A 57671-nucleotide genomic window follows, 5' to 3' on the forward strand; every position below is an offset into this window, starting at 1 on the left:
GATTGGCCTCAGTTTAAGGCATGGAGGTGTCTACGAAACCCGGGGCGATTCAGTACGGCACCATGCGCCATGCCGAAATAAAAAGGCAGATGACTGGGGTTACTCAGCGGATGTTAACTAAGACGCTACGCTCCATGGAGCGGGATGGCCTAGTGGCTCGGCGGGAGTTCGGTGAGATTCCGCCACGTGTCGAGTATGAGCTCACGCCCTTGGGTATGGGACTGTTGATCCGCATGTCACCTATCTGGACTTGGGTTGTCGAGAATGTTGACGATTTCCGCAAGGCGCGGCGTATTTTCGACAGTCAGGATGGCAAAAAACCCGCATGGCAAATACCTGCATCGGCACCTATAGACTCAGACGCGTCTGACTGAATGTGGCTCACAGTGTGTTAGGGGGCCTGTGCTCATTTATGCAATAGCAATTGGTCAATCTCTCTGGCCCTCTGTGTCTCCAACCGCGTACCCGCAGAGTTGAAGCCACTTATTAAGAGCCTTGACGGGAGAGCGAGCCTAGGCGCGGCTACATCGACTTTACCTAGACGACGTCCACATACTTGTACTTCTTTCTAGCGGCCTTCACGGCCTCTTGTTCAGCAAGCAACGAGCTCAACGTATCAGCCTCGTGAATCAGCATAAGCATTCTCCTGCACGTCCTTATTGATCGTATGCGCCTGATGATACCGGCCCGAAGCCAGCACGAAGGTTATGCGAATCAGGGGCAGAGATCTTTTAAAACTCTCGATCTCTTGCGGAGTGCTTCCCCTGTCTAATGGTCTATATGACAACGATGCTAAGGAACACTGATACTTCTGCTTCATCCGAGTGTCTATTCTGTTGTAACGTGAAAATACTAATTGCTCAGGAAACTCCCATGTCTAAACTCGCAGAATTTCGCCAGCTTGAAAAACATCTCGCCGAACAGCTTCAAGCGCTTGAGGCCCTGAAGGGCAACGCTGGTCTTAAGAAAGAAATTGAATTCGAAACGAAGCTGCGCGATTTGCTCGCAAAATACGGCTACAGCCTGAAAGACGTGATCAATCTGCTTGATCCACAAGCAGGTCGTCGCGCTCCAGTATCCGAGCCTAAAGCCAAACGCAAGGCCCGCCAGGTGAAGGTTTATAAGAACCCACACACCGGTGAAACCATTGAGACGAAAGGTGGTAATCACAGAGGCTTGAAACAGTGGAAAAGTGATCACGGCGCGGCGACTGTTGAGTCCTGGCTCAACAAGTAGTTTTAGCGCTCGAATAAATGGGCCCGGGAGGGCCCTTTTTTTTGGTGCTTAAAAAAACTAACGCGTTTGCTCTCTCGCTCCTCGTTGGTCGAAAGATACCTGATGCTGTTGTATCCCTTGTACGTTGTGATTTTCTGTCGTGTAGCATCGTCAGCTACCAGATTTCCGCGCCGGTAATTAAAAGGCTGCAGGAACGGATTATGTAGTTGAGCATTTTCCTATGCCACGCAATGTAACCTTGCAAAAGGCGCCTCAAACTAAGGCGCCTTGCACAGAGGCCTACAGCCAAGCTTTGATTTGCGCACATACAGCTGCTGTTGAGATGCCATACCGATCATGTAGCGTCGGCAGTGCGCCCGCCTCCAGGAATGCGTCGGGTAAAGCGATTTGCCGGAAGGTAGGAGTTACGCCGTTACGCAGAAGTAACCCTGCAACAGCCTCGCCGAGTCCACCGATAATCGAGCTGTTTTCGGCTGTGACTACCAAACGTCCGGACTTTCGGGCTTCAGCCAAGATGGTTTGCTCATCTAGCGGCTTGATGGTTGGGACGTGTAGCACTGCGACAGCCACAAAGCTATCGCGGTTGTTCTGCGTTTTAGCGGTTAGCGTCGGCCAAGGCAGCCTCGATGAAGCGAACGGAACTCTCCATAGCCTGCTGACCTTCTGGCAGCATGGTGGCGTAGAAGTGCCAGGCGTGGAACATCGCAGGCCATACTTCTAGGTTCACGCGAACGCGGTTATCAGCCAGGTGAGTTGCAAGGCGCATTGCATCACTCAACATCAGCTCGTTCTCGCCGATCTGCACCAAGATTGGTGGAAGACCGGTGACGTCCGCGAACACAGGCGAGGCCAGAGGATGATTAGCCAATGTGTCGCCTAGGAATGCTCTGGCGAGGATGTCCAAGACAGGCTTGGAGTTCAGAGGATCCAGACCTTCGCGGTTGCTCATGGAAGCACCGGTGTGTTCAAGGTTCGCCCATGGTGAGATGGAGGAGCCAACCGCAGGCAATGGAAGCCCTTTCGATTTAGCCGCGACCATGACGCTTACAACCATTGCGCCGCCAGCCGACTCGCCAGAGAACGCAATTTTGTTAGCCGGGATTTTCTGCTCAAGCAACCATTCGTAAGCGCGCAATGTGTCGTCAATTGATGCTGGGAACTTGTGCTCAGGAGCGAGGCGGTAGTCCGGCATGTACACACGAGCACCAAGCATTTTCGCGTAGTTGCCGCCGATACCGTGGTAGCCGTCTGGACGTCCTACTATGTAGGCGCCGCCGTGTATGTACATCACGACCGCGTCGGTTTTGATCTCGTCCGGAGTAACCAGTGTGCCGGGTACGCCACCCATGTCGACTGCTTCGAATTTAACGCCAGCTGGCGCTGGATTTTGCGCGAGCATTTTTGCGTAAGAGTCGCGGATGTCGCTCATTTTTGTTGTGGTATCGATTCCCTTAAGAACGGGTACCAGATCGCTAAGGCTATTGGCCCAGGTTTGGACGGCTGCTTGGACTTTAGTGTTCATAATGACCTCAATTGATCGTTGGGAGTGGATTAGCTAATTGAGATGCTATGCTTAGTATTGGGGAATAGGGTTCCCCATAACAGGTGCTAAGCCGCCCGAACGTTGAGACCATCGAGGCCGTATGGAACTCCATAACCTGAATGATATTGCCGCGTTTGTGAGCTCGGTAAACGCTGGAAGCTTCACTGCAGCGGCAAAACAGCTTGGCCTTACGCGCTCTGCAGTGGGGAAGTCGATAGTCAGGCTCGAGGCTCGTTTACAGGTACGTTTACTGAATCGCACTACGCGCAGTTTAAGCATGACGGATGACGGCCAGGTTCTGTATGAGCGCTGCGTGGGCGTTCTTCAGGATCTGGACGACGTGGAGGATGCCCTTGCGTTTCGTCGTTCGACACCCAGTGGGCGACTGCGGATGAGTCTGCCGGTTGCGCTGGGCAGACTTCATGTCCTTCAGCACATTGAGTGCTGCCTTAAGGATTGGCCCTCCCTTAGCGTGGATATCACCTTTTCTGACAGGCTGGTCGATTTGATCGATGAGGGATTTGATTTGGCCATGCGCATCGGGCCACCGAAGGAAGATTCTCGGTTGTTAACGCGCACTGTGGCCTACCAACAAATGATTACCTGCGCTTCCCCCAAATATTTGGCTGAGCACGCCGAGCCTAAAACGCCGGAGGATTTATCCGAGCACCAGTGCCTGCATTTCGTGAGTGGTGGGAGATTGCTTCCTTGGAATTTTCGCGTGAATGGTAGCTCTGTGTCCGTTACTCATGGTGGAAGGCTACAGATGGACAGTGCTGAGTCATTACACCAGTCAGCTGTAGCTGGCCTGGGCATCGCGACTCTTCCTTCCTACGTGGTGAACGACGATTTGAGGAGCGGCAAGCTTGTTCAATTGCTCGCTGGGTATGCAGAGGCCGCAGAGCCTATCCGGGTGATCTACCCTAGCAAGCGGCACCTCTCTCCAAAAATTCGACTCTTCATCGATAAGCTCGTGGAGGCTTGGTCACCATGCCCACCATGGGAGCAGCATTCTGCGGAAGGCATTCACTCTGCATGACCCGTGACCTGCTGATAACGGCCAGTATGCTTTCGAATGCAGGGGGAACATTCCAGGGGCAACCTACGAGGGAGAGTTTGTGGACGCCAAGTGGGACGGTCACCCCTGGGTAATACTCGCGGGTGTGCTCTGCGACCTATCCATCTTCCGAGTAAGCCCTGCGTTATATCCAGTTTCTGTACGAAATCGAAAGCGAAGTCCGCGATCTGGAGCCGGATTTAAGGCGTCGAATACGACAAGAAAAAGCTGTACGGGTGATGAACATGCTCCATGCCTGGATGAGCGCCCAGCGCGATCTGGTGCCCGAAGGCTCAGCCATCAGCAGGGCACTCGATTACAGCCTGAAACGCTGGGCAGCGCTATCACGCTACATCGATGACGGGGCAGTACCCATTGACAACCATTGGGCCGAAAACCAAATCAGGCCATGGGCTCTTGGGCGCGAAAACTGGCTCTTCGCTGGATCACTGCGCAGCGGCAAACGGGCGGCGGCAATCATGACCTTGATCCCGTCTGCGCGGCTGAATGGTTATGATCCATATGCGTATCTGAAGGATGTTCTCACGCGCCTACCGACGCACCGGGCGAGTGAGATCGATCAGTTGCTACCGCATAGTGGGTGACCAATTAATCACAACTGGTAGGGGTAGTCAGTATTCCTGTCGCTATAGCATCTCTGTACGAGTTAAACAGCCGGAGAGTGACGGGGAGTACGATGACAATTCAGACACCACAAGACACCGGTGACCAGAAGTGCAATCGCCGCAATTTCATGTGAGTCGGGCAGCCGATGCTCCCATAGAAATCCAAAAACCAGCGCCGCTAACGTCTCAATCACGAGCACTTGTCCGCTTAGTGCCAGTGGTAGAAGTCGGCTCGCCTGATTCCAGCACGCATTACCCACAACCGAAGATAAAAACGCTACGCCACCGGCTACCATGACAAAGTGTAGCCATTCGGAGTTGTCATGCGTTCCGACCTGCCAGCCCAGGACAGGTACCGCCAAAAGCAGTGACTGAGCGCCAGTCATGACCCCTGTCAGCAGTGCCCAGTCATGGGCGGAAACGCTGGTTACCTGAGCCAGCCGCCGAGCGTTGCTCACTGCGAACCAACTCCATGTCACTAACGCGCCCGCTGCGCATAGAATTCCGGCCACGTTTGTCAGTATATCTGGCTTGTCGCCGTTGATCAGTGCGTGCCAGCTGATGAGTACGACCCCGCCCACAGCGCAGAACAGCGAGGGAGTTAGCTTGCGCAAAGAAATTGCGTTGACGTCATGACGACCTGCCAGCGTGACGAACACCGGAATGAGTCCGACGATCAGAGACGTTGTGGCAATGCCAACCAACTGCACACCGGTGCCCACTAGCGTGTAGTAAATGAGGTTCCCAATCAGGCTAAGCCAGAAGAGTGACTTCCAGTCGGCGGTAGTGAGATTGGCGCAAACGCGCCTCCAGCGGGGCATAAGCAAGGCCACCGAAATCGCGCCGTAGCAGAGAAATCTCAGAACGGCGAATTGCAGGCCGCTCAGCCCCGGGGTGAGCTGGGGGCCGAGGAAGATCACTCCCCAACACAGGCCCGCGCAAACTCCGTAGACAATGCCCTTTAGCAGTAATCGATCAGCAAGCATTTCATCCCCGCTCCAAAGCGTTATGGGTAAAGTCTGGAGCAACTGATTCGGGGAGTATTGTCGGTAACTGCGGGATTTTTTACCCAGACTGTTTTTGCGTTTTACGATAAACCGCCGGGGTCGTGGCCCTCACGCGCTGCATGGCACGGGTCAGCGATGCCTGGTCGCTAAAGCCGGCACGCAAGGCAATCTCGGATATGGTCAATGAGGTTCCACGCAACCATCGTTGAGCTTCTTGCAGGCGTAAATCAGTCAACCAAACTTGAGGACTCATCTCGAACATTAGCCGGAAACGTTGGTGCATCTGACTCATGCTCATTTTTGCTACTTGAGCCATGCTTTCATTGCTCCAGTTCGCTCCAGGATCCGCCTGAATACGAGCGATCAACTGCTTCATGGGGTCTGGAAAGCGGGAGATATCCGGATTTAGAGACGATAAAAGCAGAGGCCCCAATTGGGAGGCCGCGATGGACAATTGTGCATTGCCGATTAGCTCAGCGAACTCTATAAGCCGACGAGTAGCGGGGGAAATGGGCACATATATTTTCTGAGCAAGACGCTCGATCTGGAGCGTTTCCATAATCGTCGGCGCACAGTCCAAAACTAAAAAACGGCTATCAAGGTTAGTCTGCTGCGAATGGATCGAGCCAGGTGTCACAAGCGCTGCCAATGACTGATCAATGCAGCCGCCGCGACCGTTTACGTCAATTTCCATTTCGCCACGAATCGGCAGTACCAATTGAGCATGCTCGTGGTGGTGGTGACGGTCTTCCCTCTCATAGCTGCGAACTTCAAGACTAAGAAACATTACTGCACCTTCCGGCCCGTCTGGTTATCCAAGGTTGACGTCCCAAAACGCCCAATGCGCGCCCGCGTTAGGTCAGACTTGCCACTGATTCTAACATCTACGGATCAGCCCGTTGGTCGCACAACCTGTATTGGCCATACACTTACGGAACAACAGCGTATCAGGCCGGCATACAGGCAAATCATGTCAAGAAGGTTACTTAAGCCACGATGATTATGTGGGAATAATCGCAGAGTCGATTCGACCCAATGATTTCAAGTACAAAGATACGACTGTTCCCTTGTCGGGTGCATTATCCACCATGACCGTGCCCCCAGCGTTCTCTGCGAACTTACGGACTTGCGATAAGCCCAAGCCCGTACCTTTTCCTCTTTCCTTTGTGGTGAAAAAAGGATCAAAAATTTTAGCCGCCAGGTCATCTGGTATACCTGGCCCGGTATCAGTGACGCTGAGCACGACGTAATTGCCTCCAGCCAGTGTTACGTCATCATCAACCCGCATCAGTCGCGTTGAAATGCAGATACTTCCTGCTGGCCCGAGCGCATCCCTGGCATTTGTGAGAAGGTTCAAGACAGCTGCATTCAACTGGGCTTCTTCACACATCACTGCGGTGTCGGGGGCTGACAGGTCGAAAGTCAGCTCAACACTTTCGGTCGCGGTGCGAGACAACACATCGCGCATTGCATCAAGTCGAGCATTAACGTCAACGCACACCAAATTTGGGCTGTCGAGTCGAACACAAGAAAGCAGATGATTGACCAACTGCCGTCCCTGTTCGACCGTCTGCAATCCGGTATCACTAAATTGCTCGACATCTTTTGGTCGTCTGGCGCGCAAGCGGATCATCTGCAAACTTGCGCTTAGCGCTTGAAGAATATTGTTGAAGTCGTGCGCAATACTGGCCGTGACCATTCCCAAGGAGGAGATACGCTTGGCGTGACGCAGTGACTCTTCGGCCACTTGATTAAGTGCATTCGCCTGAGCCAGTTCTTGTTCAAGCATTTCTGCTCGCCGCTCTATTTGATGTCTGAGCAGGCGCAATTGCAACAACGAAGCGGTCTGTCTCGCCAATGCCAACAATGCCGTGCGCTGTGGTGCTGTCAGGGTTCGCGGCTTGGTATCAATCACGCACACCGTACCCAGAGCGTGCCCCGTATCGTCAATGATAGGAGCTCCCGCGTAAAAGCGAATGTAGGGCGGGCCAAGCACCAGCGCGCTGTGTTCAAAGCGCGGGTCGAGTCTGGCATCTTCGACAGTCAACACATCGGCGGGAGCCAGGATCGCGTGCGCGCAAAACGCCAGATCCCGATGCGTCTCCCTCACGTCCAGCCCGACGCACGCCTTGAACCACTGACGTTCTCTATCCACCAGAGAAACCAGCGCGACCGGTACTTCACACAAGGTGCTCGCGAGCACGACGATATCGTCGAATTCTTTTTCCGGAGCTGAGTCCAGCACCCCGAGATGCTCTAGCGACAGGGCTCTTTCATCCTCGTTCGGAGGAAAGGGGGCAGGAATGTGGGGCATCTGATTATGCATCGCTGAGGGCAGTAGGGCGATCATGCTGTTTTGATAGCTTGGACAGCAAGAAATTGTTTCTCCATCCGAACAGCGATGTATCTGTTTCCAGATAGCACTCGAAGGTCCGGCGACGAGTGGTAGTCGTCAACCGTGGAACTCCCGGTCGCAGTCGTCAGTCAATTTTTCTGTCCAGATAGGACACCTATTCCTAACCGGGAGACAGCCATGAGTGGTACTTCAGACAAAATCAAAGGCCTGGCCAACGAAGCTATCGGTAACGTGAAGCAAGGTGTCGGCAAAGTCACAGGCAATGAGAAGCTACAGGTCGAAGGTGCCATCCAAGAAAAGAAAGGTGAAGCACAGCAAGTGGCTGGCAAGGTCAAAGACGCCGTAGACAAAAAGTAGTTCTAGGCGGTAACACCGTTTCGCTGGGATGGCTATCGGATGGTAGCCATCGCAGTTCACTCATTCTGAGCTTCCAACTTATACGAAGGTTTAATCAATCATGAGAAGTGAGCAGGTAGAAGGCGTTGTAGAAAAGGTTGCCGGTAAAGCCCAAAACGCAGTCGGAAAACTGCTTTGTGATTCGAAGCTGGAAGCCGAAGGTGCGGGACGCCAAGCTGCCGGTCAGCTGACTCAAACCTATGGCGATGCCCTGGACAGCGTATCCACGTTCGTTAAAGAGAAACCAGTTGCTGCAATCGCGATTGGTGCAATTGCTCTGCTGGTTCTAGACCGTCTATTTCGCCGCTGAGTAAGGAAAAGGACGTTTCGACAGGGGTGCTCCATTTAACTTTTATCGCCTCCGTCCCCTAGAACTGTCCATCAGCGGGCTGCGGGGGTACGAGGGCAGGTATGCACAACTCACTTCCATCCAAGCAGCACGTCCAAATTACGTCGAAGCTATTGGGCCACAAATCTCTTGGAAGGGTGACTTGGGGTCAGTAGCAAGCGGAGCGCGCAGGCGGGAGGATGGAAGCCCACAGGGCCAAGACTCGGCAACATCGAGGCTTGGTTTACGACAGCCGTCCTCGTAGAGGCCCGTTCGAACTTGGCTCCCTAGAGCGCTTTCAGGAGACGCTCAAGCGTCTGATGTTGCCAAGTGCTGAGCAACGCTATTGGGTCAGTACCAAAGCGATCTCCAGAGTCAAACGACCAGCGTCGCCCATCAGAGCTGATGCACTCTTCGCAGTAGTCGAGCGTGTCACAGTCGTTGTAGATCGATATCCGCCAACCCTCGACGCTCACCACGAAATAGCCCGCATAAATCTCATCCCAAGATGCCTGGCTCACCTTGGTCATCATCCGTCGCTCGAAGGTGACCTCCCGCAATACTTGGCATACCTCTCTCGCTGAGAGCTCAGCCGCAGTGTTTTCGCTAACGCTACCTACCTGGGATGAATGAGCTGCCACTCTGACCTCTCTCAATATTTGCTCAGCGTACATACCATCTCAGATACTCACACGCGCTGCATGGAATATTCTTGCATCTCGCAATCAACCTTCGAGTAGTGAATAGAACGATGGGTTTTGAACAATTAGCTGAGCTCCGTGACCGCCTGCGGGCTGAAAAAGAGCCGCAAAAGGCCGATATCGCAGAACAGCCTAAGCGTAAGTCCTCCTCGCAGGCTAAGCCTCGTATCAAGGATCCAGCTGTGGAAGCTATCTGGCCGCTGCAGAAGCATTTTCCATTGGCGTTCCCTGTCAATCCGGCCCCAAAGGCTCCACTCAGGGAAGGCATTCTCAAGGATGCTGAGCAGCATCTGGAGCTACTCGGGTTGACCCGTGAAGAGCTGAAGCTGGGTATTTCTACTTGGTGCCGGGGAGCTCGGTATTGGGCAAGCATGGTCGAGAACGCGCCGCGTTTGGACTTGGGTGGTCAACCAGCCGGCGTGGTAACTGCTACACAGGCTACGCATGCGAAGCAGCAGGCTTCGCGGCAGCGTGGTCAAGACCGAAGACATCGTGCGAAGCTGAAAGAGGAGGGCCAGGCTCCCACTGCCGTTGCTGCGGTGGAGCAGGATACTAACTGAATCCAGTCTAGGTGCGTTGGGGGATACTTGGTGATCCTCAGTACGGGCTCTCTGAGACGTAAGCGACTGAGGAAGTAGGGCTTGGTCAACGCTTTGGTGGGCCGTTCTCGCGGGGGGCTGTCGTGAATCTACCCCCCCCATTTTTGATGAAAACGAGTCAGTGGCGTGGATAGTGGGTGATGAAATGGCAGAAGGATTAAAGCTTTTACTTAACGGCTATGACACTGGTCATGGAGACGAGATCATCGGGCTGCTTGCTGATGCTCAGCATTTGGAATGCATGGTCGCATTTGCCAAATCGTCGGTCGGGGAGACAATTCTGGAGCCTCTCAAGCAGGCTATTGATCGCGGCATGACGGCTCGCGTCGCGATTGGCTTGAGCCTCTTCGTTACCGATCCTGCGATCCTTTATGAATTGCTCGCGTTGGAAAAACTATCTCCGACAAAGCTGGAACTGTATCTGAGCAATACCGAAGACACTTTTCACCCAAAAATCTATGCGGTACGTGAGCTAAGTGGCCATAAAGTGATCGTTGGTTCAGCGAACATGACTGCTGGAGGTTTTTCGAACAACTACGAAGCATCAGTCGTAGTCAACGATCTTGACGGGGCATTGATGTCTTCGGTCGAACGGTATTTCGGGAGCCTAATCGAGGATGGCTCGCTAATTCGCGCTACGAAGCCCCGCATAGACAAATACGCAAAACTCTACGCTGTCCATGAAGCATGGCGCAGGATGGCGAATCGCCGTGCGGACAAAGTCGGTAGGGGAGAGCTGCTTTCCTTGGATGTCCTGATCGACCGACTCGCAGACATGAAGGCCGATAAAACGAGGTTCGGATTCACAGCGCAGCAAAGCTATCGAGCGAAAGATCGGCTATCGGCTAGGCGAGGCATCAGAGAGATCGCTGCGCTCGGCAAGGTTACCTCTGAAGCGTTCTTGGAGGCCTACGAAGGCTTGATTGTACATTTCCATTCCGGTGGGTTGCATCGTGGGAAAACCATTGTATCGGTGAAGTCGGTGCGATTTATAAGGGCTCTTGCAGAGGCGTTACAGCTCGGTCGGGCCACTCCTGGGGAAGCATTCGAACTTTTGCATCGCCACTTCGTGGACATCGACCGGGCGGGCATTAACGTTCTGACGGAGATCCTGCATGCCTTGGATAATAAGCGCTACGCGGTTATGAACCAGAACGCGGTGAATGGCTTACTGGTTGCCGGATACGACCAATATCCCATCCGACCATTGAAAACCAACGTAACCCCGGAGCTTTACGCCCGATTCTGCCGAGACGCGAGAGATGTTCAAAGCCAGTTGGGTCTAGAGAACCTTTCAGAGTTGGACGCACTGTTTAACTATGTTTATTGGTCTTGATGAGGTAAACGGTTGCTGCTGATCGAACACCGCCTTGCGGGTTGCGGCATGTGGTGCCACTGGATTTGGGGTGGGCTGCTCGAAAGACGGACGTTGGGAGACGTAAATTCAAGGCGCTATCCGGGATGAGCCAAGGCCATCCGGATTGCGGTTGGTGGTAGGCCGAATTGCAGATGACGTAATGTCACGGTTCCGACACGTTAGCCTTTTTACAGGGATGTATTATTGATGCGCTTCTTTGCTCTTCTAGGTTTTATGCTGGTTCTCGCCGGCTGTGCCGATTCACACAACTGGACGCCGCAACAGAATGGGTCTGCGCGCATCGCGGCTAGCGACCGCATCCTGATCTCGACGCCGCAAGATGGTGAGTATGGGACACACGTCTACAACGGTTCTGGGAAAAATACTGCGAAGATCATCTACAACGCCACGAGTGCCAAATCACGATTGGTACGAATCGGTGGCGTGATGGAAAACTTCGAGGATGCCGTCTCCCAAGCTCAGCGTACTGATCAGGACATCCTGATCTTTCCGACGATTCTGCATTGGGAAGACCGAGCCACCGAGTGGTCAATGATCCCAGACAAGGTTGAAGTCAAAGTGGACGTGGTCAACGTACGAACCGGCGATGTCATTAGCTCAGGGATCATCAAGGGCAGCAGCGGGTTGGCAACCCTCGGTGGTGATCACCCCCAAGATTTGCTACCTGATCCGGTAGCAGAATTCGTATCCTCACTGTTCTGACGCTGCAGGCGGCGGAAAAGGTCGGAGCGCTCTCGTGCAGGGCGCTGTCACCACCTATCTAGTGGGACGCTTTCGCGCACAACTGTCATGAACCGTGCCTACGCTGTAACACTGGTTCCATCGTCCCATCTTCGGCCAAGGCCTGGGTGCTCCACTTGTGTATGGCGACATCTCCGCATGCGTAGGGTTATTAACTGCTTGGTATTAACAAGTGGCTTAAGTGTGCTGCACCAGACCTTGATACCGATCCCATTAGAATTTCCTATGCGGAATAACTCCAAAGAGGACTCCAGTGTGGCTGACTGAGTCCAGTATATATATAGGGATTTTTGATAATCAAACAACCACTTTCGGGCTTTTGGTGGGAAATTCATGTACGTCATTTTCATTTTTGTTTGGAGGTTGATATGACCCACATAAGAAAGATCGCGGCGACGAGTTTAATGAGCGAGCATAGTGTGGAATATTGCTTGGTTCCTTAAATGCTAGCCATCCTGAAACAGTCCTACCAAGATGTGACGCCAGTTTTTCCAGCAATGATGAGGGAGTTTGGTAAGAAGTCCTATGAAAATCAGAATGCTTTCTTTCGAGTTCTGGCGCTTTTCCCTCGTCGCCCAAAAATAAAGAAAGACTCCTTGTCCGGAATTTATGTGACGATAAGTCCAGAGCTTTATAGTTTTGAAAGTTTTATGAAGGCAAGAGGCATGCCTACGATAGCTGGCTGTCCCATGGTAAGGACAATATGGGATTTGTCTTGCGATCCAGAAATAGCTTGGATAGATATATCGCACGACTCTCTGAGTGAGTATTTAAATAAAATTGATTGTGAGGACGTATCAGGTGCGTTATTAGATGGGCGGGAAATATTGAGGCGGGTATCAACGTCGCAAATGTTTTCGTTAGACAGCTTGGGCGACGCTGTGCGGAAATGTAGAGAGATTAATGGAAATGCATTTATATATGGGCCTAGATACAAGCCAGTTTTTTTCTTAATCAGGTAAGCTGTACACATTGCTCTGTAGATTTGTTGGGAGTTATTCAGTGTTAAATTCGGTTGTCTAGCGGAATCTAGGTTGTGATGGGGTTGTGGTAGATCTGATTACCGTCACCTGCTTGTGGCCAACAGTAAGGCCCGCTGGGAACACAGCGCTCGAATAGGTTGACTATCAGGGCGCTGAGGACAGGGGTACTAATCAGGGCGTGCGGCAGGGCGGCAGAGGCGGGCGTTTGGGCGCCGTCACGTCCTTTAGCGAAGCATAATAAGCATTTGAGCATGAAGATTGATTGAACCGTAGACGGTCGTGATCTCTCGCCACCGTACGATCAAGATGCCAAAAATCTTCTAGGATCTCGTCATGAAAAATAAACTTCTTGGGCTAGTCCTGGCATCCGCATTTTCGGATGCGTCCAGCGCGAGCTACGCGTAAACCTTCACGCTGCATAGCACGGAGCTTGAGGGTGGAAAATTCAGTAATGCCAACCTACTGAGCGAGCCCTATGGGTTTGGGTGCACAAGCGAGAATCTTTTTGGGATAATCGCACCGCTTCGTCCCTTGGCGGCACTCCTAAGGACAGTGCCGACGATTATCGGGAAAAGGTCGAGGCTAAATTCCCACCAATGGATATGAATCATCCTGCTGCTCGTTATCACGGTGGCGATTTTGCTGGGGCGGGTCATTTTGAAGATCCCAAATGATGCCCACAACCTACCCATAGGTTTTTGAAGGATAAATGGCGCCTATGCACAACTCCCACCTCTGGTTTCAGCGCTTTCGCGACGACTTCATCCCAGCGATCCAAAGGGTCGAAGACGTGTTCCTTCTGAGGCTTCAGCCAACGTTTCTCTCAATCGAGGCAGAAAGCGAAAAGCTTGAGAACGATCTGTGGAAGGAGGCTATGAGCCAGCCGTACTACGGCGACTACCAGGATGAAGGTGACATAGCTGAGGCCGTCAGAGATGCGTCCGTGTCACACTACATGGGGCTCAAGGGCATGGAGCAAGGGCTCTTGAATTGTTGCGCGCTCTTCCTATACCACCTGTATGAACAGCAGGTGATGCTGTTTCTGCGCCAAGAGCTGCTGGGGTGGCGAGAGAAAGACAACAGTAAGCTCTATACGCACGAGGAAGTACGCAAACGCCTCGGGCTCGTCAATGTGGACATCACGAAATTTGCCTGTTGGCCGAAGCTTGAGGAACTCCGGCACCTGGCGAACTCGATCAAGCATGGAGAAGGCAAAAGCAGCAAAGAATTATTGCAGATAGCTCCTCATCTGTTCGAAATAGGCGGGCGGGCCAACGGATGGCCTATCTCTGGACGTGTCTACACGCCGTTGCTTGGTGAGGACATCTTTGTCAATCCCGCACACATACGTGAATACGTTGGCGCGCTTAAGCAGTATTGGATGGAGCTGGGAGATGCCTTGGCTAAGGGAGCCTAATCGCCCCCTCAAACGTTCTCCGGGTGCTTCTGGGATGGGGAAATTGATAGCAGCCTTACCTGTTATGTAGTGCTCGTACGAGACGCGTCTGAGGTCAAAATCGAACAGAGGCTGCTTCATGGGGGCGAGTCCCAGACGAGCGTTCGCGGTGCGTCCATCACTGCGGCCTGCGTGCCTTTTCAATGCCCCGCGTCAGCGTCAGTAGCCCTGTTGGCGGCATGGAGATTCAGCCGACACTGTAGCGCCATGCCATAGGCTGTTACTAGATGGGTAGCTAGCGAACCCCCCATCTCTATGTGTTGAGATAGAACCACATCGTGATCTGCATCTGTCAGGACATTGGTGAAAATGAGCCAAGAATGCATGTGAGGAGTTGTCTGTGTTATCGCTTGAGCAACGCCTTCTGAGAGTGCTCTGGCTTTGCGATCATCGGTGATGAACGCTTGACGAATTCTGCTTGCGAATGCGATTGACGAGAGCTCGCCCTTACCCAGTTTTTTTCGGCTTTCAAGGTTTGCAATGGCCTGGAGATCGTCAATGCTGCAGGAGTGCGACGCAAATTTACCCCTGGATTGCTCTTGCTTGAGGCGCTCCCTCAATTCTAGGTCGGCTACAGTAGGGGAGGTGCGAGGCTTGACCAAGCATTCGTATAGGACAAACCCCGTCATGCAAAACTCACAGCTTGCCTCTTGAGTCGCAGCATACAGCCGGCGCGAAGACAAAATGTTCCAAACCGAACAGGTGTCGGCAACATTGATCTTGTGGAATTTCGATGGATCAATAGCCATGTATTGTCCTTCCATATAGAGAAGCAAGTGCCGCCAGTTCGCCGTAGCTGCAAAGGAGAGCTTCGGCTAGCCTGCCGAGGCTTATGATGCCTTGGCTGTGCGCATCTAGGCATAGCCTCACGTAGTGATCGGACAGTCCTCGTTCGAGTAACGCCGCTTTCCTGGATCGCTGTTGGGCGGTGAGGCTCTCTGGAAGTTCGGGGTCTATCTTGGCTTGCCGAGTGACCCGGTATCCCCGGATACGTCGACTGGTTTCAAGGTCAGCGCGCTTTGCAGCCTTCAAAGCTATTCCCAACGCGTCACAACTTACTCGGAACTTGTTTGCCCAATCTTGGGCATCTCCTTCAGACCAGGTAGCTGGGGCGGGAAGCAAGCGAATCGTTTCGGGAGGCATCAGGTAGCAGGAGGCGAACCTGTTTGCCCGTACCTCCCTCATATCTTTGTCTCCCGGGATAGTCACGCTTGCCCCTTGGTCACTATCAAAAATACAGTGGGCCATCTCGTGTGCTGCACTGAACCGCTGTCGGTAAACGTCCTCGGTGTAGTTCACCAAAATGCATTTACCCGCGACAGGGTGCATCACGAATAGGCCTGAGATTTTGGAGTTGGCCAGCCTTCGCCTGAAAACATGCACGCCTACTGAGCGAAACTCGGAGTAGATGTCTCGGGGAACCTCTCTGTCGGTATGACCCATCTGGTGGCGAAACGCCTTTGCCGCGCCTTCTGCGTGACCAATGAAATAACTGCCTTGCGGATTGTATTCAAAGGTGCTGGCAGCACCACGGAGCTCTTGGGTTAAAAATTCTTCGGTTTCGCAGAGGTACAGAAACTCTTGAATGGCAGAGCGATCCTCTTTCGAGAACTCCCGGCCATGCGCCCGGTAGAGCGTTTCAGTTTGTTCGAACGGAGCGACTTGCTCGTTCGAGATGAAGAATTTGAAATCGCATTGATAGTAGTCTGCGAGGATGAGCACCTCGTCTCCGGTAGGTTCCAACTCACCTTTCTCGATACTACTCAGGCGCTCAACGTTGATGGCAGTGAAGGCTGCGACTTCGTCAACAGATCGCTGAAGCTGAATACGGTAACGTTCAAGCTTGTTGCCAAGGGCCTGGAGATTCATTGCTTTTTGACGTCCTGTTAGGCAATGCACCGAGACATCATAGTCGTTTTTGTTGCGAAAACGTCCTTGGGATTTTGGCTACGCAAGGGGGGCAGTCTGACATGCCTGGTCTCAAATTCGTAGCAGATTGGCCGATGAGTTATACCCTGCGGAGCTTTCCTAGAGGGCTCGTTTGCCAGCAATTTCAGGAGCTGAAAATCATGCGGCAAGCTATTTTAATCGGCCTTAAAGCGAGGGTTAAGTCTCTCAGCGCCGGCGTTCGTTACCGTTGCGCACATGGCACGGCTGGCACACTGCCTGGAGAATTGCAGCCTGATGTGCGTCATTGAGGAGCTGCAAAGCAGAATGGCCCGGCGGTAACGAGAAAGGCTCTTTTTCCAGCCAGTCAAAGCGGGAAAATATCTCCTCAACCTGAGACGCGCTGAGCGTCTGAATGATCTGTGTGACCATTACGTTGAACTCGGGAGATACATGGTCGACTTCAGTTGATGGTTCTTCTCCGCAGCGTTCGCACATTGGATGCGCTGCTCTGTATCTCGAAACTATAGGGTGCGCTGCATCTCGGAGTGCGCGATCCAACCAAGCCATTTCGTTACGAGGGTTGATGCACTGCGTCCATGAGACTCCGTGCCAGCCATGACCCGGAAAGTAGCCTTGGAAATTGTAAACTGCTCTTGGGCGGTGAAGCTTTCGGAAGCGAGTAGGGCGCAGATCTTGCGCTGCACAGTGGTAGTGCTTCTGATGTATTAGGTCGGCTATGATGAGGGACTCAAACTCTTGTCCGAAATCGACCTCTGCGATCTCTCCCTGGATCATCTCTTTCAGTTGCGTCTTCGTCATTCCCTGGAAGAATTCTTTGCCTCGGCTCATCTTAATTCCTTAAATGCGGTGTATTCGAGCAGCGCAGCGAGTAGCCAGTCAGCAGGATCAGTGGCGTGAAATGGTAGTCTGCTCAGAGGGCAAACAGTCGGCCCGAGGCCGGGGGGCAGAGTGAGGTAGCGGGCTCACCCTATGCTTACAGGGCTGATTGATTAGAGCTCTTCGAGATAATGGGGGCGAGGTGCGAACTCAGATAAAGCTCTCCCCATTCATCCGGTTGCTTCCAAGTATTGCGTCCCCACTTGCTCAAGCATTTCAACCAACTCGGGATCCATGTATTGAAAATCATCAGGGATATCCAGGACGTGGACAGCTTTGTGCTCAAGCAACAGAGCGTAGTCTGCCAGCAGACGCTGACGATGTTTGCGCTCCATTACGAAAATCACATCAGCCCATCGGATATCTGCAGGCCCTACTGATTTCCGAGCATTAGGGCTGGTGCCCGCCGAGCGAACATTAAAGCCTGGTCGACGGCGCCAGATCGCTTCCGCAGTGGGGCTACGCCATTGATTGCGACTGCAAATGAACAGGAGATTGGTCACCGAAGATCCAGCGCTCAGAGGGTGGTTCGAAGATAACGCAGATGATGCATTTTTTCTAAGGTGTACCTTGAGCGATATGCAAGGTACTTGCTTACGCAGATGCAAGCGGAGCGCGTCTCGCTTGGAAGACCATAGGTGTGAGGATGGACACCTGACAGGCCCGAAGCTGACGTGAACCGTCCTGGCTCGGTTCACGACAGCCGTTTGCTTTGGTGACACTCTGGTTTTCGAGGCTATCGAATCTGTGAGTGTCATGATCGTTCGTAGATAAGCGTGGCAAAGTGTACATTATTGCATTTCTCTCATCCGTCTGCTGATGTGTCGAGCATCGCCTTGGCCAGCCTTGTCAGCGTGCAGATGGGGGTGGGGATGGTGTGGTGGGTTGGTGAGGCGGAGCGCGATTCGAAGTTTGATTCTGCTGTTGGTTCGTAATCCTATATTCAGGAAAACCATGATTAAGGATATTGTTAGTGAAATTTATGAGACTGAATATTGCCTCGAGTGTCGTCAACACAAAATAATTTGTCTTATGAGTCGGCGTCAGGATCCACTGTCCGAGGCAAACTTGGTCAGGCTGGATGACCTGTTGGCTGATACGGAATTTGGTGATGAAGTATTTGCTCAGTTTAGAAAGGAATTGATTTTAAATATTCAGATTTTGCTTTCTCAGATTGAAATTTCTCGCCGGCAGGGGAGAGACTTCAGAATGGACGACTCTAAGCTGAAGGCGGAAATGGAAAAGCTGGACATTGGTGGGTTTGAAGAGCTGCTTGAGGTGTATAGGCGGGACTCCAATATTAGTGTAGAGGTTATGACTTGTTTCGTTAAATGCCACTTTGGAGTGGGTGTCGAGTCATTCATTTCGAAATATTATGTTGTTTATAGAGTTTTACTGTTGTTTTATACAGAGTATGGGCGGTCGAGACAGTTTGCTTCTAGTATTCTAACTGATCACTCTGAGTGCTTGGAAAAGCTGTATTCTGGTGTCGGTGTGAACCTTAAGCAGGACGATAAGCAATTTGGGAAGTACGGGCTCCTCACGTTCGATATGAATATGTGGTTTGACTATGACCACCTTGCGAGAGGTGTGGTGGATGGCCGTTTGAATAAGTTTTTTAGCATGTCTCTGACAGAAAACTTGGCAGGTGCAATTCACCAGTTGTATTCGGATGGAAAGATTGGGGCGCTTGCTTTCAGGGTAATGAGTATCACTGATGGCAGGCCCTCCATGGAGGAGAAAGCTTACGGCTCAGTTTTGTCTTTCGAACTTTCAGGGTTGTCTGAGATTTCCGAATTTTACTCTGCGGGAAATTTTGGCGATAAGCTCGTCGTTATTCATGATCCCCAAGCCAAAAGTTTGATTTTTGAGGAGCTGAATGACGAGTTTGAATTGGTGGATGACTCAGTAGTGACACAGCTGGTGCACCTGGAGTACAAATTTGTTGATGGAAGGTTTGTCATAACGCATATCGATCATGAGCACATTCTGTATACATTGGATCAGTATGATCAGCGAGTTTCTAAATCTGATACTTCGATTCGAGGTAACAAGATTAAGAGCTTTAAAATAGATAAGGCCAGTATTCCTGTCGATTTTCAATTTAAGGGCGATTATTTCCTCGCTATAGTGTTGGACGCTTTTTTCCTACATAAAAAACTGATCGCCGAATACTTTGAGGGAGTCAGGGGCCCTGCGCGCCCTCCCTTGGATGAACGGCTGCCGTGAATCGGGCCTCACACTCGTGAGGCCCGATCCTGCGGACTTCCATCCTGGCGTCTCCGGCCCTCCTTGGCCGGCGCGCCCCGCTTGCGCTATGGGCATCACCTCAGCTTGGCGGCGTTCAGATAGGGTAGTCGGTTCCATGATTGTCGAGCGAACCGTTCTGTCTCCATTAGTTCTTGTCTATTTGAATCGCCCCTAGTTTCGTAGACACCTCCAAGCCTTAAAATGAGGCCCATTAGTAGGTGCCATGAGCAACCAGCGTCATCCCGAAGAATTCAAAATCCAGGCGGTCAAGCAAGTGACCGAAAAGCAGCTTCCGTCTCGGAGGTGGCTGCACTATTGGGCGTGTCCGTGCACAGCCTCTATGCCTGGGTTAAGCGCTACACCAAGCCCCAGGAACAGCTCGTTGAGGAGGATGATCAGAGCGCTGAGGTTCGTCGTCTACGTGCCGATCCTGTAGTTTGAGTTATCTGGCATGGCAGTCTTCCTTGAGAATGATGCGCAGAGCCTAGTTCATCTCACCGCTGGCTCAAACGGTGCGGGTAGTCGCATAGGTTTGCCCGATGTTTTGGCAGAGCACGACCTGGGCTGACAGGGGGCCAGAAGGCTGCACTCACCGTCTCTGCTTGCCCGCCGTGCTCGGTCTGTGGAGCACGCGATGGGTAATACTTATCTACCCGAGCTTCAGGTTTGCGTACGGAGCCAAGCTTCCACCTTTTGCAATCTACCAACCTCGGAAAGCTTTGACTTTCCTGTATCTAGAATCTCAAGCAGTCGCTGCCTTTCAGCTCGAGAGGGGAACCAATCATCAATCTCGACGCTGCAGTGGATGGACTCACTCAATGCCCATCTAACGATCATGTCCGCAGCGGCCCTGTAGTGATCGGCCATGAAGAAACGTTGGCCCTCCACAGACCAGCCAAGGTCAGCTAACCGATCAGTCACGTCTATGATGCCAAGGTCGCCAAGATAGTCGGTGGTGTCGGGATAATGAATGCCTGCCAATGACACCTTAGCTACGCCGGATTCCCGATCAAAATAGGAAAGGAAATGCCATCCCCCTGTGCTGCTCCCAGAATAGGGGAAATTGATGGCGGCTTTCCCTGTTATGTAGTGCTGATGCGAGACGCGTTTGAGGTCAAAGTCGAACTGAGGCTGTTTCATTTCGGCTGCCCTATGCGAGCCGTGGCTTTGATGTCGTTCTTGAGCAAAGCTGGGCGAACAAATGTCACCATTGGGGTCGCGAGAATGCTGAATACCTAGGCGTCTAAAGCATTGCTGGCTCATAGCCTAGTAATTATGGCATATAGCCGCTATAGAAGATGGCGCTGGCCTAGCTGGTGCTCAATTACTTTGCAGATACCCAAGCCTGAAGGTATGGGTTTCTAAAGCCAGGATTGCCTATGTCACAGGGACTGTCAGCCAGTATCAAACTAAAATATGCCGCTTTTTTAGTTGCTGCTAAAGAAGGGATCCGCATCTTCCAATCTCTGTGCTCCGCGTCTTCGTCGCCAGGGTCTTTTGAGCCACTCACACCAGTCCTCATCGATAGTGACCACTTTGATCGCTATGAGCGCGAATTGCTTGGCGCACTGGGAAAGGATGAGGTTCTGAACATCGCACTTACCGGTGGATATGGGGCAGGTAAGAGCAGTGTCCTGAAGACCTTTTTTGAGCGGCATCCAGAATTTCAAACGGCTTATGTTTCATTAGCAACCTTCAGCAAGGATGCACCTCCACCGTTGCCGGTTTCGGACGCTGAACGCTCTGAGACCTCAGCAAGAAGCTCCCAGTCAGTGCAGGACTCCGGCGAGAGTAGTACCTCAAGCGATTTGATCGCCAGGATCGAGGAAACGATTGTCCAGCAGCTCCTTTACGCCGTGCCAACTGCACGCGTACCCAAAACCAGGCTCAAGCGAATTGTCCAGACATCAGGGCGTAGCATCGCTAGGCGCACGATTTTTTGGGGAGTGATGCTCATTGCGTGCCTGCGGCTTTATGTCCCTACATTGAAGGAGATACCTAAGTTAGATCCTGCTTGGTTGCTGACGAGCCTGGTAATGATCCCGGGTTGGCTGGCAGTCTTGGTAACGGGGCTGGGTGGTTTGTATCTTCTCTATTCGGGGCTCAAATTTCTATCTATGTTCAGTATCGACGGCTTGACCTTGAAGGGGGGAAAGCTCGAGGCCGTGAATCACGGATCCGTACTCCACAAGAACGTAGATGAAATTATCTATTGCTTTGAACGAAGCGATGTCCGCGTCGTGGTGATTGAGGATCTGGATCGTTTCGGAACTCAGGAAATATTTTTTCGCTTGCGCGAGATCAACTTCACTATCCGGCACTCGCCGCAAATTACTCGACCTGTTCACTTCATTTACGCTATTCGTGACGAGCTGTTTACCGTCACCGACAAGACGAAATTTTTTGATCTGATTATCCCGGTGATCCCTGTCGTCAATTCTGAAAACTCAAGGGAGAAGCTTCAAGAGCTCATGATGACTCGGGCTGTTGATGGCAAAAAGCTGGGTACTGATCTTGACCCAATTCTCGTGGAGACCGTCTGTTATTACATAGATGAGATGCGGCTGATCAAGAATATCGTCAATGAGTACGATATTTTTGCCAGCCTGCTGTCCCACGGCGGTCTTAACCTGGATCAAAACAAACTGTTTGCTATCGTGGTGATCAGGAACCTCTACCCGGAAGAGTTTGCAGAGCTGGGTAAGAGGCGTGGGAAGGTGTACGGCTCGCTCACCGGGCTTTCCGCTTGGGCTAGCCAGCCATCGCAGGCAGTCGCTGAGCTCAATCGACTAACCGAGGAAAAGGCGCAGCGCGAACAACACGGGGAAGAGCGATTAATCGATCTGAGGTTAAGTGTATGGTTCGAGGTGTTGAAAGCTAGCGGAATTGACAGCGCGAATTACGTTCTAGTTGACGGTAACCAGCGAGTAACCCTCAACGAATTTTTACAGGACGACGTCTTTACTCGAGTCTGTGAGGCCGAGCAACTCAAAGGTATGCTCTTTTCGCAGTGGGCGAATCACAACCCAGTTGGAAATATTGTTCGTCCAAATGACGCGCTTACACAGGCATCCTATAGTACCCGTCTCGCATGGATTCATCAGTCCATGAAGTCAATGGATGAGGCCATTGTGGCGGCAGAGAGGAAGCTCACCGAGATCAAGACGATTTCCTTCCGTGAAGCTGCTCGTGGTGATTATGGAGCAATCATTGACCAGCGGCTGACAGGAATGGAGATCGTCGTTTACCTAATGCGCGCTGGCTACCTCGACACCGATTACACAGATTATCTTGGATTTTTCTACGAAGGCTCGCTGACTCGCGACGATCAGAATCTGATTCTCGCACTCAGGCGCCGTGCCACCCTCGACGTCGCCTCGCCAGTCCGGAATCCTGAGCGAGTGGTCGGCAAATTGGAGCATGAGGCTCTCGGGGATGGCAAAGGCATTATCGCTGACCTAATTGTTCAACTCTCACTATCGGCGCCACTGACTGAGCTGTCCGACACAAGAACGCAAAAGCTGGACGTCATCCTGCAAAGCGGCCATCAGAATGCGGGCCGATTGGCTGAGGCTGTATCTATCATCCTTGCAGGGGATGCTAGGTTACCGCTCGTTCGCGCTGTGTATGCACTCGCCCCCGAGTTGTTCACCGTGATCTTGAGCACTGAGCGATTCAAGGAGGCTGACGCTCGACAGGCTTTGGTGTGCGGGATCATGGACGCGTTGTCTCAACAACAACTTGAGGGTATGGCTCATCGGCAGCCGTTGCTTGAAGTTATTGCCAGTCTCACTGGTGTTAACCACCTGATCACAGGTATGGCCTCGAACATCGATGGCTGGGCGTGGCTTCGCCGCGAGCCTGTTCGCTTCAATAATCTCTCCGCAGAGGTCGGTGCGAGTACGCTGGGGCAATTGATTGGCTGGGGCTGCTTGCAACTAAGTCTCCCGATGATGGCATTGATCCTGAAAACGTTTGTGGACGAGGGGGGAGATGTCTCTTACAAGCGCCTTCGAGAGTTAAGTCTCGCAGGACTTGATTCATTGATTGAGATTGCTCCTGAAGACTTCATTTTCGAGCTGATGAAGCAGCAAGGTAAGCTTCAGGAAGACACTGAGTCCCTTAGGTACATTCTCGGCCTAGTAGAGGATGATCAAGAATTGCAGGAGGATTTTTTCCAGCACATCGAATGTTTGATTGATGACTTGGAAGGGTTCACCGATAACATTTGGGAGAAGGCTCTAGAACTAGACCGTGTGACCTCCGTTCCAAATGCTGCGTGGAGCTACTATATCGGCATGATTGTAAGGCCAACAGATACTCCATCTGAATCGATTGACAAGGAAGAACAGGATCGTATCCGAGACATCTTTACAGCATTCCTTACTAGGAACGCCCTTGAAGCTCAGCGGCTTTGGGATGATGCGAGAGACGAGACGGATGATCTGAAAGCCTATTTGCTGGCTTCGGAGCTTGACGATGACTCGCTGGATGAAATTTTCGGGAGTACAACTGTCGGCCCTGAGTGTCTCGCAGGGCTGAGCATATCGGCTGACCGATGGGCGTTTCTGGCCCAGGCTCATTTCGTGCCCTTCGATGGTCAGGTTCTAGAGGAAATCGGCAACAATGCTCCAACCGCAGAGGCGGCGTATCTGATCAGGTGCTGGGCTGATGCCCGTGACTACGTCTACCTACGAAAGCTCGATCCGAAGACTGTCGGTTTGATATGTGCCGCGCGCACTGTGCCTATTGGTGACATTGCCGAGATGTGGGAGGGTTTGGTTGAGCGAGAAGAAGCTAGTCACGCGGCTGTAGCCGGGAAACTTGCATTGGTGTGCGCCAGGGCTAATGCCGAGAATTTCATTATGCCCAGGAATTGCAGAAGCATCATTGCGTCGCGTGCGTGCGATGCCAATCTTTCGCAACGTGAAAAGCAGGAGCTATTGCATCAGGCTCTCAAACTGCATGTCGATTGGGCTACGACCTCAGCGATACTGGCTTCGCTCTCTGGTGGATACGCTGAGTTGTTGGGGGATAAACGAACTGTGCGGTTGCCGAATTCGGAGCTTGATGTTCGTCTTTGTCAGGCACTCAATGATCGTGGCTTTGTAGGCAAGATCAAGCTGGAAAAAGACTATATAACGGTCTATACCAAGCGAGTTGGCAGGCTCTAGGCAGGGAGTTTCTACCTGTCGAGAATAGATAGCCTGCCAAGCCGAAAGGTGGCCCAATCCACAGCAGATAAATAACCCCAGCTCGGTTACCGGCCAGCTAGCTGCGAGAGGATGCCACAGAATTTCAATCTCCTCTTGCTGGAGCCAGCCAGCCTCAATCACTCGCTGTTTCGCCGTCGCCGGCTGAGTGGTGTAGATCACCATGGCGAGACTTTCTTCGGCCCGGCTGCAAGTGACATACAGCAGGCGACGCATGCCAAGGAGTTATCTTTACCCTCGCGTGCTGTCAGAAGCAGGCTTGACCCCAAGAGCTTGTCGTAACTGAAAAGGAAGACAACAACGCTATTCCCGTCTTGGGCCACCCAGTTCCACTAGGTCGCCACAGGTAGCTCTACGAGGCTTCTTTCGCCAAGAGCTGCATGTTGAGCGATCTCGCGGTTAAACCCGCTCTGTCGAAGCGGTAGCGCATGTAAGCCGAGATGTCGTCCTCGTGGGAAGACAGTATCAGCTGGCAATGTTTAAGCTCGCAACGAAGTAGGTCGGTCAGGGAGGCCACGTTCACTTCATCCAGGGACTGTGATGGATCATCAATCAAGATGAGGGGGACTCGAGAATAAACCTTGTTGAGAGCAAGGAAGAAAGCGAGGCTGAGTGCAGATACCTGACCTGAGCTCATGGACATGACTGCGTCGTGTTCTGATTTTTCCGCCGTCAGGAACCTAAGCTGTGTACCTTCTCGGCTCTCGATGAAAAGCCCCAGCCCGCGTTGATAGTTTTGAATGAGTCGACCACTGTAGATGTGGAATATTAGCTCAATCGCCGCAATGGTTTGGTCGGTATAGTTCTGTTCTGTGCGCTTCAGCGTGGTGCGCAATGTATCGACTTTATCTTGAGCTTTTCTGGCCGCTTCGTTTTCCTTTTCATAAATTTTGAGATCAGTTAGGCAGGTCTGAAGTCTAGCGTTCTGCGATTCGTTTGCTTTCAGTGATATGTATTTTTCTTTGCTAGTTAAGTCTTCGAAAGTGACTATATAGAAGTCTTCAAAAGCCTTGAAGGTTGAATTGATTGTTTCTCGCCAGTCATCTGGTAGTGGGAGGCCATCGACTTCGATCTGCTTCTTTGCCAAGATCTCCTGTTTAAGAATTTGTAGGCGCTCATTGATTAAGCTGTCAATGTCTGTAAATAAGTATGACGCTTGAATATTTCTATCTTTTAGATTTGTTCGTAATTGAGTTATGGCTGGAAGCCGAGCCTTGATTTTCGTCAAGGCCTCATGGAGCGTGGGATTGAACGTAGGTGTAAGCGTATTGAGACGATCCTGGATGAAGGTGTTAAGCAGTGCCAATTCACCGTCCATTGCCGCGATCAAGCTGAGTAAGGTTTGACCATCCTGGCTCAGTAACTCGGAGATTTCCTTGGTACGTTTGTCAACGGCCTTCACCATCGACTGGTGGTCTTCCCAATCTGCTCCACAAAGAGGGCACAATTTATCGTCTGAGTTAACCTTTTTGTGCTGATCGACTAATAACTTTTTAAGGCGATCCAGTTCGGCAATAATGCTGGCATTGGAGGTGCTTTGATTTTGAAGACTATCACGGGCTAGTATTTGCGCTTCAAACCACTCAAGTCGACCTTCGGCCCAATTGGTCAGCTTTCGGGCATCATCAGGTTTTATTACCAATGCACCGCGCTTGATGATTGCTGATAAAGTTCCTAGGGCTTCGATCTCTTTTTTGATGGTATCTAGTACGTCTAGACTATCTAGATCTGTGCCAAATTCGGCAAGCTTTTTCAAAGATTCTTCATTTCGGTTTACGAAGACGTCAATGGAGTCATTGAATGCCCTGGTTCTAATTGTTGCTTTCAGCGGTAAGAGATCCGTGATTTTTTGAACAGATTCTTGGTAGGTGGAGTGATCAGCTACTGAATAGGTTGCAAAAAGGACTTCATTATCCCACCCCGGCTGCACGTCTGTGGTAGATATTTTTTTGTATTCAATGGCGTCTGTGTCAGCCTGTAGTGCGCCACGTAGGGTTTGCAGTTCCTCTTTAAGCGATTCGGCCTTAGCGTTCCGATCAGCATCTTTTATGAATTTGGAGAGCTTGGTGGAGGCCGTAGTGCAGTTCTCAATCTCAGTTTCGATTTCGCTAATATTGAAAAGATTGCCAAGCTGATTCTTGCGGTCGTCCACTCTTGTATGGAGAAGCCGGTTTTGCCCTTGCTCTAGATAGTTTAGGAAGGAAAAGTTTTCTCTGAAGTGCTTCCCGAATACTTCTTCTAGGTAATGGTTCTCACGGGCATTAGAAGGCGTAAAGTCTTGTGATTCAAACTCTGGGAGCTCATAAAGTTTGAAGTGCTCGTACTTGTCGGCACGATTGTTGGATTGTTTTCTGAAGGTTTTGGCGGGGCAGTGGCGAGCCAGGGTAAGTTTTCGGCTTTCGTTCGAGAACTCTATCTTGATGTAAAGGTCATTTTCTCCTGAGCGTTTATTCCAGAAGAGGTTGTCGGCATAGTCTTTTTTGTTTTTTGTAAGAAGTGTCAAGAAAAGTTCTTGGATTCTCTTGATTTCACCAGTAAGCAGTAGCTCGATGGCGTCGAATATGCTTGTTTTTCCATAACCGTTAGGGCCGTCCAGAGTTAGCAAGGACGACTCGCCGAGATCCAAGTAAATGTGCTTGAATGCTTTGAAGCTAGAAATTTCAATCTTGGATATTTGCCAGTTCATTGCGAATCATTTCCTTGATCAAGTCGTCGGCGTTGTTTTTTGTGACTTGCTGCATAATGTGGTACGTGTCATTGAGGCCAGCTTGCGCTACGGCTTCACCAGCCTGTAAACGCAGAGACACGAGGTTTCCTTGATGGCTTGGTAGTTCCAAGAAAGGAAGTTTGATGAAGGTCTTCGCAGCGAAACTGTACTGTGTTGCGGTAAGAGGATTGTCTTTATAGCCAAGAAATTCCTTTTTGTCAGCGATCACATCCAACAGTTTGTCGTAAGTGAAGTCTGTGAGAGCGCTTTCTTCCGCAACGCTGTAGTACAGGACATATTTTTTATAAAAGTGTGGGTCTTCTTCAATTGCAAAGATTTCTTCTTCGTGATTCTGAAACTCGGCCAGAACGTCTAGGCGATGAATGCAAATCAGATCGCAATTCTTCTTGAAGCTTGGATTTCTGAGAAATTCCTCGGGAGCGAGGTGATTGATTTTGTTGTTCAGCTCGGCTGGGTCAGCAAGGTCGTCTAAAATATGTACCACTGCGAATCTGATGGCAGATCCAGACTCGCGAACATAAAAGCTTGTGGTGTCCAGTTCACGTTTACTCACAAAGCCATGGGCAGCAAGTGCTTCATCAATGAGTTGCTTTATCATTCAGTCGACCCTCCGCGTCGTCTTTGGTTAGTACGCTAATGCATAGCGATTTGGTGATGTTACTTTCAAGCTTCTCAGTGGCCAGTTTGTTGTTGAGATCATCTGGGTTTGTGAATTTTGTATTAAAGTTGAATGAGGCTTCTGCTTTGCTAGCGATTAGGTGGTTATACTCAAAAAGCAGTCTGAGTAGATCCCCGTTGTTTTTCATTTCACGGATCATATCAGACTCACACTCTTCGCTTTCATCAACGTCGAGAGCGGTAGGTACGTAGAATCGATTTTCTCCATCCAGATAGTGTGGAAGGCGGTTGAATATAGGTTCCGCCGAAATAGCCTGGATGAGCTTGGTGTATCGCCTAATGTCGTTCGTCTGAACGTCTTGAAACCGCTCGGAAGGTTTCATCATCTGGCATAAGATTTTCAATTCGTTAATATGTGTATCGCGAATGTGCTCGCACAGATGCCTGGCTCTCTCATAGGTCGCGTCACTCATTGTTGGTAACGCCTGATCCAGTCGTTCTTCTAGATGGGTTTGGAGTCTGGCCTTCAACTCAACCGCATAGTAGTCCCGATTCTGATAGGGGTTTTCGGCCAGCAGGTCATCTAAAATGTTTCTGGCCTTGATGCGGCCCTCGTATGCGGCTCTGTCTTCTGAGATTCCGTCGACTTGATTTGATTTGTGATTATGTATTGCCTTGGTGCTGATTTTTTCTGACAGTAAGCAGTAATTAAAATTTATAAGGTTGTCACTGGCAATAATAGACTGCTTCTCACATAGCTTTCTAATGAGTTTTTTAGTTAGCTCTTCAATTTCACCCAAGCCGCAATGATAGTTGTCTCCGTAGCGGTAGAATTTTACTGTTTCTCCGCTAGCGCCTTTGTGATCGTCTGTATTGTTCAGCTGGACGGATACGTGGAAGTAACGGGTCGTTCCTTTGATTTTGTCGTATTCTATTAAAGTGGACTGTTCCAGTGCCGTGGTGTAGCCACTACGATATTTGCTTATCTTCGCTTTGACTTGATGGGCGGTGTGCAGTTTTCCATCTTTATAAATAGCGAAGTCATCGCTACTATCTAGTTGAAGCTCGAACTCTAAATCGCCATCGTAAATAAGCTTGAGGGAGTGATAAAGTGCGATCTTTCCTTGATACACGAAGCCGCTCCAGGACGACACCGCGCTGGCGGGGTACTTCTCATCATCTTCTTGACTCACATGAACTCCTTTCGCTGTTAGCGATCTGTCAGTGTGGCCGAATGATATCACTTCGTTTCGTTGATTTTGCGTATCTGATTTGGGTTTTTTCTTTTTACTTTTCTGGCATTTATTTGTCGCCAAATAATTGGTAAGGAAACGATTCAGTGATCCGAAATTTTGTCTGTGGGCAGTCGACCAACATACTGCCTATGGCCCTTATACGAACACCCAGCTGGTCTGCGAGCAATGTGAGCCGGCCTAAGTGCAAGGCGGGCGGCATTTGAAGGTTATGAGGATTTCGATGCCAAGTGGCTCGTCGATAGCGCCATCGGCAGAAAAACACAGAAACTAGGGGCTTGGAATCCTAAGCAAAGAAAAGTAAGCCACCACCGGCTGGTTCTGGTGGCCTACCTTGCGCTGAGGCGTTACGCCTTCGCGGCGCTCTCGTCATGGAGAATCAGCTGGATATGTTTCATATGTCAATTGTCCTCACAATTCTACCCTCCTCAAACTAGGTAATTGCGGTTTCTGCCACCACAGCCCCGGTGTAATTGTAGTTCCGCTATGATGGCTCTCTGTCCGACCTCTAGATTTTGTTTCAAGGATCGAATGCCCATGACGCCCCCAAAATACGACCTTCACCTCTTAGGTTGGCATAGTTTTCAGCAGCTGTGCATAGCGGTAGCCTCAACAGTTTTGGGCCAGACAGTCGAAACGTTCCTTGAAGGAAATGACGGAGGCCGCGATGGTGGGTTCAAGGGAACGTGGTCTCCTCAGCTAAACGAAGTGTATGCAGGCGAATTCGTCATCCAGTGCAAGTTCACATCGCGCCGTGATCACAATCTCACTCTATCTGATGTGACTGGCGAGCTTGAAAAGGTGCGCGGACTCGTCGCCAAAGGAAAGTGTGATGTCTATGTCCTGATGACAAATGCAGGCTGGACAGGGGATAGCAATCTCAAAATACGGTTGGCGTTTGAGGATACTGGGGCCAAGCACGTGCTTTTGCTGGGTTCTACCTGGATCTGCGAGAAGATCCAGCTGAACAGTGATCTGCGCATGAATGTGCCCCGACTCTACGGCCTTGGCGACCTTAGCCAGATCTTGGATGAGAGACGGTACAAGCAGACGAAGGCGTTGCTGACGGAGCTTCCCGACCTTTCAAAGCTCGTGGTGACGGGCACCTATCGCAAAGCGCTTCAAGCCCTTCAGCAGCATGGCTTTGTTCTGTTGGTTGGAGAGCCCGCAGCAGGTAAGACAACGATTGCCTCACTCATGGCCATGTGTGCGATGGACAAATGGGAAAGCTTAGTATTGAAGCTGGAGAGGCCTGAGCAGATAAGAGATCACTGGAATACTGAAGAAACATCGCAGTTCGTATGGGTTGATGACGCTTTCGGGGCGATGCAGTACGAAGCAGACTTGGTGATGGAGTGGAACCGGATTCTTCCCGCTCTCACGACCATGATCCGAGGTGGGCATCGGATAGTTCTGACCAGCCGTGACTACATTTACAACAGCGCACGACGTGACCTAAAGAAAACAGCATTTCCTCTTATGGAAGAGAGCCAGGTTGTCATCGACGTGAAAGAGCTGACCTCCCAGGAAAAGTCAGAAATCCTCTACAACCATGTGAAGCTTGGAAACCAACCACAGCGGGTTCGGACGGTCTTGAAGGAGTTTCTTCCTGCTGTGGCAGCTCACAGTCGGTTCGCTCCCGAGACTGCTCGGCGTTTGGGGAGCGCTGAATTCACCAAAGCGCTAGAGATTGACCAGAAAAATATCGACGAATTTGTCGCGAAGCAGGAGCGATGGCTCGTCGAGACGATGCAGGGTATGGATGACGAGAGCCAGGCCGCACTTGCTCTTCTCTACATGAAGCATGGAGCAATCGAAAGCCCGGTGAGTCTGTCTAGCGGCGAGATGCAGACAATTGAAAGGCTGGGCGGTAGCCAGTCCGGGTGTATCCGAGCACTGGAGAGCCTCCGGGGTAGTTTTCTTCAGATGGCAGATACGGCTGATGGACGTTTCTGGCGATATAAGCATCCTACGATTGGGGATGCTTTTGCGTTGATACTCGCCCAGAGTCCTGAACATCTGCAGATTTTTGTGGATGGAACACCGATTGAGCGGTTGATGGAACTGGTGACATGCGGCAACGCAGGGGTTCAAAACGCTACGATTCTGCCTTCAAGCATGTTCGCAGCAATCGCGAATCGGTGCTGTGAATACGTTGCATGCGAAGGCGAGATGGAGCGCGTGAGGCGGGGGAGGCTGTATTCTTTTCTGCAACGCAGGACAAATGACGCGTTCCTATGCATCTACTCGAGAGTAGATGGAAATCTGCATTCCAGCTTGGTTCGTGACTTCGCGATAAACCTGTTCACGAGGTCGTCTGATCTAGCTCTCCGTCTGCTACGGCAAGGGCTTTTACCTGAGTCAGCGAGAGAAGCGATTTCCACCAAGATTCGGGACTTTGTCTTTGATCATGATGAGCTCGGGCACATCTACGATAACGAGATGCATGAGTTCTTCACAAGCCACGAGCGTGAAGACTTCTACAGCGATGTACAGAAACATGTGCTGCCTGACCTGGACAGGGTTCGCAAGTCCCTGCAGGAATCGTATTGCTACGAAAACGATCCTGATAACCACTTTTCTGATTTTATTGATGAGCTAGAGGGTATTTACGCGGCCTTTCCGGGATGGCCAGGTATCGAGGATGTGGTCGATACCCAACGGCGTCGAGTTGACGATTGGGTGAGTGAGGTCTCGCAAGAGCGGTATGAGGAACCAGCAGTCGGACGGAGCGATTTGATTCGGCCCTCTGCAACGGGGGGAGGACGTAACATCTTTGACGATGTAGATCTCTAAACTAGGTGAAAAAGGGTAAGGGCTACGGAGGAGAGGATGAAGCTATTTTTGGACTGTGAGTTCACTCGGCTCAACCGAGACACGAAGTTGATTTCGCTGGCACTCGTGTCCGAAGCCGGGCACGAATACTACGTCGAGCTCACAGACACGTACGTCACTCAGGACTGCAGCGACTTCGTGATTCAAAATGTCCTGCCACAGCTTAATCTGCCTGAACATGGGCAACCCTTGGTCGAAGCTCAAACCTCACTGCTCGCTTTCTTGAGCAACCTTGAAGGCCCGCTCGAGATTTGCTCGGACGCACCGGATTGGGACTGGGATCTCTTCTGCCAATTGGCCTACGTAAATCATCGTTGGCCTGCTAGCGTTGCCAATAGTCCAACCAACCTGATCCTGCTATTCAGGCATCTCGAAGCGGATGATATCGGCGACGTGACGCTCCCGGAACTTCCGCATCACGCGCTGCTGGATGCTCGCCTCTTAGCCGACCTTTATCGTCGACTGACTGCCGGTTCCAATCGAGGCATTGAACATGGCTGATGATCTTCGTACGCGTGAGTCTGTCAGGCGCAAAGCCCTCTGGACACTTTCGCACCTGGTGCCGGGCAACCCACAAGCTGTCGCTATTTTGAATGTGCTTGACGACATTGAAGACCAAGAGCGCGTCGACTTAAACCAGAGTCATCCACATCTCGATATTGATGCTGTCCGCAAAGCAGTCCTGATTGAGCGCCACAGTTCCGGTATCAACATCGTTGACGAGGCCAATATTCCTCAGCCGTGGCGTGAGCGTTTTCTACAAGCGAGCATCGGCTCGACGCGCTTGGTCGATGGCCTGTACGCCCATGACTGGGACAAATTTCTGACTCAATGGCAGGCTGAAATGAAGCACTTGGATGCTCACATGTCTGCAAGGCGTGAGCGTCAGCGTTAGGCGTCGGAGTGCACCTTCAATTGTCTACTTTGGATAGTGCTGACTATACTGACAACACTAAATATCTGAGGTGTTACATGTCCCGTCTCGCTGAATTCCGCGCGCTTGAACAGCAGCTTGCTGCCCAATTGGCAGAGCTTGAAACACTGAAAAACGATGATGGCCTGAAGCGTGAGATCGAGTTCGAGAAGAATCTCCGCGATCTTCTGGGCGAGTATGGCTACAGCCTGCGCAACATCGTCGCGATTCTCGATCCGCAATCTTCTAGCCGCCGCGCTCCTGCAGTCGCTGAGACCAAGGGCGTCCGCAAGGCGCGCGCCATCAAGGTTTACAAGAACCCTCACTCAGGTGAAGTGGTTGAGACCAAGGGTGGCAATCACAAAGTGCTGAAGGAATGGAAAGCCGAACATGGCTCCGATACGGTCGAGAGCTGGCTGGCCCAGTAAAATCTGTTGAGTACAAATGGAGGGCCCTGCGGGCCCTTCTTTATGGGGATAGAAAATGCTTCGTTCAGCAGCGCTTGAGTTGGCAACGAGCTTCAGGTTGGCAGTCGAGATGGTCGTACAGACCGACGATGTCCCCATGCACATTCAAGGTTTCCCACCCGGATGCTGCGGAATCTTTTCTGAGCTCATGGGCGACTATTTGAACACCGTAGGACTTGGCGAATTCTTCTATGTTTGCGGGATGAAGGACGGCGCTTCACATGCTTGGCTTGAAGTCGATGGACTGATCGTCGACATCACCGGAGATCAATTCCCTGACCGACCTAGTATCTATGTCGACACACGAGACGCTTGGTACGGCGAGTGGGAGGAGGACATCAAGCACTTGGCGGTTCATGAACCCTCCGCATTCTTCTATGGGGAAGAGCGCCGTTTTCTAGAACGGGTGCTGGCGCAGCTCAATAGCCGTGAATCATCATTCGCCTCCTGAACTCGCCATAAGGCTCTTCTGACACGCTCGATGGGTCAGGCAAATCAACGGCGCAGATTTAGCAGAGAGGGCTCTAGGGCAGGCATTACGGCCCGCTTCATGTGGTGCGTGGAACCTGCAGACCCATTACCATGCCCGCTTCTAGGATCATCGAGGTAATGATATGTGGGTATCTGTATACCGCTCTGCCACCCCTGACGATGCAGCGAATTGCTTCCGCGTCGAGAGCTTAGCCTGGGTTGGCGACGCGAACGCGACCCTGGAAGAATTTCAGGAGTGGATTCAGCGCAATCCCGAGAACTTCCTCATATATGAGCATGAAGGAAAGTTCGTAGGCTTTGCTCATTTCGGTCACTCGGATGACGATTTCATTACGGAAGAAGGGTTCAAAGATCAGTGCAATGCTGATGCGAGCGCACCTTGCTTCCACATCAGATCAATCGCAATCGATCCGTCCTTTCACAGCCATGACCTAGCAGCACTGATCGCTAACGTCGAGCCCATCGCCGAGGAGCTAGGCAAAAAGTCGATGCACCTGCGTTGCAGAGATCAGTACGTAGACTTTTTCAAGGATCAGGGTTATCGATATATCCAGGCGATGACTTCCGACGAGATCAGCACTTGGCATGAGATGGGAATCAAAAAGAGATGGGATTGATCGCTGGAGTCCATCGCGCGTGCGGCTCAATCGAATGACTGCGTTAGCTCCGCGTGGGTAAGCCACGCAGTTGACTCGGGACGGTAAGCCACTGACGTGGGCGCCATGGTTTCAGTGAGTCGAGCTTCCTCGGACACCTTTTTTTACCGTTCTGAAAGCATGCTAAATGGCGGCGGCTGCAAGCAGGTTGCTTACACGCTGCCGTTATTTCTGAACCAGGTCTTTGTATAACTCACGGGCCGCAAGGATCTGATCCCTGAGTTCCTCGGGGTCAATGCGCATGCCACCGCGAGGCGTTACCTGAAGAGTCTTTAGGCGGTTCGCAGCCTTGATGAATTCCCGTTCTTCCGCCTGAACCCATGCGGGGCGCTTGTCTTTCCAAAAGAGCCAACCCATTTGCCCGGCCTCATCTTTGATCGGATGCTCAGCAGTATGTGGGAGCGGTAGCCAATGTCCAAGCAAGAAGGTAAGTCGGATCGCTCTGCAAGCAGAGCGTGCAGACCATGATGGTCGAAGAGCGAAAGGATGGAAGCCCGAAGGGCCGAGACCCAGCGTAGCGGGGCTCGGTTTACGACAGCCGCTCCCGAAGGGATACGCCCGACCGCCTTGATTAAAGTTTACCGAACAGCCCGTTGATCAAATGACCGAGGCACTACGCCCAGCGCGCAAAGATCGTATGTCCTGCGCAATACCACCTCGTCGCCAGACGACACCCTGGCATGGTTGAAGATCGTCGACAGAAAGCGTTTCCTTTCGCCGTTGCCGAGCTCAGACCAAATCCTTGGCTGTCCTTGTGCATCAGCAATCGCCAAGCGGTCGAGGAAATACTCTTCCAGGCTGTGCAGACGTTGTTGGCCATCAATCAAAATTTCACTGTTTTCGGCTAATGCCCTGATACCGATCACTGGCTCGTACCAGTCATTCGTGAGGTAGCTCCCCAGGTCTGCCCCTGACCAAACAGCGGAAATAAAACGAGCCTTCTGCCCTAGGTTCCACTCCAGCCCGCGCGCCCACGATGGAACGGGCATGCCCATAACGAATCGCGCAGCCCACGGAAACTGCTCACGAACGGAGGAGGGATCTACCAGATACTTTTCCCAATGGCCGACTAAGACCTCGAGGGGACAATGACTGACGGTCGTGGGCAGAGGACGCTGCGGCATATGGATGTGCCGATCTGATGTTCCGCCGTCGGCGTAGCGTTTAAAAAAGGAAGTCATGGTTTTCCTGGGGCGTTCAGATAAGGCGAAGTGTTCGATTCAGTACGGGTGCATCGCCAAGCGTCGACCGTTTCGATAATCAACAGATCTCGTTCGATAGAAACGTGGATCTGGTCGCTATCGACAAGCGTGTGCACATAGCCTTCGACGTGGGATGCTGCCTTATCGAATGCGTAAGGTGAGTCGGATGACTCAATGTAACTAATCAGTCGTTCCCAGGTTCTCCGCTGACGGTTGCCCAGGATCGTCTCGGGAAACGATATCGCTCCCCGCAGAATCTGAATGGATGCAGGCTTTGATTTGGTCAAGGCTGGTTTCTCACCGTGTACATACAATTGAAAACGGTGTGTTTTGGCGAAACTTGAGCTGGATGGAGGATTTTTGTGCAGATGCTGCAGAGACGCGCATGCCGCCTTCAGCAAAAGAAGGCATTCGCGATATGTGTAAAGCGGAAAACGAAAAGATCATGCGTTCGATCATATATCACCGACCCTGACGCCTGAATCTAAGGTCTAGTGAACCACTGCGACGTTTGCTTTCAAAAAGCGCTTATCGTGATCTGCCGCTGGAAGGTGGGTGGAGTCGTACTGACCAAACAACCGATAGCGATTTACCGCGATTTTGTCGTACATCCAATCTCGCATTGCTGCTGGTACAACACGTGCAGCCATGAGCCAGCGCCACGGGGCATTTAGGCGACCTAAAATCTCGAACATCGCCTCAGAACGTATGGACACCTTGTTGTTTGAGATGAGAACAATGGTGTTGAATTTGTCCTGCGGCAGTCCGGCCCACCTCAAAAGCTCTTGGCCCTCAGGCGACTGAACCGCAGCGAGCTGAATTCGATGAGCCTTGTCATAGTGGATGATGAACCTAGCCCACCCGTTGCAGAGCTTGCATGTGCCGTCGAAGAGAACTGCCGTGTCCCCGGATTTTAGGAACGGGGCAGTGGATTCGGTTTTCGTGGTCATTCAGTCTGCTGTTTCATTTACAGTTCCCTGCCTTTCGGTAGTCCGCCAATCGAGATGCGATTCTGACTCGAAGGCTGCCTGGTTCTTTGGGGAAAGCCTTGTTTTGGCTTGGGCAACCCTCAGGCAAATGCTAAACATGGCTTTTACTATTGCTGATGATGTACGCAGATGACTCCAAGCGAGATGCGGTTGTTGTTTTTGGCGATTGCCCCGACTTTGCCGTAAGGCCAATGACAACCCGTCAACTACAGCCTTATAGCTTTGAGTCCAACTGCGTTCTTTAGGTACGAACAGGTTTGAATGTCCCATGCTGCGGCAAGAAATTAGTCGGCAGTCGCGTCGTTGCTCCTGCTAGTGCAATAGCAAGTCCCATCGTCCTGCTTAGCTGCAGAGCCTCGCTCATTATTCACTTGACCTGCTTTAATTCAGCGGAGTAGGCCGCCCGCGCAACTCGAACCCATGACCTGCCTCAACGGCTGTTGGAACCGTGATCTGTTTCCTACAGTTTAAGGTTAGAGGATTTGTCAATCTAAGTGGAGGTTCGGGCCATGTGTCAACAGCTTTGGTGTCAACCACTTCGATTGATAATCACTAAAAGTCCAATAAAATCAAGACTATGAGTCTTGTCAACCTGTGAGGGTGCATTTGGTGCCTGCTACCACGACCTGCATGACAAACTGTCCACCGGCGTCATCGAGTACCTCTAGGCCCGAGGGGTGGTGCGTGTGATCGTCGGCGGCCTGGCTTTGGACTACTGCGTCAAGACCACTGCGTTGCAGTTGCTCAAGGCCGGATTGCAAGTGGTCCTGCACCTGCCGGCGTGCCGCAGCATCAGCGAGGAGGGGGGTGTACAGGCGGTCAATGAGTTGCTCAAGGCGGGTGCTGTCATCAGTAGCACCCGCGATGAACTGGCCGCGATTGCGCAGCGCTCAAGCCTCAACGCTCAATCGAGCGACTCCACCGCGCATTCCATTCCGGCCTCGCCTGGTTAACCTGGTCCCAGTCAATTGAAATCGCCGTCTGCAAGTAACCCTGCATGGCTTCCACCCGTGCCCGGGTCTTTTCGGTGGTGGGCGTCGTCGGGTTCGACGGGATCTGGTCGCCGTCCTCTAGCGCCGGCGCCTGGGCCTCGGCGGTCAGCAAGAACGCCGCGAGTTTCTGCGCCAGTTCCGGCTGGTCATTGCGGGCGATCACGCATTCGGCCACGTTGAGAACCACCGCGCCTTCCTTGGGCTGCGCATATTCCATGGGGATGCCCAACAGCTTCTGCGTGGCGACCTGGGTCGGCGTCAGGGGGAAGAGTGCGGCTTCGTCGGTTTGCACCATCTCGGAGATCTTCGCGGAGCTGGCGATGTATTCCAGTACGTTGGGGCCGACGCTCGTAGGCCAGGCTTTGAAGCCCGGTTCTACATTGGTTTCATCGCCACCCTGGATGCGGTTGAACATCAGGAAACCGTGCAGGCCAAAGGTGGAGGAGGCCAGGGACTGGAACACCACTTTGTCCTTGAAACGCGGGTCGGCCAGGTCCATCCACGAGGTGGGTGCGGACCAGCCCTTGTCCTTGAACATCTTGGCGTTGTAACCCAGGCCGGTGACGCCCAGTGTTACGGCCACGGCTTCGTCCTTGATTCTGGCCTTGGCCGGGATCTGCTCCAGGGTCGGGCTTGGCGCGAGCTTGTCGCACAGGCCCATGGAGATCGCGCGGTACATGAAGCCGTCGTCGAGGAACATGACGTGCATCTGCGGGTTGGCCTTGTTGGCCTGGACCTTGGCAAGGATGTCCGAGGAGGTGCCGGGTACGATCACCACCTTGACGTTGTTGGCTTTCTCGAAGGCGGGCAGCACCTTGTCGGCGTACACCCGTTCCATGGTACCGCCGTTCATGCCCAGATACAGCGTGGGGGCGGCATGGGCGGTGCCGGTGAGCAAGGCGAGGGACAAGCAGGATAAAGCGATGCGTGAGTGCATGGATGTTTTTCCTCTCAGGCTTGGAAACGACGGATGGAAAACGCTTCGATGGGTTGGCGGCTGGCCCCTGCGCAGACAATCTCTGCCAGGGCTTCGCCGACTGCGGGGCCGAGCTGGAACCCGGCGCCGGCGAAGCCGAAACCGTGGAGCAGGCCAGGTTGGGTGCTGCTGGGGCCGATCACCGGTTCGTGATCGGGCAAGTAACCTTCGGTGCCGCTCCAGGTCCGGATCGCCTGGGCACCCTTGAGAAATGGATAGAGTTCGCTGGCATTGCGCAGAATTTCCAGCAGCGCGGCCTGACCTGGCCTGGCTTGCTGTGGGCCGAGGGCAAAGCCGCGACCGCCGCCGAGGATGCAGTTGCCCCTGGCGACTTGCCGCGCATAGATCCCTCCGCCCTCGACACCGGTACTGACAGTCATCACCACCGGCAGTGGTTCGGTGACCAGCATCGCCGGGTGCGCCGAGGTAATCGGTACCGGCTCGTCAAACTGTGCAGCGACACTGCCGGCCCAGGCACCGGCGCAGTTGAGCAGCCAGGGGGCTTGCAGATGCAAGCCATTGGCACAGTGCACCTGGAACTGTTGGCTGTTGTACTCGATGCCGATCACTTCGGCTTGCTCGTACACCTCGGCGCCGTGGCGTAGGGCGGCACGGGCGAAGGCAGGGGCCACTAGTCGCGGGTTGGCATGTCCGTCTTCCGGGCACAAGGAGGCACCCACTGCCACGTCGCCCACCCAGGGGAAACGCCCGCGCAACTCAGTGCGATCCAACAGCTGCAAGCCCAGGTCGAAGCCACGGGTTTGTTCGGCATACGCATGCAACGCAGCAAAATCTGCCGGGCTGCGCGCCAGCTTCAAATGCCCGCAGCGCACGTACTCGCCACTAATGCCAATCAAGCCTGGCAAGTCGGCCCACAGTTGATGGGCACGCTGGGACAACGGTAACTGATGCAAGGGCCGGCCCTGGCGGCGCACGCCGCCATAATTGACGCCGCTGGAGTGCGAGCCACAAAAATCCCGTTCCACCAGCGCCACCCGCTGGCCTTTTCGCGCGAGTGTCAAAGCTGCCGAAGCGCCGACGATCCCGCCGCCCAGGACGATGACGTCGATCATGGTTGCCCCTCCACGCCAAACGGCAGCGGCTTGATCGGCGCTTGGCCTCGCAGGCGTCCGACTTGTTCGATGCCACGCCCGCTGCGCTGGGCGACAATTTCCGCCGTCGCCAACCCGCACATCCGTCCCTGGCAGCGGCCCATGCCAATGCGGCAATGGGCTTTGACCCGATTTATTTCCCAGTGACCCTCATCCACTACTGCCCGCACTTCACCGACGCTGACCTCTTCGCAGCGGCACAGAATCAGTTCGTCGGGGGCTTGCACAGCCCATTGTTCGGGGAAAGGGAACGCGGTTTCCAGGCCCTGACGAAAGCCCTGGATCCTCGCCAACTGCTTCTGCAGCGTATCCTGGCGGTGCTGATCGACCGTAATGCCGGCATCCTCCAGCAGCGCCAACGCCGCACATTCGCCAGCCATCTGCGCCGCATCCGCGCCCATGATCCCTGCGCCATCGCCAGCCAGATACACCGCCTCGACGCTGCTGCGCCCAGCGCAGTCCCGCTGCGGCAACCAGGCGCGGTTGAGATTATTCCAGGCAAAGTCACAGCCGAGTAAATCCGCTAGTTGCGTTTCGCTGCGCAGGGCATGCGCGAAGGCCACCGCATCGCATTCCAGCGTCTGTTCGCCCCAGCGAATGCCGTGGACCCGTTGCTCTCCATCGATCTGCGACAGTGTTGCGCCCTGATGCACGGCAATCCCATGGGTCGTCAGCCAAGCACGGTAATACAAACCCTTTGCCAGGGTCGCCGGTTGCCTGAGCAGCGCCGGTAATGCGCGACATTGGGCACTGAACGGCGCACTGTCGAGCACGGCCAACACCTTGGCGCCCGCCTGGGCATATTGATAAGCGACGAGATAGAGCAGTGGTCCGGAACCACAAAACACTACGCGTTCGCCAATTGCGCAGCCCTGGTACTTCAAGGCGATTTGCGCCGCGCCCAGGCTGTAGACGCCCGGCAAGGTCCAGCCCGGCACCGGCAGGATGCGGTCGGTGGCGCCGGTGGCGACAATGATGCGCGAATACTCAACGCTGTCGATGCGACCGCTGGTGAGCAGGTCGAGACGGTTGTCCTCGGCGTTCCATACCAGGGTTTGCGGCCGGTAGTCGATCAACGGCGCAAGCTCGTCCATGATGCGATGCACGGTCTGCGCCTTGCTCGCTTCAAAGCCGTAGAGTTGTTTGGCCGAGCGCTGGAAGTTTGCCGGTTGGCGCCGATATATCTGCCCGCCGCCGCGCAGGTTCTCATCGATCAAGCAGGGTTTTATGCCGTGATCGAGCAGCGTACGTGCGGCAGCGATGCCCGCTGGGCCTGCGCCTACAATTGCCACGGGCTTCATGGCTGCCGTCCTGGATCGCGGCTGATCGCGTGACCTTCTTCGAGCAACGTCGAGCAGGCCCGTACGCGTCGCCCATCGGCAAGCCGTACCCAACAATCCTGGCACGCACCCATCAGGCAAAAACCGGCGCGGCGTTCGGCGCTGAAATCGCTGCCGCGCAGATGGTCGGCGCAGGTCAGCATGGCAGTCAGCAAGGTATCGCCGAGCAGCCCGGTGGCCGGCTGCCCATCAAGGGTGAACGCCAGGGCTGGGCGCTGGGTTTCGGTCAGCCGCTTGAACAGCGCCATCAATGTTTCCCCACCAGTACACGGTCCAGGCCGTAGACCCGATCGAGCAGAATCATGGTCGCTGCGGTGAGTGCGATCACCAGCGCCGATACCGCCGCCATCATTGGATCGATGGACTCAGTGGCATACACGTACATGCGCACCGGCAGGGTTTGTGTGGCAGGTGAACTGACGAAGATTGACAGGGTCACCTCATCGAAACTGTTGATGAACGCCAGCAACCAACCACCGGCCACCCCAGGCAAAATCATCGGCAAGGTGATTTGCCGGAACAACGTAAAGCGCCCGGCTCCGAGGGATTCGGCGGCCTGCTCGGCACTGCGATCAATCCCGATCGCTGCCGCCAGCACCAGGCGCAGTACATAGGGAGTGATGATCACCACGTGCGCCAGCATCAGCCAGGTAAAGCTGCCATTAACACCCATCAACGCAAACAGGCGCAGCATCGCCACGCCCAGCACCAGGTGCGGGATGATGATCGGCGACAGAAACAGTGCACTGAAAAAGTTGCGCCCGGGGAACGTATAGCGACTGATCGCCAAAGCCGCCGGTACCGCGATCAAGGTCGCCAGGGACGCGGCGGTAAACGCCAGGATCAGGCTGTTATAGAAGGCCTGGATGAAGTCGGCGCGTTCGAATACGGCGCGAAACCAGCGCAGGGAAAAGCCCGATGTCGGCAGGCTCAAGGTGTTTTCCGGGGTGAACGCCACCAGGCACACCACCACCAGCGGCGCCATCATGAACAGCACCACCAAACCATGGAAACCGAGGGCCAAAGGACCGTTTCTGGACATGCGCTTAAACCCCCAGGGACTTTTTATAGCGGCCTTCGACCATTCGGTTCCAGCTCAGCATGATCAGTAGATTGACCAACAGCAGCACCACCGCGATAGTCGCGCCCATGGGCCAGTTGAGTTCCGAGAGGTATTGGTCATACACCACAGTGGCGACCATTTTCAGACGCCGCCCGCCCAGCAACCCTGGGATTGCGAACGAACTGGCGGCCAGGCCGAACACGATCAAGGTGCCGGACAGCACGCCGGGCATCACTTGCGGCAACACGATCTTGCGCATCACCGTGGCCTGGCTTGCGCCCAGAGAAAGCGCCGCTTGTTCCGCCGAGGGGTCGAGCTTTTGCAGGGAGGTCCATACCGGGATGATCATGAACGGCAGCATCACGTGCACCAGCGCGATGATCACGGCGAACGGCGTATACAGCAGCTTCACCGGGCGCCCGCCGATGGCCTGGATCACTTGGTTGACCAGGCCATCGGCGCCTAGCAGCAAGCTCCAGCCAAACGCGCGTACCACCACGGAAATCAGAAGCGGTGTGAGGATCAGGATCAGGAAGACCGACCGCCACGGCGTACCCATGCGGCTGAGGATGTACGCCTCCGGTACACCGATCAGCACGCACAGCAACGTTACCAGCGCACTGATCCAGAAGGTGCGCCAGAAGATCTCGTAGAAATAGGCATCGCTCAACAATGCCAGGTAGTGGGCCAGGGTCCACTGATCGGCCTTTACACCCACCTGGTAATCGAACACGTTGAAGGACAGTACCAGCGTCAAGGCCAATGGCAAGATCAGTAACCCGCCAAACAGCACCAATGCCGGTAACGAGAGCAGGTAGCCGCGACTCATGGGTGCACCTCATCGGCCGCCAGTACCCGCAGCAAATCCGCTTGCCATTGCAGGCCCACTGCCGCGCCGTTGCAAAGCGGTGCGCTGCCATCGTTGCCGCGCACCACGGTAATTTCGCCAAGGGGGGTATGGATGCGATACAGCCATTGGCTGCCGAAAAAGTAGCGGTCGAGCACCTGGCCTTGCACGCGGCCTGAACCTGCTTGTACCAATTGGATCTTTTCCGGACGCAGGCTCAGGGTCAGTTGGCCAGCGCCGCCCTGGTGACGCACTTGGGGGACACCGAGCGCGTCGTAGTCGCCGGCCAGCAGGTTGGCCTTGCCGACAAAGTCAGAGATGAAGCGCGTGCGCGGATGTTCATAGAGTTTGTACGGCGCGTCGATCTGGGTCACGCGCCCGGCCTGCATCACGACCACGCGATCGCTGATGGAGAGCGCTTCGCCCTGGTCATGGGTGACCATTAAGGTGGTGATGCCCACCGCACATTGAATGCGGCGGATCTCGAACTGCATCTCTTCACGCAGGTTGGCGTCAAGGTTGGACAACGGTTCATCCAACAGCAGAACCGGTGGCTCGATCACCAATGCACGGGCCAGCGCGACGCGTTGGCGTTGGCCGCCGGAGAGTTCCCGAGGGTAGCGTTCGGCATGGGGGGCCAGACGCACCAGTTCGAGTACGGTCTTGACAAGGCTTGCGATCTCGGCGGCCGGTACCTTGCGCATCTTCAAGCCGAAGGCGACGTTGTCGCGCACGCTCATATGGGGAAACAGCGCATAACTTTGGAACACCACGCCCAGGCCACGACTGGCAGGCTTGGCGCGGGTGATGTCGCGACCATCGAGCAGGATCTGGCCGCTGCTCACCTCGACAAAGCCGGCGATCATTTGCAGGGTGGTGGTCTTGCCGCAGCCCGAAGGACCAAGCAGGGAAACGAATTCACCTTTTTCCACCGCGAGGTCGGTGGCAACTACTGCATCAACGGCGCCGTAGCGTTTACTCAAGGCGTTGAGTTGGAGAAATGCCATGTCTGCGTTCCACCTTTTATTCCGCCGCGCCGAAGCGCGTTTTTTTGTTTTGGGCAGATGCGAAAAGAGTGTTGCCGGTGCGTTGACGCTCGATCTTGAGTCGGCTGCCAGTTGTTGTTCGTTTCGCCCCTGTGGACGCAGATTAGAGCGAAGACTAGGATGGGCGGAAGATGGAATTTCATTCAGCGGACTACTATTTTAAGATTTATTCACTGAGCAGAATTTATGTTGATATCGAGTGATACAGATTCCATTCAGCGGAATAGCAGCGGCAAGGAAGTCGGTGCTGGTGGCGTATCCCGCGTGTTTGCCTTACTACGCGCTCTGGGTGAAGTGCCCGAGGGAGGCGAACGTGTCACCCAGCTCGCCCACCGAGTTGGCCTCTCCCAGCCCACCACTCACCGCTTGCTACGCAGCCTGATGGATGAAGGCATGGTCGAGCAGGATGCGCGCAGTAAACGCTATCGCCTGAGCCTGGAGTTCTTTGCGTTGGCGGCCAATGCCGGCAAGACTGGCAACCTGCGCGATCTGGTGCGCCCAAGCCTGTTGCGCCTGAGTGCATCGTTGGGAGATTCGCTGTTCCTGCTGGCTCGCAGCGGCTTCGACGCCATTTGCCTGGACCGCAGCGAAGGCCCGTACCCGATTCGTACCTTCACCGGTGATATCGGAGGGCGCGTAGCCCTGGGGGTAGGGCAGGGCAGCCTGGCAATTCTGGCCTTTCTGCCGCAGGAAGAGCGCGAGACGGTCATCCGCTACAACCTGCCACGGCTCAAGGATTTTCATTTGTATGACGAAGTGCTGCTGCGCTCCGAAGTTGAGAACGTTCGCAATTTGGGCTACGCGGCACGCAACACCGGGGTGCTGGAAGGTATGGCGGGGTTGGCAGTGCCGATCCTCAACCGCGAGGGGCATGCGGTCGCAGCGTTGAGTGTGGCGACCATCAGTGACCGCCTGGGGCCAAGCCGATTGCCGATGGTGGTGGAGTTGCTCAAGCGCGAAGCTGCAGCAATCGGGCCACGCATCAACCCGTTCGACCCTACGTTGCGCAGGCCGTCGCAGACGTTTGGTGGATGAGTGATCTTTGCTAAAACGCATTAGCATTGGATCCACTTACGGTATAACCCTGCGACGCTTTCGTTATTCGAGGTCCCATTTTTCATGCTGACCCCTTTGCAACGCCCGCTGTGGCAGATCTATCTGATCTTTCTGGCACCGATGGTGCTGTCCAATTTTCTGCAAAGCTTTTCCGGCACCCTCAACGGTATCTATGTCGGGCAAATGCTCGGCACCCAGGCTTTAGCGGCGGTGTCGGGGATGTTCCCCATCGTGTTTTTCTTTATCGCCCTGGTGATCGGCCTGGGGGCGGGCGCCTCAGTGTTGATCGGCCAGGCGTGGGGTGCCCAGGAGACGGGGCTGGTCAAGGTGATTACCGGCGCCACCCTGACGTTGGGCGCCCTGGTGGGCCTGATTGCCGCGGTGCTGGGCAGCCTGTTTGCGCGCCCGGCCTTGCAGGCATTGGGTACGCCGCTGGATGTGCTCGACGATGCGGTGGGCTATGCCCAGATGATGATGTTGATCATGCCGCTGTTGCTGGTGTTCATCCTCTATACCCAGTTGCTGCGTGGGGTGAGCGACACGATTTCGCCGTTGCTGGCGTTAATGGTTTCGACCCTGGTGGGCTTGCTGCTGACGCCAGCGCTGATTCGCGGCTGGATCGGCCTGCCGCCCCTTGGCATCCAGAGTGCGGTTTACGCAGGTTTGGTGGCTAACGCCTTGGCGATGCTGTTCCTGGTCCTGCGCCTGCGGCATAAAAACCATGTGATGGCACCGGATCGCGAGCTGCTCGCGGCTTTACGCCTTGACCGCGTCATCCTCGGTAAAGTGCTGCGCATCGGCCTGCCGACAGGCTTGCAGATGGTGGTGTTGTCGTTGTCGGAATTGGTCATCCTGGCCCTGGTCAATAGCCACGGCTCCCAGGCCACGGCGGCTTATGGCGCGGTGACGCAGATCGTCAACTACGTCCAGTTCCCGGCGCTGTCGATTGCCATCACCGCCTCGATCCTCGGTGCCCAGGCGATCGGCGCCGGGCGCCTGGAGCGCATCGGGCCGATCCTGCGCACGGGGTTGGTGATCAACCTGTGCCTGACCGGGGGCCTGATTGTGCTCGGTTATGGGTTGTCGCACTGGTTGCTGGGGCTGTTCATCACTGACGACAGCGCCCGGATCAGAGCCGAACACCTGCTGCACATCATGCTCTGGAGCATCCTGGTGTTCGGCTTCCAGGCGGTGATCGGCGGCATCATGCGCGCCAGCGGCGTGGTGCTGATGCCGGTGGCAATCTCGATTTTCTGCGTGCTTTGCGTGGAGCTGCCGATGGCTTATCTGTTCAACGCACACTTCGGGCTGGAGGGGGTGTGGATGGCGTTCCCGGTGACCTACCTGGCAATGCTGGTATTGCAGACCGCGTATTACCGGCTGGTATGGCGGCATAAGCAGATCAAGCGGTTGGTTTGAGGCTGAGCCCGCGCAGTAACACCTCCAGGCCCTGCAAGCCTTCCTCCAGCCGCGCGCTCGGGTGTGCATCTCGGGCGATCCACAACGCCGTGTTGACCAGGCTGCCGTTGATCAACTGCGCCAGTGCCTGGCTGGGTGCCGGCTCCACCCATCCGGCTTGCATCAGGGCCTCCAAGAGTTGGCGCAACGACTCAACGCAGTGGTGTTGTGAGCCGGTATCCCCCAGCACCGCTGGCGCATCCTGCAACACAATGCGCTGGATTTCCGGATCCTGGGCCATGCGCAGATAAGCTCGGCAGCGTTCGCAAAACCCGCTCCAGGGCTCTATGGCCTGCGCGCTGATGCGTTGCAAGTGCTCGTCCATCTCGCTGTCGAGCTGGGCGACTACGGCTGCCAGCAAGCCTTTTTTGTCACCAAAGTGATGGTACAACGCACCGCGCGTCAGCCCGGCTTGAGCGGTAAAGTCATCCATCGAGGTATGGGCATAGCCTTGGGTGGCGAATGCCCGGCGCGCACTTGCGATCAGGCGGGCGCGAGTCTCTTCGATCATTTCGGCACGGGCTCGGCTCATGGAAGTCTCATTGGTTGGTGATTGACATACGGTGCGTATGCGAAGCATGATCCCTCACATACGCACCGTATGTATTCTGCCCGGATCGCTTCAGATAGCAAGGCCGCGGCTTGAGCAAGAGGTTACGCAGGATGGCAAACCCTTACGCCGAATTATTCCAGGTCCCAGGCGCCCGAGCCTTTGTGCTCGCAGGCATGTTGGCGCGCATGCCAATCTCGATGACCGGTATCGGCCTGATCACCATGCTCGCCCAAGTCCATGGCGGTTATGGGCTGGCGGGGTCGGTGGCGGCGGTGTTTGCCCTGGCCACGGCGTTTTGTGCGCCGCAAGTGTCGCGTTGGGTGGACCGCTACGGCCAGGGCAAGGTCCTGCCGATAGCCGCACTGATCGGCGGCGGGGCGCTATTGATGTTGTTGCTGTGTACGCGTTTGCAGGCACCAAGCTGGACGCTGTTCCTGTTTGCTGCGCTGGCCGGCTGCATGCCCAATATGTCCGCAATGGTGCGGGCGCGCTGGACCGAGTTGTACCGCGGCCAGCCCAGGCTGCAAACCGCGTTTGCTCTGGAGTCGGTGCTGGATGAGGTGTGCTTTATTATCGGCCCACCCATTTCTGTGGGCCTGAGCGTAGTGCTGTTCCCCGAAGCCGGCCCTTTGGTGGCGGCATTGTTGCTGGCGGTGGGCGTCACCACCTTTGTAATGCAGCGGCAAACCGAGCCACCCATACACGAGCACCACGGCGCGCATGGCCGCTGGCTGATCGCTTCCCCTGCGGTTTTGATTCTGATGACCTTGCTGCTGGCCATGGGCGTGATCGTCGGCGTGGTGGACGTGGTCAGTGTGGCGTTCGCCCAGCATCAGGGCCAGCCGGCGGCGGCGAGTATTGTGCTGTCGGTGTACGCCATCGGTTCGTGCCTGGCCGGGCTGGCTTTCGGTGCCCTCAAGCTCAAGGCGCCGTTGCCGCGTCAGTTCCTGTTCTGCGGTGTGGCCACGGCGTTGACTACCTTGCCCTTGTTGCTGGTGAGCAACATCCCCGGCCTGGCCGTCGCCATATTTATCTCCGGCCTGTTCTTTGCGCCCACCTTGATCGTGTCGATGGCCATGGTCGAGCAGATCGTTGCGCCCAGCCGTCTTACCGAAGGCATGACCTGGTTGATCACCGGGCTGAGCATCGGCGTTGCTATCGGCGCCGCCAGCTCTGGTTGGATGATCGATCATTTCGGCGCTGCCAGTGGGTTCCGGGTGGCGTTGGCGGCGGGGGCGGTGGTGTTGTTGGCCGCATGGTTGGGGTATCGGCGGTTGGGCTGAGTGCCGGCTTGTTCACACTTGATAGCGACCGCTGTGTCGATGCCACTCGTAATTGCCGCCCAGCCAGGCTTTTACCCCGCCGAGGAAGCGCTTGAGCGTGGGGGAGGCCTGTTTGAGCAGCCTTCTTTCCTTGGCTTCATATCTACGTATAAGCGTGTTGTGAAGATCGGCTGTCAACCACAAGGCTTGCTGTAATGAACAACCTTGTTCGTTTGCCAGCAGCAATGGCAGGTTGAAATCACCGATGCCAGGCTCTTGCTCTTTGGATGCGGAATACAAGTCATTGACGAGCATGGTCAAACTTGCAGCTAGGGCGATCACTTCGCGTACAGGCGCAGAAAAATAAGTATCGGCACCCAGTTCATAGCCGCCGACAATATCAATGAGGGCCATGCAAGGTAAAAAGCTGTTGACTTGACGATGTGCCAAATATTCCCAGACTTGAGGCAGGCTGTGTTCGATGCGCCATGAAGCTTCCGCATTCATGGTCACGAACATCGCAATGGTCTCCGACTGAACGCGAGCTTTCTGCGAGGGTGTCGCATAGCGATCCAGGTGGTTCATATATCCCCGCAATCCACGTAAAACCGGATCATCGTTGAGCGCACGTTTGAGCGCGAGGTCGTGGGGTGGAATCAGATATGCCCTGTCCAGGGCGGCCAGGGCCAGTGACAAGCGTGCGCCCAGGAGCTTGGGGTTGGCGCCACTTCGCTCATCATCACAATAGTGATCGTCTACCGCGAACAGCGCCGCCATGCATTTTGCAGACAGTAGCAAGCGTTGAACGTCGTCGGTGTCGGCGTGACACAGCATTACGAAACGCCCGAAGTTCGAGGCCCTTACGTGATCCAACTGCCCCTCGAAAATACCGATTCGATTGATCCACGCCATTAACAGCGCATTGATACGGTTGCCGAGCGCTTCGTCCAGTCGTATCGGTAATGGACATTCAAGCGCAGGTATTTCCAGGCCGGTTGAGTTTTTTTGTGGGGGAGGCGGCGGGCTGATGTCGTTCATAGCAAGACTCCGGGTGTCTATGCCATTGGACGTTACTGCGGACCAAGGATCAGGAAGGGCGTTGATTTCAATTTAGAAGTCCGGGTGGAAAAACACAATGGACCCTTTAGTTCTGATTGGAGTCAACGACCTCTAATGCCCGAATAAGACCATTTGGGATGACTCGCGTCGTCACTTCGCCACACGCATCGAACGAGCCCTGTGGCGATGTTGCCTGACTGGCCAATTCAAACCGCCGCTAGACCGTCGTCGTGCTGTTGCAGAAACTCATTCAGCGCTTGGCGCGTAAGGTCGTTCAACGTCACCTTTTTACGCATTGCGGCCAGAGCGGCTGCCAGATGCAGTTCATGCCCAACGCGTACGTTGAACGAGCCCTTGCATGGCTTCTCAGGTGATTGCCCCAGGGTCTGGCAGGTAGCCAGATAATCGTCCACGGCTTCGCGAAAGGCTGCGTCCAGTTCTGCGACGGTTTTGCCTTCGTAGCTCACTAATGCCTTGATGAATAAAATCTTGCCGAACAGGCAGTTGTCTTCGAGGCTGGCCTCGATAGAGCCGATGTAGCCTTTATGTTTGAGCTGGTTGTTCACTGAATCAGTTCTCCTGATTTCAATTGTTCGATGATCTGGCGCCGAATGTAATGTTTCAGTTCGTTGCCCGGGTGAGGCTTGTGCAACGTGATCATTGCACTGGGGTCGCCGATATCGAACTTGACGCGGCTTCCAGCCCCTTCAATCAGTGTGTATCCGAGTCGGCGTAACAGCGTGACGAGCTCGGGCCAGGTAAATGCCATGTGCTCATTGAGCAATTTGGCGAGCAGCTTTTCATTTTTGGACACGGCGTTCCTTGCGTGTAACTAAATGTAGTTGCAAAAAGTGGTGTTCGTCAATGCTAGCTCGGGGGCGTGTGCCTTTCCCGGAATTGATGTAACCCTTGATGACAGCTCGCTCGATGCCACCCATCCCCCCGCTAATTTTTCCCTTCCCGGTTCGTTTTATAGGGACGACGTGCCTTTGTGCTTCCCGCCTATTGCCCCGGATTCGAAGAAATGAATGCTGAAGACTCCTTGAAACTTGCTCGCCGGTTTATCGGGCTGCCCCTGGAAAAACGCCAACTGTTCCTGCAAGCCTTGCAGAAAGAGGGCGTGGATTTTTCCAGGTTTCCGATACCGGCAGGGGTGGAGGTTGAGGATCGCCAGGCGCTTTCCTACGCGCAGCAGCGCATGTGGTTTCTCTGGCAATTGGACCCGGCCAGTGGCGCCTACAATTTGCCTGGCGCGGTGCGCTTGACCGGCGCGCTGAGCCTGCCCGCGATGGAGCAGGCGTTCGCCAGCCTGGTGGCGCGTCACGAAACCCTGCGCACCGTGTTCCAGCGACAGGCCGACGAGCGCTTGGCGCAGGTGGCGGTAGAACCGGCGGTGAATGTCGAGCAGTTGGACGTCAGCGCCTTGCCAGACGCCGAGCGCGAGCAGGCCGTCAGCGACGCCGCTACCCGCCAGTCCCTGTTGCCGTTCGACCTGGAGCACGGCCCGCTGCTGCGTGTGCAACTGCTCAAACTCGCCGATCAAGAGCACGTGCTGCTGCTAACCCTGCATCACATCGTCTCTGATGGTTGGTCGATGAACGTACTGATCGACGAGTTCATTCGTTGCTATGACGCCCATGAGCGCAACGAAGAACCGCAATTGCCGGCGCTGCCGATCCAGTACAGCGACTATGCCCTGTGGCAACGGCGCTGGCTGGAAGCGGGGGAGCAGGCGCGCCAGTTGGAATACTGGCAGGCGCGCCTGGGCGACGAGCATCCGGTACTGGAACTGCCCACCGACCACCCACGCCCGGCGATGCCCAGCCATCAAGGCACGCGGTATAACTTCGCAATTGATCCGGCATTGGCGGTACAACTGCGCAGTTGCGCGCAAAAACACAACGTCACTTTGTTCATGCTGCTGCTGGGCGCGTTCAATGTGCTGCTGCATCGCTATACGGGCCAGGGTGATATCCGCGTCGGCGTGCCGATTGCCAATCGCAACCGCACTGAAGTCGAAGGGCTGATCGGTTTCTTCGTCAATACCCAGGTGTTGCGCACCGAACTGAGCGGGCAAACCCGCGTGACCGAGCTGTTGCAAGGCATCAAGGAACACGCCCTGGGTGCCCAGGCCCATCAGGAATTGCCCTTCGAGCGCCTGGTAGAAGCGCTGAAAATCGAGCGCAACCTGAGTCACACGCCGCTGTTCCAGGTGATGTACAACCACCAGCCGGTCGTCGCCGACATCGCTTCGGTCAGTACCGCGTCCGGCCTGGAGCTGGCCCTGGTGGAATGGCAAGGCCGCACCACGCAGTTCGACCTGACCCTGGACACCTATGAAAAATCCGGCACCCTGCACGCCGCGCTGACCTACGCCAATGACCTGTTTGACGCGCCGACCATCGACCGCATGGCCCAACACTGGATCAGCCTGTTGCAGGCGATGGTGTTGGATGGCGAACAGCGTATCGGCGAATTGTCGATGCTTGATGCCCAAGAACAGCACCGACTGGTTCACACCTGGAACCAGACTGCCGAGTCATACCCAACCGAACGCGCAATTCATCACCTGATCGAAGACCAGGTTCAGCGCACCCCGGATGCACCGGCACTGGTATTCGGTACAACCACCTTGACTTACGCCCAGCTCGACAGCCGGGCCAACCAGCTGGCCCACGCCTTGTGCGAGCAGGGCGTAGGCCCCGACGTGCTGGTGGGGATCTGTGTCGAGCGTTCCGTCGAAATGGTCATCGGCCTGCTGGCGATTCTCAAGGCCGGTGGCGCCTACGTGCCCCTCGACCCCGAGTATCCCCAGGAACGCCTGGCCTACATGATCGAAGACAGCGGCATTCGGTTGCTGCTCAGCCAGCAAAGCCTGCTGGCCGCGCTGCCCGCTGCCGGTATCCAGGTGATTGCCCTGGATCAGCCGGCGCTGTGGCTCGACGGCTACAGCCGCGAAGCGCCCGCCGTGGCGGTCAATGCCCTCAACCTCGCCTATGTGATCTACACCTCCGGCTCCACCGGCAAGCCCAAGGGCGCTGGCAACAGCCACCGTGCGTTGGTCAACCGTTTGAGTTGGATGCAGCAGGCGTACGGCCTGGATGCCGCGGATGCAGTGTTGCAGAAAACCCCGTTCAGCTTCGACGTGTCGGTGTGGGAATTCTTCTGGCCGCTGATGACCGGTGCGCGCCTGGTGGTTGCGGCGCCTGGGGAGCACCGTGAACCGGCGCGCCTGATCGAAACCATCGGCCGGTACGCCATCACCACGTTGCACTTCGTGCCGTCGATGTTGCAGGTGTTTATCCATGAGCCGGGCGTTCAAACGTGTGCGAGCCTCACGCGAATCGTGTGCAGTGGCGAAGCCTTGCCCCTGGATGCGCAACGGCAGGTGTTCGCCAGGCTGCCCGATGTGGCGCTGTACAACCTCTATGGCCCGACCGAAGCGGCCATTGACGTCACCCACTGGACCTGCATCGACGAAGGCGCCGACAGCGTACCCATCGGCCGCCCGATCGCCAACCTCGCCACCTATGTGCTCGACGCCCAACTCAACCCGGTGCCTGACGGTGTAGCTGGCGAGCTGTACCTGGGCGGTAGCGGCCTGGCGCGCAGTTATCATCGGCGCCCGGCGTTGACCGCCGAACGTTTTGTGCCAAGCCCGTTCGTGACGGGTGAGCGGCTGTATCGTACCGGTGACCGTGTGCGCCAGCGCGCCGATGGTGTGATCGAATACCTCGGCCGCCTCGATCACCAGGTCAAGTTGCGCGGCTTGCGTATCGAACTGGGCGAAATCGAAACCCGCCTGATGCAGCACCCGCAAGTGCGCGAAGCGGTGGTGTTGGTGCAAGGTGGCAAACAATTGGTCGCGTACCTGGTGTGTGAAGGCGAGGAGCCGACCGACCTCAAGGCCTGGCTGCTCGGCAGCCTGCCGGAATATATGGTGCCGACCCACTTCCTCACCCTGGCCAAGCTGCCGGTGACCGCCAACGGCAAGCTTGACCGCAAGGCATTGCCACTGCCGGATGCAGCGCTGCAACAGGCGTTTATCGCCCCACAAGGCGACCTGCAAACAGCCCTGGCGGCGATCTGGAGCGATGTGCTCGGCGTTGAACAGGTCGGCCAGGACGATAACTTCTTCGAGCTGGGTGGCGACTCGATCATTTCTATCCAGGTGGTCAGCCGCGCCCGCCGGGCCGGTATCCGACTCAGCCCCCGGGACCTGTTCCAGTACCAAAGCATCCGTAGCCTTTCGCGGGTGGCCAGCTTCGACCAAGTCAGCCTGATCGACCAGAGCCCGGTCAGTGGCGAGGTGATTCTGACCCCAGTGCAACAGCGCTTTTTCGCCCAGACGATCCCGGCACGTCATCACTGGAACCAGTCGTTGCTGCTGACCCCGCGAGAGGCGTTGCAGCCCGCGCAGCTGGAAGCGGCCTTGAACCAGCTGATCCAGCATCACGACGTCTTGCGCCTGCGTTTTGTGCAGCAGGCGGATGGCTGGCATCAGAGCCATGCGGCGCCCCTCGCCGAGCCGCTGCTGTGGCAGTCTCACGCCAACATCGACGCCGAGTTGGCAGCGCTGTGTGATGAAGCCCAGCGCAGCCTCGACCTCGAACAAGGCCCGCTGATACGCGCCGCATTGGTGAGCATGGCCGATGGCAGCCAACGCTTGCTGCTGGTGATCCACCACCTGGTCGTCGATGGTGTGTCCTGGCGCATCCTGCTCGAAGACCTGCAACAGGCTTACCGCGAACAGTCGCTGCCGGCGAAAACCAGCGCGTACCAGCATTGGGCGCAGCAACTTCACGACCACGCGCAAACCCTCGACGAACAACTGCCGTACTGGCAGGCGCAATCGGTCGACACCGATCTACCTTGCGACCACCCCGAGGGCGGCCTGCAAAACCGCCTGGGCACCAAACTGGAAACCCGCCTCGACGCCGAGCAGACCCGCCGGTTGCTGCAAGACGCACCGGCGGCCTATCGCACCCAGGTCAACGACCTGCTGCTGACGGCCCTGGCGCGGGTGATCAGCCGCTGGAGCGAACAACCCGCTGCGCTGATCCAGCTGGAAGGCCATGGCCGCGAAGACCTGTTCGACGACATCGATCTGAGCCGCACCGTCGGCTGGTTCACCAGCCTGTTCCCGGTGCGTCTGCACGCCGAAGGCGAGTTATCCGATGCGATCAAATCGGTCAAGGAGCAACTGCGCGCCGTGCCCGACAAGGGCCTGGGTTACGGTCTGCTGCGTTACCTGGGGTCGCCGCAGGCCCGCGAAAGCCTGGCGAACCTCGCCGCACCGCGCATTACGTTCAACTACCTGGGCCAGTTCGACCGTCAGTTCAATGAGTCGGCACTCTTCGTACCAGCCAGTGAAGGCAGCGGCCAAGCCCAGGATCCCGAGGCACCGCTGGCCAACTGGTTGACGGTGGAAGGGCAGGTGTATGGCGGTGAGTTGGCGCTGCAATGGGGCTTCAGTCGCGAGATGTTTGACGTGTCGAGCGTCCAGCGTCTGGCGGATGAATACACCGCTGAACTCAAGGCGTTGATCGAACATTGTTGTGCTGCTCCGGCAGGGCAGGTGACCCCGTCGGATTTTCCGTTGGCACGTCTTACTCAGCAGCAACTGGATGCATTGCCCGTGGCGGGGTCGGCCATTGCCGATCTTTACCCGCTGTCGCCGATGCAGCAGGGCATGTTGTTCCACACGTTGCTTGCGCCCGAGGCCCAGTCTTATATCAACCAGTTGCGCCTCGACATCGAAGGGCTCGACCTATTGGCCTTCGGGCGTGCCTGGCAGGCCGCGCTGGACCGCCATGACACCCTGCGCAGCAGCTTCCATTGGCTGGGCATGGACAGTGCTCACCAGTTGATCCAGCACCAGGCTGACCTGCAACTGCAAGTGATTGAAGACCCGTATGCCGACTTCGACGCCCTGGCCCAGGCTGAACGTGAGCGCGGTTTCGCACTGAATGCCGCGCCGCTGTTTCGCCTGACCCTGGTGCGCGGTGCGGGCGCGGCCTGGCACCTGATTTTTACCAGCCACCACATTCTCATGGATGGCTGGAGCAACGCGCAGTTGCTTGGCGAAGTCATTGCTCACTACGCAGGCCAGGCTGTGCCCGCACCACTGGGGCAATGGCGCGATTATTTGGGCTGGTTGCAACAGCAAGGCTCTGGAGAAGCGTTCTGGAAAGCCGCACTGGCAGCATTGCCGGCGCCGACCTTGCTGTCCCAGGCACTGCGCAAGCCGGTGGACGGGATCGGCATGGCGGACCATCACGTGACGCTGGACAGCGACGTTACCCGACGTCTCGGCGAGTTTGCGCGCCAGCACAAAGTGACCCTCAATACCGTGTTGCAAGGCGCCTGGAGCCTGCTGTTGCAGCGCTACACAGGCCAGGATTGCGTGGCCTTCGGCGCCACCGTGGCCGGGCGTTCTGCGCCACTGCCAGGGATCGAGCAGCAACTGGGCCTGTTCATCAATACCTTGCCGATCATCAGTGCAGCCTCGCCAGCCCAGTCGGTCGCAAGCTGGCTCGGCGAGTTGCAAGCGCTCAACCTCAGCCTGCGCGACCATGAGCATGTACCGCTCTACGATATCCAGGCTTGGGCCGGCCATCACGGCGCGCTGTTCGATACCTTGCTGGTGTTCGAAAACTTCCCGGTTGCCGAGGCGCTCAAGCAAGGCGCGCCGGCTGGCCTGACCTTCGGCCGCCTGCACAACCATGAACAAACGCACTACCCATTGACCCTGGGCATTGAGCTGGGGGCCAACCTGCGCCTGGAGTTCAGCTACGACCGTTCGCTGTTCAGCGAGCCGCAAGTCGCGCGCCTGAGCGCCAACCTGCAACACCTGCTGGCGCAATTGCTCGCAGATGCCCATGTACCCCTTGGTAACCTGCGCCTTCTCGACGCCACCGCACAGCAGAATATGCTCGCTCTCAGCCGGTCAGCTGCGGCTGCCCAGGGTAACGAGCGCGTGCATCAACGCATCGCTGCCCAAGCCCAGGCCACCCCAGACGCCATGGCTGTACTGGCCGGTGGCGAAGGCTTGACGTACGCCGAGCTAAACCAGCGGGCCAATCGTCTGGCCCATCGCCTATTGGAGCTTGGTGTCGGTCCCGGACAACGGGTGGGCCTGGCTTCGCGTCGTGGCCCACAGTTGATTGTCAGCCTGTTGGCGGTACTCAAAAGTGGCGCGGCCTACGTACCGCTGGACCCGAAATACCCCGTCGAGCGCCTGGCCTACATGCTCGCCGACAGCCGACTCAACCTGCTGCTCAGCGAAGTGGGCTTGCTCGTGGATCTGCCATTGCCCCAAGGACTGGCACGTGTGGATTTCACCGCCTGCGGTGACGAGCTGGCCGGCTACCCGACGACCAACGTGCCCAACCCTGCCGCCGCTGCTGATCTGGCATATGTGATCTACACCTCGGGCTCCACCGGTCAGCCCAAAGGTGTGGCCATCGATCATGCCGCCCTCGGTCAATTCTGCGACAGTGCCACGCTGTACAGCCGCTTGAGTGCCGAGGATCGCGTCTTGCAGTTTGCGACCTTCAGTTTCGACGGTTTTGTCGAGCAGTGCTTCCCGCCCTTGTGTGTGGGTGCAGCGTTGATCATGCGCAGTGATGAGCTGTGGGACGCCGGGCAACTGGCGCGGGAGATCGTCGAGCAAGGCGTAACCCTGGCCGACTTGCCGGCGGCCTACTGGTATCTGTTGGCGCAGGAATGTGCAGTGCACTGCCGCTCCCTGGGCAAGCTGCGCCAGGTGCATGTGGGCGGTGAAGCCATGGCGGTGGAGGGTGTACGTGCCTGGCATGCCGCAGGGCTTGGTCATGTGCGCCTGGTCAATACCTACGGGCCGACCGAAGCCACGGTGGTGTCCAGCGTGCATGACTGCCAGTTGACCGATGCCAACGACGCGTACGGCGTACCGATTGGGCAGGCGATTGCGGGGCGTGCGCTGTATGTGCTCGACAGCGGTTTCGAACTGCTGAGCACCGACGGTGTGGGCGAGTTATGCATCGGCGCCGAGGCGGGCTTGGCCCAGTGCTACTTCGATCGCCCGGCGCTCACTGCCGAGCGCTTCTTGCCGGA

47 protein-coding genes and 5 pseudogenes (1 of these 52 running past the window's edge) are annotated in these 57671 nt (G+C 55.0%); 25 read left to right on the forward strand and 27 right to left on the reverse strand.

The window, feature by feature from the left end; genetic code table 11:
• Window positions 1-53: 53 nt before the first annotated feature.
• Together E4O97_RS10545 and E4O97_RS10550 are read left to right on the forward strand one after the other, a co-directional pair.
• Window positions 54-374 (forward strand): annotated as a pseudogene (locus tag E4O97_RS10545) (helix-turn-helix domain-containing protein); the annotation flags it as partial.
• Window positions 375-873: 499 nt separating this feature from the next.
• On the forward strand, window positions 874-1236 hold the full coding sequence (locus E4O97_RS10550; protein WP_248161330.1) for a histone-like nucleoid-structuring protein, MvaT/MvaU family: 363 nt from the start codon (window positions 874-876) through the stop codon (window positions 1234-1236).
• Between the two features lie 279 nt (window positions 1237-1515).
• On the opposite strand, the pseudogene E4O97_RS10555 reads toward E4O97_RS10550, so the two are convergent.
• Both E4O97_RS10555 and E4O97_RS10560 read right to left on the reverse strand, forming a co-directional pair.
• Window positions 1516-1800: pseudogene (locus tag E4O97_RS10555) on the reverse strand (transketolase C-terminal domain-containing protein); the annotation flags it as partial.
• 31 nt (window positions 1801-1831) lie between these two features.
• On the reverse strand, window positions 1832-2758 hold the full coding sequence (locus E4O97_RS10560) for an alpha/beta hydrolase (protein ID WP_174245060.1): 927 nt from the start codon (window positions 2756-2758) through the stop codon (window positions 1832-1834).
• A 121-nt stretch (window positions 2759-2879) separates the two neighbouring features.
• Here E4O97_RS10560 and E4O97_RS10565 point away from each other — a divergent pair, with 121 nt between their 5' ends.
• Complete coding sequence (locus E4O97_RS10565; RefSeq protein WP_027620513.1) at window positions 2880-3818, forward strand: LysR family transcriptional regulator; 939 nt, start codon at window positions 2880-2882, stop codon at window positions 3816-3818.
• Between the two features lie 146 nt (window positions 3819-3964).
• Window positions 3965-4441, forward strand: a pseudogene (locus E4O97_RS10570) (transposase); the annotation flags it as partial.
• A 62-nt stretch (window positions 4442-4503) separates the two neighbouring features.
• Here E4O97_RS10570 and E4O97_RS10575 read toward each other — a convergent pair.
• The 3 genes from E4O97_RS10575 to E4O97_RS10585 all read right to left on the reverse strand — a co-directional run bounded on the left by E4O97_RS10575 (window position 4504) and on the right by E4O97_RS10585 (window position 7783).
• Entirely contained in the window at window positions 4504-5448 is a 945-nt protein-coding gene (locus E4O97_RS10575; RefSeq protein ID WP_248161332.1) for a DMT family transporter, read from the reverse strand.
• A gap of 79 nt (window positions 5449-5527) precedes the next feature.
• On the reverse strand, window positions 5528-6256 hold the full coding sequence (locus tag E4O97_RS10580; RefSeq protein WP_098466033.1) for an AraC family transcriptional regulator: 729 nt from the start codon (window positions 6254-6256) through the stop codon (window positions 5528-5530).
• A gap of 213 nt (window positions 6257-6469) precedes the next feature.
• Window positions 6470-7783 carry an ATP-binding protein gene (locus tag E4O97_RS10585; RefSeq protein WP_248161356.1) on the reverse strand — a complete coding sequence of 438 codons (1314 nt, stop codon included), beginning with the start codon at window positions 7781-7783 and terminating at the stop codon, window positions 6470-6472.
• Between the two features lie 219 nt (window positions 7784-8002).
• Between E4O97_RS10585 and E4O97_RS10590 the strand changes: the two genes are divergently transcribed.
• Both E4O97_RS10590 and E4O97_RS10595 read left to right on the forward strand, forming a co-directional pair.
• Window positions 8003-8182 carry a CsbD family protein gene (locus E4O97_RS10590; protein WP_003191424.1) on the forward strand — a complete coding sequence of 60 codons (180 nt, stop codon included), beginning with the start codon at window positions 8003-8005 and terminating at the stop codon, window positions 8180-8182.
• Between the two features lie 100 nt (window positions 8183-8282).
• Window positions 8283-8531: a CsbD family protein gene (locus E4O97_RS10595; protein WP_056859814.1), complete on the forward strand. Its 249-nt coding sequence runs from the start codon at window positions 8283-8285 to the stop codon at window positions 8529-8531.
• A 305-nt stretch (window positions 8532-8836) separates the two neighbouring features.
• On the opposite strand, the gene E4O97_RS10600 is transcribed toward E4O97_RS10595, so the two are convergent.
• Window positions 8837-9082, reverse strand: a complete 246-nt coding sequence (locus E4O97_RS10600) for a hypothetical protein (RefSeq protein WP_248161334.1) — start codon at window positions 9080-9082, stop codon at window positions 8837-8839.
• Window positions 9083-9300: 218 nt separating this feature from the next.
• Here E4O97_RS10600 and E4O97_RS10605 point away from each other — a divergent pair, with 218 nt between their 5' ends.
• The 5 genes from E4O97_RS10605 (at window position 9301) to E4O97_RS10625 (ending at window position 14368) form a co-directional block, all read left to right on the forward strand.
• Window positions 9301-9810 (forward strand): ProQ/FinO family protein, encoded by a 510-nt coding sequence (locus E4O97_RS10605; protein WP_248161357.1) that lies wholly within the window; start codon window positions 9301-9303, stop codon window positions 9808-9810.
• 172 nt (window positions 9811-9982) lie between these two features.
• Window positions 9983-11185 carry a phospholipase D family protein gene (locus E4O97_RS10610; protein ID WP_236708839.1) on the forward strand — a complete coding sequence of 401 codons (1203 nt, stop codon included), beginning with the start codon at window positions 9983-9985 and terminating at the stop codon, window positions 11183-11185.
• A 228-nt stretch (window positions 11186-11413) separates the two neighbouring features.
• On the forward strand, window positions 11414-11929 hold the full coding sequence (locus E4O97_RS10615; protein WP_056859817.1) for a DUF4823 domain-containing protein: 516 nt from the start codon (window positions 11414-11416) through the stop codon (window positions 11927-11929).
• A 482-nt stretch (window positions 11930-12411) separates the two neighbouring features.
• A complete protein-coding gene (locus tag E4O97_RS10620; RefSeq protein ID WP_133257351.1) occupies window positions 12412-12930 on the forward strand; it encodes a hypothetical protein in 519 nt (172 codons plus the stop codon).
• A gap of 739 nt (window positions 12931-13669) precedes the next feature.
• Window positions 13670-14368, forward strand: coding sequence for a hypothetical protein (locus E4O97_RS10625; RefSeq protein ID WP_111452870.1), 699 nt, complete (start codon window positions 13670-13672; stop codon window positions 14366-14368).
• 179 nt (window positions 14369-14547) lie between these two features.
• On the opposite strand, the gene E4O97_RS10630 is transcribed toward E4O97_RS10625, so the two are convergent.
• The 4 genes from E4O97_RS10630 to E4O97_RS10645 all read right to left on the reverse strand — a co-directional run bounded on the left by E4O97_RS10630 (window position 14548) and on the right by E4O97_RS10645 (window position 17697).
• Window positions 14548-15156, reverse strand: a complete 609-nt coding sequence (locus E4O97_RS10630; RefSeq protein ID WP_248161335.1) for a hypothetical protein — start codon at window positions 15154-15156, stop codon at window positions 14548-14550.
• Window positions 15146-16276: an XRE family transcriptional regulator gene (locus E4O97_RS10635; protein ID WP_181640134.1), complete on the reverse strand. Its 1131-nt coding sequence runs from the start codon at window positions 16274-16276 to the stop codon at window positions 15146-15148. The genes E4O97_RS10630 and E4O97_RS10635 overlap by 11 nt, the downstream gene beginning before the upstream one ends.
• Window positions 16277-16522: 246 nt before the next feature.
• Window positions 16523-17146, reverse strand: coding sequence for a hypothetical protein (locus tag E4O97_RS10640; RefSeq protein WP_181640133.1), 624 nt, complete (start codon window positions 17144-17146; stop codon window positions 16523-16525).
• Between the two features lie 218 nt (window positions 17147-17364).
• Window positions 17365-17697: a phosphotyrosine protein phosphatase gene (locus tag E4O97_RS10645; protein ID WP_181640132.1), complete on the reverse strand. Its 333-nt coding sequence runs from the start codon at window positions 17695-17697 to the stop codon at window positions 17365-17367.
• A 451-nt stretch (window positions 17698-18148) separates the two neighbouring features.
• Between E4O97_RS10645 and E4O97_RS10650 the strand changes: the two genes are divergently transcribed.
• Window positions 18149-19423 carry a hypothetical protein gene (locus E4O97_RS10650; RefSeq protein WP_248161336.1) on the forward strand — a complete coding sequence of 425 codons (1275 nt, stop codon included), beginning with the start codon at window positions 18149-18151 and terminating at the stop codon, window positions 19421-19423.
• A 244-nt stretch (window positions 19424-19667) separates the two neighbouring features.
• A pseudogene (locus tag E4O97_RS10655) lies at window positions 19668-19873 on the forward strand (transposase); the annotation flags it as partial.
• A 231-nt stretch (window positions 19874-20104) separates the two neighbouring features.
• On the opposite strand, the gene E4O97_RS10660 reads toward E4O97_RS10655, so the two are convergent.
• Window positions 20105-20584, reverse strand: a complete 480-nt coding sequence (locus tag E4O97_RS10660; protein ID WP_248161337.1) for a hypothetical protein — start codon at window positions 20582-20584, stop codon at window positions 20105-20107.
• 239 nt (window positions 20585-20823) lie between these two features.
• Here E4O97_RS10660 and E4O97_RS10665 point away from each other — a divergent pair, with 239 nt between their 5' ends.
• A complete protein-coding gene (locus tag E4O97_RS10665; RefSeq protein ID WP_248161338.1) occupies window positions 20824-24618 on the forward strand; it encodes a hypothetical protein in 3795 nt (1264 codons plus the stop codon).
• A 391-nt stretch (window positions 24619-25009) separates the two neighbouring features.
• On the opposite strand, the gene E4O97_RS10670 is transcribed toward E4O97_RS10665, so the two are convergent.
• Genes E4O97_RS10670 through E4O97_RS10680 form a run of 3 tightly spaced genes read right to left on the reverse strand, consistent with a single transcriptional unit; the run spans window position 25010 to window position 29196 of the window.
• Window positions 25010-27343, reverse strand: a complete 2334-nt coding sequence (locus E4O97_RS10670; RefSeq protein WP_248161339.1) for an AAA family ATPase — start codon at window positions 27341-27343, stop codon at window positions 25010-25012.
• The gene (locus E4O97_RS10675) at window positions 27318-27983 is read right to left on the reverse strand and encodes an ABC-three component system middle component 1 (protein ID WP_181640127.1); all 666 of its coding nucleotides are present in this window, start codon (window positions 27981-27983) and stop codon (window positions 27318-27320) included. Before E4O97_RS10675 ends, E4O97_RS10670 begins: the two co-directional genes overlap by 26 nt.
• On the reverse strand, window positions 27964-29196 hold the full coding sequence (locus E4O97_RS10680; RefSeq protein WP_181640126.1) for an ABC-three component system protein: 1233 nt from the start codon (window positions 29194-29196) through the stop codon (window positions 27964-27966). Before E4O97_RS10680 ends, E4O97_RS10675 begins: the two co-directional genes overlap by 20 nt.
• A 597-nt stretch (window positions 29197-29793) precedes the next feature.
• Between E4O97_RS10680 and E4O97_RS10685 the strand changes: the two genes are divergently transcribed.
• The 6 genes from E4O97_RS10685 to E4O97_RS10710 all read left to right on the forward strand — a co-directional run bounded on the left by E4O97_RS10685 (window position 29794) and on the right by E4O97_RS10710 (window position 34580).
• Window positions 29794-32052, forward strand: coding sequence for a hypothetical protein (locus E4O97_RS10685; protein WP_248161341.1), 2259 nt, complete (start codon window positions 29794-29796; stop codon window positions 32050-32052).
• Between the two features lie 36 nt (window positions 32053-32088).
• Window positions 32089-32592: a 3'-5' exoribonuclease gene (locus E4O97_RS10690; protein WP_181640124.1), complete on the forward strand. Its 504-nt coding sequence runs from the start codon at window positions 32089-32091 to the stop codon at window positions 32590-32592.
• Window positions 32585-32986: a hypothetical protein gene (locus E4O97_RS10695; RefSeq protein WP_248161343.1), complete on the forward strand. Its 402-nt coding sequence runs from the start codon at window positions 32585-32587 to the stop codon at window positions 32984-32986. The genes E4O97_RS10690 and E4O97_RS10695 overlap by 8 nt, the downstream gene beginning before the upstream one ends.
• A gap of 77 nt (window positions 32987-33063) precedes the next feature.
• Entirely contained in the window at window positions 33064-33432 is a 369-nt protein-coding gene (locus E4O97_RS10700) for a histone-like nucleoid-structuring protein, MvaT/MvaU family (RefSeq protein ID WP_248161345.1), read from the forward strand.
• 55 nt (window positions 33433-33487) lie between these two features.
• On the forward strand, window positions 33488-33922 hold the full coding sequence (locus E4O97_RS10705) for a hypothetical protein (protein WP_248161347.1): 435 nt from the start codon (window positions 33488-33490) through the stop codon (window positions 33920-33922).
• A 163-nt stretch (window positions 33923-34085) separates the two neighbouring features.
• Window positions 34086-34580, forward strand: a complete 495-nt coding sequence (locus E4O97_RS10710; protein WP_248161348.1) for a GNAT family N-acetyltransferase — start codon at window positions 34086-34088, stop codon at window positions 34578-34580.
• Between the two features lie 617 nt (window positions 34581-35197).
• On the opposite strand, the gene E4O97_RS10715 is transcribed toward E4O97_RS10710, so the two are convergent.
• Together E4O97_RS10715 and E4O97_RS10720 are read right to left on the reverse strand one after the other, a co-directional pair.
• Entirely contained in the window at window positions 35198-35800 is a 603-nt protein-coding gene (locus E4O97_RS10715) for a DUF262 domain-containing protein (RefSeq protein WP_248161349.1), read from the reverse strand.
• A gap of 512 nt (window positions 35801-36312) precedes the next feature.
• Window positions 36313-36771, reverse strand: a complete 459-nt coding sequence (locus E4O97_RS10720) for a thiol-disulfide oxidoreductase DCC family protein (protein WP_248161350.1) — start codon at window positions 36769-36771, stop codon at window positions 36313-36315.
• A 644-nt stretch (window positions 36772-37415) separates the two neighbouring features.
• Between E4O97_RS10720 and E4O97_RS10725 the strand changes: the two are divergent.
• Window positions 37416-37763 (forward strand): annotated as a pseudogene (locus E4O97_RS10725) (isochorismatase family protein); the annotation flags it as partial.
• Here E4O97_RS10725 and E4O97_RS10730 read toward each other — a convergent pair.
• Genes E4O97_RS10730 through E4O97_RS10760 form a run of 7 tightly spaced genes read right to left on the reverse strand, consistent with a single transcriptional unit; the run spans window position 37708 to window position 44147 of the window.
• The gene (locus tag E4O97_RS10730) at window positions 37708-38739 is read right to left on the reverse strand and encodes an ABC transporter substrate-binding protein (protein WP_248161351.1); all 1032 of its coding nucleotides are present in this window, start codon (window positions 38737-38739) and stop codon (window positions 37708-37710) included. The pseudogene E4O97_RS10725 and the gene E4O97_RS10730 sit on opposite strands and share 56 nt — an antisense overlap.
• A gap of 14 nt (window positions 38740-38753) precedes the next feature.
• Window positions 38754-39851, reverse strand: a complete 1098-nt coding sequence (locus E4O97_RS10735; RefSeq protein ID WP_032876339.1) for an FAD-dependent oxidoreductase — start codon at window positions 39849-39851, stop codon at window positions 38754-38756.
• Window positions 39848-41191 carry an NAD(P)/FAD-dependent oxidoreductase gene (locus tag E4O97_RS10740; RefSeq protein ID WP_032876337.1) on the reverse strand — a complete coding sequence of 448 codons (1344 nt, stop codon included), beginning with the start codon at window positions 41189-41191 and terminating at the stop codon, window positions 39848-39850. Before E4O97_RS10740 ends, E4O97_RS10735 begins: the two co-directional genes overlap by 4 nt.
• On the reverse strand, window positions 41188-41478 hold the full coding sequence (locus E4O97_RS10745) for a (2Fe-2S)-binding protein (RefSeq protein ID WP_005787618.1): 291 nt from the start codon (window positions 41476-41478) through the stop codon (window positions 41188-41190). The genes E4O97_RS10740 and E4O97_RS10745 overlap by 4 nt, the downstream gene beginning before the upstream one ends.
• On the reverse strand, window positions 41478-42272 hold the full coding sequence (locus E4O97_RS10750; protein ID WP_005787620.1) for an ABC transporter permease: 795 nt from the start codon (window positions 42270-42272) through the stop codon (window positions 41478-41480). Before E4O97_RS10750 ends, E4O97_RS10745 begins: the two co-directional genes overlap by 1 nt.
• A 4-nt stretch (window positions 42273-42276) precedes the next feature.
• A complete protein-coding gene (locus tag E4O97_RS10755; protein ID WP_248161352.1) occupies window positions 42277-43122 on the reverse strand; it encodes an ABC transporter permease in 846 nt (281 codons plus the stop codon).
• Window positions 43119-44147 carry an ABC transporter ATP-binding protein gene (locus E4O97_RS10760; protein WP_032876332.1) on the reverse strand — a complete coding sequence of 343 codons (1029 nt, stop codon included), beginning with the start codon at window positions 44145-44147 and terminating at the stop codon, window positions 43119-43121. The genes E4O97_RS10755 and E4O97_RS10760 overlap by 4 nt, the downstream gene beginning before the upstream one ends.
• Before the next feature lie 225 nt (window positions 44148-44372).
• Between E4O97_RS10760 and E4O97_RS10765 the strand changes: the two genes are divergently transcribed.
• Both E4O97_RS10765 and E4O97_RS10770 read left to right on the forward strand, forming a co-directional pair.
• Window positions 44373-45221: an IclR family transcriptional regulator gene (locus E4O97_RS10765; RefSeq protein WP_032876330.1), complete on the forward strand. Its 849-nt coding sequence runs from the start codon at window positions 44373-44375 to the stop codon at window positions 45219-45221.
• Between the two features lie 84 nt (window positions 45222-45305).
• On the forward strand, window positions 45306-46661 hold the full coding sequence (locus E4O97_RS10770) for an MATE family efflux transporter (RefSeq protein ID WP_078821098.1): 1356 nt from the start codon (window positions 45306-45308) through the stop codon (window positions 46659-46661).
• Here the strand turns inward: E4O97_RS10770 and E4O97_RS10775 are convergent.
• The gene (locus E4O97_RS10775; protein ID WP_032876325.1) at window positions 46645-47232 is read right to left on the reverse strand and encodes a TetR/AcrR family transcriptional regulator; all 588 of its coding nucleotides are present in this window, start codon (window positions 47230-47232) and stop codon (window positions 46645-46647) included. The genes E4O97_RS10770 and E4O97_RS10775 overlap by 17 nt on opposite strands.
• A gap of 131 nt (window positions 47233-47363) precedes the next feature.
• On the opposite strand from E4O97_RS10775, the gene E4O97_RS10780 reads away from it, so the two are divergent.
• Window positions 47364-48536 (forward strand): MFS transporter, encoded by a 1173-nt coding sequence (locus E4O97_RS10780; RefSeq protein WP_032876322.1) that lies wholly within the window; start codon window positions 47364-47366, stop codon window positions 48534-48536.
• Between the two features lie 12 nt (window positions 48537-48548).
• On the opposite strand, the gene E4O97_RS10785 is transcribed toward E4O97_RS10780, so the two are convergent.
• The 3 genes from E4O97_RS10785 to E4O97_RS10795 all read right to left on the reverse strand — a co-directional run bounded on the left by E4O97_RS10785 (window position 48549) and on the right by E4O97_RS10795 (window position 50388).
• The gene (locus tag E4O97_RS10785; RefSeq protein ID WP_248161354.1) at window positions 48549-49553 is read right to left on the reverse strand and encodes a family 2 encapsulin nanocompartment cargo protein terpene cyclase; all 1005 of its coding nucleotides are present in this window, start codon (window positions 49551-49553) and stop codon (window positions 48549-48551) included.
• Between the two features lie 227 nt (window positions 49554-49780).
• The gene (locus E4O97_RS10790) at window positions 49781-50140 is read right to left on the reverse strand and encodes a type II toxin-antitoxin system HicB family antitoxin (RefSeq protein ID WP_103735389.1); all 360 of its coding nucleotides are present in this window, start codon (window positions 50138-50140) and stop codon (window positions 49781-49783) included.
• Window positions 50137-50388 carry a type II toxin-antitoxin system HicA family toxin gene (locus E4O97_RS10795; RefSeq protein ID WP_032876316.1) on the reverse strand — a complete coding sequence of 84 codons (252 nt, stop codon included), beginning with the start codon at window positions 50386-50388 and terminating at the stop codon, window positions 50137-50139. The genes E4O97_RS10790 and E4O97_RS10795 overlap by 4 nt, the downstream gene beginning before the upstream one ends.
• 210 nt (window positions 50389-50598) lie before the next feature.
• On the opposite strand from E4O97_RS10795, the gene E4O97_RS10800 reads away from it, so the two are divergent.
• Window positions 50599-57671: part of a non-ribosomal peptide synthase/polyketide synthase coding region (locus E4O97_RS10800; RefSeq protein WP_248161355.1), annotated on the forward strand (this coding region is incomplete at its 3' end). Its footprint extends 5597 nt past the window's final position; the window shows 7073 of its 12670 annotated nt.

Origin of the sequence: Pseudomonas sp. W15Feb34 (assembly GCF_023127765.1) — a bacterium.
GTDB classification, from domain to species: domain Bacteria; phylum Pseudomonadota; class Gammaproteobacteria; order Pseudomonadales; family Pseudomonadaceae; genus Aquipseudomonas; species Aquipseudomonas synxantha_A.

Excerpts from the sequence above, each read along its gene's own strand:
- E4O97_RS10550 (WP_248161330.1), top strand. The coding sequence starts at position 874 with ATGTCTAAACTCGCAGAATTTCGCCAGCTTGAAAAACATCTCGCCGAA.
- E4O97_RS10560 (WP_174245060.1), bottom strand. The coding sequence starts at position 2,758 with ATGAACACTAAAGTCCAAGCAGCCGTCCAAACCTGGGCCAATAGCCTT.
- E4O97_RS10565 (WP_027620513.1), top strand. The coding sequence starts at position 2,880 with ATGGAACTCCATAACCTGAATGATATTGCCGCGTTTGTGAGCTCGGTA.
- E4O97_RS10575 (WP_248161332.1), bottom strand. The coding sequence starts at position 5,448 with ATGCTTGCTGATCGATTACTGCTAAAGGGCATTGTCTACGGAGTTTGC.
- E4O97_RS10580 (WP_098466033.1), bottom strand. The coding sequence starts at position 6,256 with ATGTTTCTTAGTCTTGAAGTTCGCAGCTATGAGAGGGAAGACCGTCAC.
- E4O97_RS10585 (WP_248161356.1), bottom strand. The coding sequence starts at position 7,783 with ATGCCCCACATTCCTGCCCCCTTTCCTCCGAACGAGGATGAAAGAGCC.
- E4O97_RS10590 (WP_003191424.1), top strand. The coding sequence starts at position 8,003 with ATGAGTGGTACTTCAGACAAAATCAAAGGCCTGGCCAACGAAGCTATC.
- E4O97_RS10595 (WP_056859814.1), top strand. The coding sequence starts at position 8,283 with ATGAGAAGTGAGCAGGTAGAAGGCGTTGTAGAAAAGGTTGCCGGTAAA.
- E4O97_RS10600 (WP_248161334.1), bottom strand. The coding sequence starts at position 9,082 with ATGATGACCAAGGTGAGCCAGGCATCTTGGGATGAGATTTATGCGGGC.
- E4O97_RS10605 (WP_248161357.1), top strand. The coding sequence starts at position 9,301 with ATGGGTTTTGAACAATTAGCTGAGCTCCGTGACCGCCTGCGGGCTGAA.
- E4O97_RS10615 (WP_056859817.1), top strand. The coding sequence starts at position 11,414 with ATGCGCTTCTTTGCTCTTCTAGGTTTTATGCTGGTTCTCGCCGGCTGT.
- E4O97_RS10620 (WP_133257351.1), top strand. The coding sequence starts at position 12,412 with ATGCTAGCCATCCTGAAACAGTCCTACCAAGATGTGACGCCAGTTTTT.
- E4O97_RS10625 (WP_111452870.1), top strand. The coding sequence starts at position 13,670 with ATGCACAACTCCCACCTCTGGTTTCAGCGCTTTCGCGACGACTTCATC.
- E4O97_RS10630 (WP_248161335.1), bottom strand. The coding sequence starts at position 15,156 with ATGGCTATTGATCCATCGAAATTCCACAAGATCAATGTTGCCGACACC.
- E4O97_RS10635 (WP_181640134.1), bottom strand. The coding sequence starts at position 16,276 with ATGAATCTCCAGGCCCTTGGCAACAAGCTTGAACGTTACCGTATTCAG.
- E4O97_RS10640 (WP_181640133.1), bottom strand. The coding sequence starts at position 17,146 with ATGAGCCGAGGCAAAGAATTCTTCCAGGGAATGACGAAGACGCAACTG.
- E4O97_RS10650 (WP_248161336.1), top strand. The coding sequence starts at position 18,149 with ATGATTAAGGATATTGTTAGTGAAATTTATGAGACTGAATATTGCCTC.
- E4O97_RS10660 (WP_248161337.1), bottom strand. The coding sequence starts at position 20,584 with ATGAAACAGCCTCAGTTCGACTTTGACCTCAAACGCGTCTCGCATCAG.
- E4O97_RS10665 (WP_248161338.1), top strand. The coding sequence starts at position 20,824 with ATGTCACAGGGACTGTCAGCCAGTATCAAACTAAAATATGCCGCTTTT.
- E4O97_RS10670 (WP_248161339.1), bottom strand. The coding sequence starts at position 27,343 with ATGAACTGGCAAATATCCAAGATTGAAATTTCTAGCTTCAAAGCATTC.
- E4O97_RS10675 (WP_181640127.1), bottom strand. The coding sequence starts at position 27,983 with ATGATAAAGCAACTCATTGATGAAGCACTTGCTGCCCATGGCTTTGTG.
- E4O97_RS10685 (WP_248161341.1), top strand. The coding sequence starts at position 29,794 with ATGACGCCCCCAAAATACGACCTTCACCTCTTAGGTTGGCATAGTTTT.
- E4O97_RS10690 (WP_181640124.1), top strand. The coding sequence starts at position 32,089 with ATGAAGCTATTTTTGGACTGTGAGTTCACTCGGCTCAACCGAGACACG.
- E4O97_RS10695 (WP_248161343.1), top strand. The coding sequence starts at position 32,585 with ATGGCTGATGATCTTCGTACGCGTGAGTCTGTCAGGCGCAAAGCCCTC.
- E4O97_RS10700 (WP_248161345.1), top strand. The coding sequence starts at position 33,064 with ATGTCCCGTCTCGCTGAATTCCGCGCGCTTGAACAGCAGCTTGCTGCC.
- E4O97_RS10705 (WP_248161347.1), top strand. The coding sequence starts at position 33,488 with ATGCTTCGTTCAGCAGCGCTTGAGTTGGCAACGAGCTTCAGGTTGGCA.
- E4O97_RS10710 (WP_248161348.1), top strand. The coding sequence starts at position 34,086 with ATGTGGGTATCTGTATACCGCTCTGCCACCCCTGACGATGCAGCGAAT.
- E4O97_RS10715 (WP_248161349.1), bottom strand. The coding sequence starts at position 35,800 with ATGACTTCCTTTTTTAAACGCTACGCCGACGGCGGAACATCAGATCGG.
- E4O97_RS10720 (WP_248161350.1), bottom strand. The coding sequence starts at position 36,771 with ATGACCACGAAAACCGAATCCACTGCCCCGTTCCTAAAATCCGGGGAC.
- E4O97_RS10730 (WP_248161351.1), bottom strand. The coding sequence starts at position 38,739 with ATGCACTCACGCATCGCTTTATCCTGCTTGTCCCTCGCCTTGCTCACC.
- E4O97_RS10735 (WP_032876339.1), bottom strand. The coding sequence starts at position 39,851 with ATGATCGACGTCATCGTCCTGGGCGGCGGGATCGTCGGCGCTTCGGCA.
- E4O97_RS10740 (WP_032876337.1), bottom strand. The coding sequence starts at position 41,191 with ATGAAGCCCGTGGCAATTGTAGGCGCAGGCCCAGCGGGCATCGCTGCC.
- E4O97_RS10745 (WP_005787618.1), bottom strand. The coding sequence starts at position 41,478 with ATGGCGCTGTTCAAGCGGCTGACCGAAACCCAGCGCCCAGCCCTGGCG.
- E4O97_RS10750 (WP_005787620.1), bottom strand. The coding sequence starts at position 42,272 with ATGTCCAGAAACGGTCCTTTGGCCCTCGGTTTCCATGGTTTGGTGGTG.
- E4O97_RS10755 (WP_248161352.1), bottom strand. The coding sequence starts at position 43,122 with ATGAGTCGCGGCTACCTGCTCTCGTTACCGGCATTGGTGCTGTTTGGC.
- E4O97_RS10760 (WP_032876332.1), bottom strand. The coding sequence starts at position 44,147 with ATGGCATTTCTCCAACTCAACGCCTTGAGTAAACGCTACGGCGCCGTT.
- E4O97_RS10765 (WP_032876330.1), top strand. The coding sequence starts at position 44,373 with ATGTTGATATCGAGTGATACAGATTCCATTCAGCGGAATAGCAGCGGC.
- E4O97_RS10770 (WP_078821098.1), top strand. The coding sequence starts at position 45,306 with ATGCTGACCCCTTTGCAACGCCCGCTGTGGCAGATCTATCTGATCTTT.
- E4O97_RS10775 (WP_032876325.1), bottom strand. The coding sequence starts at position 47,232 with ATGAGCCGAGCCCGTGCCGAAATGATCGAAGAGACTCGCGCCCGCCTG.
- E4O97_RS10780 (WP_032876322.1), top strand. The coding sequence starts at position 47,364 with ATGGCAAACCCTTACGCCGAATTATTCCAGGTCCCAGGCGCCCGAGCC.
- E4O97_RS10785 (WP_248161354.1), bottom strand. The coding sequence starts at position 49,553 with ATGAACGACATCAGCCCGCCGCCTCCCCCACAAAAAAACTCAACCGGC.